Raw genomic sequence first — 56,994 nt, 5'->3', positions numbered from 1 at the left:
AACACAGCCATACACTGGCTGTGCTTTGGCGCTCTGCTTCACTTCTTTGGGGTCAGCCAGGCGATTGCTAACGTTCTGGCATTCTGCATTGCTGTGACGTTTAGTTTTTTTGCGAATGCGAAATGGACGTTCAAATCACAGGCCACTTCCGGACGCTATCTCGCGTTCGTATTATTCATGGGGATCATGGCAGGCTTGACGGGTTACTTCGCTGATACTGTGGGCGCCCCTCCCGTGGTTACCCTAATAGCATTTTCCGGCTTTAGCCTGGTTGCCGGGTTCATCTACTCAAAATTCATTGTCTTTAGGGATGCGAAATGAAAATTTCTCTTGTCGTTCCGGTGTTTAATGAAGAGGAAGCAATTCCAATCTTTTATAAAACCGTGCGGGAGTTTGAAGGGCTTCAGCAGCATGAAGTTGAAATAGTCTTCATTAACGACGGCAGTAAAGATGCGACAGAATCAATCATAAATGCGCTCGCTGTGGCCGACCCGCTTGTCATTCCTCTTTCCTTTACCCGCAATTTCGGTAAAGAACCTGCGCTGTTTGCAGGCCTGGACCATGCAAGCGGTGAAGCTATTATCCCGATAGATGTTGATTTGCAGGACCCAATTGAGGTTATCCCGCACCTGATAGAGAAATGGCAGGCCGGCGCGGATATGGTTCTTGCTAAGAGAACAGACCGCTCTACGGATGGACGACTCAAACGCAAGACCGCAGAGTGGTTCTATAAGCTGCACAACAAAATCAGCAATCCGCAGATCGAGGAAAACGTTGGCGACTTCCGCCTGATGTCTCGAGATGTGGTTGAAAACATCAAGCTAATGCCAGAACGCAACCTTTTCATGAAAGGCGTTTTGAGTTGGGTTGGCGGCCGCACTGATGTTGTTGAATATGCCCGCGCAGAACGTGTTGCCGGGGATTCTAAGTTCAATGGATGGAAGCTGTGGAATCTTGCATTAGAGGGCATTACCAGTTTCTCAACTTTTCCACTGCGCATGTGGACGTATATCGGTTTGTTCGTTGCAGGCATGGCCTTTATCTATGGCGCATGGATGATCGTCGACACGTTAGCATTCGGCAACCCGGTTCGCGGCTATCCATCAATGCTGGTATCAATACTTTTCCTTGGCGGCGTTCAGTTGATAGGTATAGGTGTGCTTGGGGAGTATATCGGCAGGATTTACGTTGAGGTTAAAAACCGTCCTCGTTATATTTTGAAAGGGAAAAATAATGTTTAGTTTTCACAAGAAGGAATTGTCGTCATTTAACGCCTTCATGCTTTCTCTTGTCATAATTATATTTGGTTATTACCCGCTTATTAATGACAGAATTTATCTTGTTGATGATATAACCAGATCTATCAAAGGTTACTTTGGATGGATTGGGTTAGGAAGACCGCTAACAGAATGGCTTGCTATTGTTTTAAGCACAAGCTCTGTAAGGCTAGCGGATATAACACCATTACCTCAATTATTAAGCATGCTTGCACTAAGCTCTTTGGTAATTATTTTGCTAAAGAACACATTCAAAGATATTACTGTAGGTAATGTTTTAATATGTATCACAATTGCTGTTAATCCGCTTACATTTGGGAATATGCTTTTTAGGTTTGACTCACTGTCAATGGTTCTTTCTGTTTTGTTGCCCGTGATGGCATGGGACTCGCTGAATAAAAATAGAGTAGTTTTCCCATGCTTACTGCTTATTGCCTGTCTTTCATTTTATCAACCTGCAATTGCAATATTCCCATTATTGGTAATAACAAACTTTCTTCAGTCAGATAAATACAGCGAGAAAACAATAAGTTATATTTTAAAGGCTGTATTATCAACTTTCATTGCATGCATAGTCTATTATCTCGCGGTGGTTAAGTTAACAATAAATGGATCCGAACATAGAGCCGATCTTACTTCAAACTTTGCCCATGCTATTTTATCTGGGTTGAAAAACGCACTTGAGACAGCATCACAATCATATGGTTATATTTCGTGTGCGATCATTTCTATTGCCGCTATTATTTTTGCTGTAACTTATGTAAAAATATTCATTAAAATATTAAAGGGAGAAGCCAATAGAATAAAATGCATAAACATATTGATAATGATGGTGATTCCTTTTGTCATTCTCCTTTGCGCTATTGGGGTTAATTTAATTCTTAGCAATGGATATTATCCTGTTAGGGTTCTGTTTCCGGCAACCTTTATTATATTTATGATGCTAGCGGTTCCGGCCAATAGCAGCAAAAAAATAAATAATATAGCATCGATTTTATCAATATGTGTTATATTCTCATCTTTATCAGTTATATATGCGACAACATCTGCACTTTACCATCAGCAGAGATATGATTCATACATATTGTTCTCACTGACAGATAAATTATCAGCAATAAATAAAGGCAAGGATACCTACATATTTGGTGCCACAGAAGACTCTGAAGCATCTAAAACATCAGCGCGAGTATTCCCTATACTTAAATACATAAAAAACAATTATTTCGATATGACTTTAAGCCAGTCATTAATTAATAACGGGGTAAGAAATATTATTTTTTCTGGAGAAGCAAGGAAATTTTCGCAAGCTCTACAGAAAAAGGCTTGTGATGGCAGCATGGATAAAATATTTTCCACACATCAATATTCTATTTTTGAGAATGAAAACAACCTGCTTATTTCATTAGGTCAAGACAACTGTAAAAAATAGATATAGCCTGGCTCAGGCTTCTGAGCCAGCTTTTATTTGTTTCCTAAATCTCCCAAACGCGTTCGCCAGAGCTATAAATTCTGGATGTTGTCCCTGTTGGTATGTTGGTACCGTAAATTGCAACGCGCATCCATGCAGCCCCTGCCGGAACCGGAATCACTGTTGCACATTCAGTAAGGGTGCCATCAGCGCTTACAGCTCGTTGAGCTAACGCAGCTGATTGCACAGTGACTGATTTGTCTTCATTCAGGAAAGTTGTCTGAATAGTGGCAGTACCGCCGTTAGCTATGATCGCAAGGGTTTGCAACCATGCTTTAACTATCATTGTCTTGCCAGATCTGACACGCACATCCTGATAAAAAGACATACCTGTTGCCGTACCTGACGATGACCTTTCAAGCTGTCTAGCACCACTGTCATGTGAAGCCGATACTGAGGTCACTGCTGTCAGTGTAACGCCGTTGGCAGAATTAAGTGTCCAGCCACTGATTGACCCAAATCCCAATGATGTGAGCAGATTCTGAAAGAATGAAGGGTTTAGAGGCCATCCTTCCGTAGTTGCAGGTCCGGCATTCTGTAAAATACCGATTTCAAGCTTACGCATAGTTAATGAACTACTGTTTCTGACAACCTGCGTAACGTTGCCAATAGTGTAAAAACTCCCAACTTGCAATCCGTTAATAACCACACTTGTTCCTGCTGAGGTAACATCGATATAACAAGGCCTTCCTGTCGCACTTTCCACAGTTGGATTAAGACTGCTTGCCCCTGGTCCGCCACCCATGCTACCTCCATTAATTTTTAACTTGGAAGGCTCTTTTGATGCTGTATTTGCTATAGTTATCTTGGGATTATTGTTATTATTCTCCATATGACAATCATTAAGTGTTATGTTCCCTAGGTTTTGAGAAACATCTACGTCGTTGTAATCAAAGCTTGTTCCGTTAAATGTAAGCTCAACCGAGCTTGCGGTTGGTGCAATATATAACCCTTGTGCTGTTCCAGCAGTGTTTATGCAGTTATAAATTGAACCACCAAAGAATTGTATATTCTCACCTGAGTTAGAAGATGCTGTCCATGCAAAACCTCTAAACCAGGCAACACCACAATGCAAATTATCAAATTTCAGAAGATAACTATTAGGGCCAGTTACCGTTATGCAAGACTGGAAACCACGAACTATCAGATTAACAATGTTCAGATCTGATGTTTGCGATGATGCAGACTCACCGATCACCAATCCATTTGTTGTGAAAGTCTCATCAGGAACTGCTGCTGTTCCTGTTTTATATCTCCCCTCTATCTCGAGCTGATCAAGAGGCGTCCCAGGTTTATATGGTGGTGCCGGAATGGTCGCACTTCCACTACTGAGACGCACAGCAGTGATAGAGTTTGTCACCGTTTTTATTTTCATACCGCGCCAATCTGCGGTCAAGAATGGTGGTATGTAAATAGTAGATGTAATGTAAATTGTATTCCTTGTTGAACCGATAAACTTACGATTTTTTTCTACTGCAAAATAAATTGCTGCCTGAAGAAGGCTGGTCTGATCACCTGTATAAGTGGTGTTATAACCGAAGTGTTCTGGTTTCACATCAACTTCTTTTCGCTTCCATCGCGCTCCGGCAGTAGTGACAATATAATGTCCATTATTATCTGTTGACGTCGTATCCGTGGCGTCATACCAGAATACCCCGCCACCCGTTTTTCCCAGTCCAACGGTGTGCTCCCGTACGGTGATGCGCTGCTTGTCGAAAGATGGCTCGATTGTCCGTAGCGTTGCAATGTCTGGACATTCGCCGATGTACTTTTCGCCATCGGGTTTAGCAAGTTCTATCATTACATCGGACGCCGAACCAGAAGCTGGCAGAACGACGATTGGTTGCCCTGCAGCGTTAAACGCCAGAAGCTTGTTTGCGCGCTGATCAGCAGGCGGCAGAATGGAGACTGAAGACTCAGGAACACGCAGCGTACGCACCAGGCTGACATTATCGACATAGTTCCTGGTCGCTGCATCCTGCGCATTTATCGGGTCACCGAGATTCGCGATCCTATAACCTTCTGCGTTGAACGGACCACCAAATAGCGGACGTCGCAGCGCTAGCCCGAGATAAATAAAGGCACGCTGTATTGCCATCCAGAGGCGGTCGAAATCCTTATTCACTGTGTCGGCCAACAGATCGCCGTTGTCCTGGTAATCCGTTAACCGGTAGGTAGGAACAACACGTTCCAGCATGACCACTGCACCGCTTGCAGGTGGAGTAACGAAAACCACGTCACCCCCGCCGACGTTACCGACTCCTGATACGGAATATCCGCTGGTAACGACAGTACCGTTGATTGATACCTGAATATCACCGGCATTGATGATATAGAACTCGAAGGGGAAAACAGTCGTCAGACCGTTGGCGTTATAAATAATATAGGGAGTCTGGTTGGGTACCGACATGATGCGAAACCTCTGGCAGGTTAGTAATCGACGTCGACCAGATGATCTCCGTCACTTAACTGCCAATCTTCGCGCGCATGCCCGGTCGGAATCCCGACCACTTTCCCGATACGTACTGGTGTCTGACTGATTGCGCCGGCACCAGAATCGATAAAGTCATCCGGCTGGTTGGTCAGAGCCGGATTAAAATCACGCATCTGGTCATAGACAGGGCCGTCCAGTACATCGGTATGCGCCCATAAGAACCGCGACGACAGAGGCGCTTCGAATGCATCGAGGATGCGTTTCTGCTTGTTGGTAATGCTGAATTCTTCGCGCACGCCGCACCCGGTACCCTTGAGCGCCTGACGCAGCAATTTACCCGCGAAACTGCCGGGGCCGTTCACCTCAACGCACACAACCGGGATCTGATATTTGAGTACAAGCTCTTTGATCTGTGCGACCTGCCCGCCAGTGATTTTGTCGTTATCGTCAAATTCCGCGAGTTCCCCCGTAAGTTCCTTGCAGATGTGCCAGTACAGGTGCCCTCTGGCATCAGTCAGCATCAGCGAGAACGCCTAAGCATCGGCTTTAACTTTACCTGTGGCCACATCCCACCAGGCGACAGCGCCAACGATTTGCACGTTACCCAGCCAGAGCGAGGCCGTACGGTTCGCATAGCGGATCTGCGGATGGATGTTGTACTCACGGATACGGTCAGGATCGAGACGAACGTCGCCAACGGGTTTACTGTGCAGCTGATACTGGCTATCCCACTCGTTAACCGTGCGAGTTTCTTTACGTCGATTCTCCATTTCCTCGCGAGTGAATCGCTCAGGCCAAGCGCAATCCGCGTAGAAGTCGATAACGGTATCGGGCGCGGTGGCAAACTCAACACCGCCGGCCGTAATTTTATAATCGACATCCTCGACCAAGAGCCGCGCCGCTTTATGGATGCCCGCGAAAACGTACTCTGGCCTGAAAGATAATTCGTAGCGCAGCTGCGTGGCGTCTTTCGCTTCAACGCGTTTTTCTTTCTCAAACAGCCGGATGGTAAGACAGTCTGCGCCCATAGACTCGACCTCATCATAAAGGCTGTCATGCGTGTGCGGTGTACCGATGTAGAGCTTTCGGCCGCCTGGGATAAGAATGTGTGTCTGCTCGCCTAGGCGATAGCGCAGTTTTTCGCGTGCCTCAGGCGTCTGGATATTACGGGGGACCTCAACGTCATCGTTCTGACATTCGTTAGCTCGGGCCGAGGTTACGTTAGACAAGATGCCTTTGGCGTACATGCTGCCGTTACGTAAATCCAGCGCGCCGTTGACCCACCACTGCTCAACTGTCCCCTGCCCGTCCGGCAGCATGCCTTTGGTCAACGGATGGTTGCGCAGAACGTTCTGCGTATCGCGGCTGGTTTTATACGCGGTGCCGTCTGATTCCGACTGGTGAAGAATGCGGTACTGACGCTCGCAGTAGTATCGCCAGGCGTTGTAGACCGCAAGGATCGTTGATTTACCGAAACCACGGAAACAGCGAAGCACCGCGAGGTTTCCGCGATGCTCCAGCCAGTGGCAGGCCTGATAGTGGCAGTCCGGAACGTCCCAGTTCATTCGCTCCGCCCACATTAAAAAGAAGGCGAGGAACGAAATCATTTTTTCCCTTTCTGCAGGCGCTCAATAATTGCGGCCGCCTCTCGCTCTGCTTTTGAAACCTGCTGGCCCAGTTCAAAGGCTTCGTCATCCTTTCCGGGATTATCCGACGGTGTACCGCCTCGCGTCTGCATGCCGATAAGTGAATGCACCTTAATCAAGAGCGTCAGCGATGCAGCTGCATTCTTCTTATCCCAGTCGCGGTCGCCGCGTTCGTCTTTGGTCAGTTCACTCGGTTTTTTACCTGCCCCCGGCCAGTTATCCGGATCGGCTTCTTCAAGCACCACATCGGTGAGTTTATCGGTTAGCGCGGTAAGGCGTGTTTTGTAATCCTGATGCATAAAAAAGCCCCGTAGTGAATACAGGGCTATGATGACGCGGGTTTAAGGTCGGAATCCCGACCGATTATCGCATGCCGGGATCAACCTGATTTATCAGCGGCGCTATCCAGAACAGATTGTTACCCGGCAGAAGCGTACGCACATTGTGCAGTACCCGGTCGCCTGCATCGCCATTGAGCACGCCAGCCGTAACATCTGTGATGGTATCGAGCAGGCCAAACGTTGGGCCCAGCGCAGAGCCGATAAAACCGCGACTTGCATAACGTGACTGTGTGCCGGTACCGAGCAAAGCACCCAGCCCCACCATACCGCCGGATGCTTTTTCCGCCATATTGTTATACTCCATCAGCGGGCCGAGAATACCGGATCGGTCAACACCTTCCAGCACCAGCTTATTCGGAGACCAGTCTACCTCCTTACCGTTTGCAGACTGTTTAAGCGCGTACGTCAGCGCGCCGAGCCCAATCTGAAAAGCGGTACCGTAATAAAACTGCCCCGTCCCCTCCTGCAGACCGCCCAGGGTGGCGCGGTTATAGGATGCGGTAGCGAACGATTTAAACTGGAAGATGGTTTTTCCCAGCGGCGTACTGGCCCACAGTGGTGTATCGCCGATCCCAGGGGTTATAACGGTATTGTTCACATCTTTCAGCACCGCCGACTGGAAGACACCAGCAACGTGCTGATCGTCCCATTTTTCAAAATTACCGATGTGCCAGCCGTTGATTACCTCACCGTGTTTTTCGAACTCGCTGCGGATACGCGCGGCCATATTGTCGTTAATGCCGAGCTTAGCCAGGCGGCGGCCGGCGAACGAGCCTGAGAGAATGCCGTCGGACGTGATCATACCGTTCACCGATTTGTTCATGTCGTCGAAGTGGCCCATCAGTGTGAGCTTGCCGAACGCATCGGTAACACGCTCCCTACCCGCTTCCACTGCCGTTGTACGGGCGGAACTGTCCACAAGGTCACCCATCGTACGCGCACGGGTATGCAGGATTGTTTCCAGCCCGACGGCCATTTTTAACTGCTCTGCGCGACTGGCCTTAAATGCAGGAGAGCGGGTGATCAGCGCTGAGTAACCGCGCATTGTGTTGCCAAAGCCGTTAACCATCACACCGCACGCGAGATCAGGAATAGCGGAAACGGTCATTCCGCCCAGTTTGGTAACAAAGTTAGCGCTGCGCAGGAACGCACCGGCACGTACGAAAAATGATGAGGGATCGTCCGGCATGCCGTAGGTGCCCGCCAGGCTGTCGCGTAGCGCGGTAATATCGCGGATATCGTTATCGCGGGCTTTCGCTAGCTTCGCCTGGTCTTTGGGATTCTGACGCATCAGCGCGTCGTATTCGTCCTGAATATCCTTGAGCTGTTTTTCCAGCGATTTGTTACCAAATGCGCGCGTCAGCTCCACCTCTGCCGACGCCTCGCGGATGTGACGCTGCAGCACATAATTGGCGTCGCTCTCCAGATAATCTTTCATCAGGCGATCGGGAACGCTGAGCGTACGCGACCGGGTGCTGCCTGCCGCTTTCACCATAAAGACGTTTGCGAAATCCTGCGGGATTTTTGCGCCGACGATTTTATTGATCGTGGCGTCAGCAGTAATTTCAGCCTCTTCGCGGGACATGGTTTTCTCACCGCGCGACCACCAGTCGACCAGCATGTCGCGAAATTTATCGCGCTCGTTAACGATCTTGCCGACTTTGTAGACGCGCGGGAAATAACTCTCCTGCCCGATGGCTTTTAGCTTCTCGTCAGGTGGCAGCAGGCCAAGCTTTTGCTGCGCCACTTTAACCCGGTTAACAACGGTGCGCATTGCCTGCGCCGCTTCCTGCACCACTGGGTTAGCATGCACATCGCCGCTGCGCATAGCGTTACCAACTTCCTCGCGGAACTGGGAAAAGCTCAGGTCGCCCCGGCGGCTTTATACTGGCTGTAGGCCTGCTTGTTGGTCACCACGACAGCGGCTTCTTCACGACGCCACCCGCGAACACGGGTTTCCGCCGCAATAGGTGTCTCAATTCCGCGGGCATTGCCCTGCAGTGTGTAGTTATTCTCTGCCAGCTCCAGCGCCGTACGGCGGGAGGTTTTCGACGGAGACTCCATCAGCCGGGTAAACGGTGTCAGATAGCTCCCTGCCTTACGTGCCAGTTTACCGACCGGTCCGCCAGCTGCCGGGGTGAGATCCTCGAGCGTGGCTTCACTGATTCGCGCCGCGCCGACGCTGCCCCCTTCCGGGAGTGAGGCGGCAGCCGTGTCCGTCGCTGACGTGATACTCATATTATCGAGCGCGTCAGCCACTTCACGCGTGGCCGCTGTGCGAACAGAGGGCGAAAGCGCAGCACCGGCAGCCGCAAATACACCGCTCATCAACGCACCGGCGGCGACGTGGGAAGCGCTTTCCCCCCACGTACGGGTAATCTGCTGGTTATTCAGCGCAACCTCGCTCGCTGCTGTTGCAGCTGCACCGATTGCAGCCTGTGACGCAATACGGGCCACAGCGCCCCCCTGAGCGCCGGGGATAAACATCGAAGCCACTGTAACCGGGTCGACAACCCCGGCGGCAATGCTGGCGAGAACCCCCTCCCCGCCAGCCTCGGAAAGTACCCGACGGTCCTCGTTTTCGTCGTCGATCTGCTGTTTCAGCCAGGCAGTTTCTTCCGGCGAGCGGGAGTCGGCAAAAGTGGATCCCCATTGTTCATAACCGTGCAGCTCGTTTTTATCAACATACGGATTGTACCCGTCTACCGGCTCAAACTGCTTCGCAGGGCGGAACATCTGACCCAGCAGGTTATTCTGGCGAAATGCTGCGCCCCACACAGACGGCTCATCCTGCTGAGGTGCTGGGTTGGTACCTTCAGGCAGAGGGACATCAAACCCGAAGGGTGCCGCCAGGACGTTACCCGCCGGAGTGAATCCGTTATTCAGTTCTTCAGGAGTGGCGTATAAGCGTGTGCCACTGCTGACCGCCGAACAGCTGGCAGAGGTATACAGCCAGGCCGATTTTATTGAATCGTGGCTAAAGGCTGTGCGCGACCGGGTGAACAGTGAGCTGAACGCCGGGCATCCGGTACCGGGCTTTAAGCTGGTTACTGGCAAACAGGGTAATCGTGCCTGGTGTGATGAAGAAGCCGCCCGCGCGCTGCTGAAAGACCAGTTCCGTTATAAAACTGAGGAGGTTTTCGACCTTAAGCTGATTAGCCCGACCAAAGCCGAGAAGCTCATCAAAAAGGCCAGCCCTCGCCGCTGGACGAAAGTCGAAGCGCTGATCACCCGCGCTGACGGTAAGCCCACCGTCGCCCCCGAATCCGACCCGCGCCCGGCGCTCAATCTCAACCCTGTTAACGATTTCGACGACGTGTCCGACGATGCGCTCGCCGCTGACCTCATCTGATTAAGGAAATACCCATGAAAATTAAACTGAACAACGTCCGCCTGGCCTTCCCTGCTCTGTTCGAAGCAAAAACCGTGAACGGCGAAGGCGACCCGCGCTTCTCTGCTGTTTTCCTGATGGTTCCGAAACATCCACAACTGGAAGAAATCCGCAAAGCGCTGAAACAGGTAGCGAAGGAAAAATGGGGCGAGAAGTGGGAAACCATTTACGGCCAGCTGGAGAAAAAGCTCAACCTCTGTCTGCACGACGGTGACGAAAAAGCCGAATACGAAGGCTTCCCGGGCAACTTCTTCCTGAACGCTCCCAACAAAGCACGTCCGGCGGTCATTGATCGCGACCGTTCTCCACTCATCCAGGCTGATGGCCGTCCTTACGCCGGTTGCTATGTCAACGCGGTGATCGACATCTGGGCGCAGGACAACAACTTCGGCAAACGCGTTAACGCATCGCTGGGTGGCGTCCAGTTCCTGCGAGACGGTGACGCGTTCGCTGGCGGCGGTGTGGCCGCGCCGGATGACTTCGACGATATCAGCGAAGGCGCAGACGCGGCGAGCTGATTTGAATACTAACACAGCCCTAAAATCTAGTTTCGGGGCTGTGTTTAGTTTGGATTTACGTCTGAATAAATAACATCTTTCTTTTTGTTTTTAATATCGGAAACGGTCAAATCATAAACATGTTTGACATAGTCATCTACAACATCTACAAATTTAGCTTCCATTTTGAAATGCTTACTTATCCATTTCATTAAATTAGTTTTAGCTAATGCCTTAGGTTCTTTTTTGGCAATTTTATCAACATAATTCTTTTGGTTACTTAAAAAATCGCTGAAAGTTTTCAAACTAACTTCTACATCGTCAATAAAATAAGTTCTTTTCTCCTCAATATGCTCAAAACCTTCAGGCGCCCTAACTTCATATTTTTTAGTATATATCACATTATAATACGCCTTTTCTATAGTTAGCTCATGTATGAAAGCCCAAAATTTAGGCGTAAGAATACATTTTTCTATATAAATTATTATTAATTGATCTCTAACAATCAAAGCTATAGGCATAATTATGTACACACCTAAAAAACCTAATGCTGCGGTTAATATCGTTGAAATTGGGATTGTTAATTCCATTGTGTAACTCCGAAGGATACTTATGCATAATATACTATGGGGTGACCTGGAAACCTATTGCGAAAAACCAATCACGAACGGCACGCACGCTTATGCGGAAGGTGTCGAGGTGATGCTGTTTGCCTGGGCCATCGGCGACGAGCCTGTCAGCGTCTGGGATCTTACTGCTGGCGAACCTATCCCTGGCAGGCTTCAGAAGGCTATCGCCGACCCCGATACCCTGCTTTATTTCCACAATTCGCACTTCGACCGCACGGTGCTGCGCCATGCAATACCGCGGCTGGCCCCTGATGTAACACGCTGGCGCGACACAATGGTGCAGGCGCTGGCTCACGGCCTCCCCGGCGCACTTGGCGCACTCTGCGAGGTGCTCGGCGTCCCGCAGGACAAGGCGAAGGATAAAGAAGGTAAGGCGCTGATCCAGCTGTTCTGTAAGCCACGCCCGAAGAACAGCAAACTACGCCGGGCCACCAGCAAAACCCACCCGGAAGAATGGCGGCGCTTTGTAGCTTACGCCGGGCTGGATATCGAGGCTATGCGCGAAGTGCATAAGCGCCTGCCGAAGTGGAATTATAAGGGTGCAGAGCTGGCGCTATGGCATCGTGACCAGCAGATCAACGACCGAGGCGTTTGCATGGATGTGGAGCTCGCGCAGGCGGCGATCGAGGCGGTAGACCTCGAACAAAAAAGCCTGGCGAAACGCACGCAGGCGATGACCGACGGCGAAGTGCAGGCGGCCACGCAGCGCGATGCATTGATTAAGCACATTGTTGAATCCTACGGCGTGGAGCTGCCGGACATGCAGCGCAGCACACTGGAGCGCCGTATGGCGGATCCTGATTTGCCGTCGGCGGTGAAAGAGCTGCTGGCTATTCGCCTGCAGGCCAGCACCACCAGCACCAGCACCAGCAAGTACAAATCGCTGATGAAGGGCGTGAGCAGTGACGGTCGTCTGCGCGGCACGCTGCAGTTCTGTGGCGCATCGCGTACCGGGCGCTGGGCCGGGCGTTTATTCCAGCCTCAGAACCTGCCCCGCCCTTCACTCGAGCAGGACCAGATAGACGAGGGTATCGAGGCGCTGAAAGCCGGATGCGCCGATCTGCTTTTCGATAACATCATGGAGCTGACCAGCTCGGCGCTGCGCGGCTGCATCATGGCACCGGAAGGCAAAAAGCTGGTGGTTAGCGACCTGTCGAATATCGAGGGGCGAAAACTGGCCTGGCTTGCCTGCGAGCAGTGGAAGCTGGACGCATTCCGGGAGTACGACGAGGGGACCGGACCGGATCTGTATAAACTGGCCTACGCCCGCGCCTTCAATATCTCGCCGGACGATGTTGATAAATACCAGCGCCAAATCGGCAAGGTGATGGAGCTGGGCCTCGGCTTCGGCGGGGGTGTTGCGGCATTTCTTACCTTCGCCTTGGTCTACGGTCTCGACCTCGACGAGCTGGCGAACGCCGCGCTGCCGAATATCCCCCGTGATGTCATCCGCGAGGCGAAAAGCTGGTACGACGAATCGGTTAAACGTAAATCGACCTTTGGCCTGTCCGAGCGTGTATTCATCGCATGTGACTCGCTCAAACGTCTCTGGCGCCGGGCGCATCCCGCGACCTGCGATTTCTGGTACGAGCTTGAGCGCACCGTCCGCACCGCCATCGCTACACCGAAAAAGACGCTGTACTGCGGCTATCTGAAAGTCCGCCGCGATGGCGCATGGCTGCGCATCCAGCTGCCGTCCGGGCGCGCACTCTGCTACCCCTCCCCGTCCATCGAGAAGGGAAACATCACCTATCAGGGCGTTAACTCCTACTCGCGCAAATGGCAGCGGCTCAAAACCTACGGCGGAAAGCTGGTGGAAAACGTCACTCAGGCGGCCGCCCGCGACGTTTTGGCCGGAAACATGCCGCTGATCGAGGATGCCGGTTACAGCATTGTGCTGACGGTACACGATGAGGTGATCACCGAAGCGCCGGACACTGACGATTTCAACGATAAAGCGCTCTCCGCGCTGCTCTCCACTAACCCCGAATGGGCGCCCGACATCCCGCTGAACGCTGGCGGCTTCGAGGCGTATCACTACCGTAAGGATTAACCCTATGTCATTTAAATATCGGGACAGTCCGCTTTATTACCGGACTGCGCGGGAGGCTTTGCGCCTTGAGCAGTCCGGCGAATATGACCGGGCGGCAAAGGTCTGGTCCAAAGCCAACCGCGAATCACGTAACGAACTTAATCAGGACTGGAGCGAACGCCGGTCTGATTTTTGCCTGATGCAGAACATGCGCGAAAAGCGTAAGGCGGTGGACGATGCCTAACATTGACAATAAGGGGTGGGGTTTTCCCGCTCTGTCGAAAAAAGCGCATTTCTTTAATTCGGGGGAAGCCATATCACTATGTGGTAAATGGATGTTCACTGGCATCAGGATTGATGAATGGCATGAACACCCTGAGAACTGCGCTACCTGCATGAAGAAACGCAAAAAGCAGGAAGGTGAAAAATAATGGCCTATGAACGTGAAAGCCTTATCGAAAAGCACCTCGTCGCCGAAGTGAGAAAGGCTGGCGGGGTAGCCTTTAAGTTCGTGTCACCCGGTCGCCGCTCGGTACCAGATCGTATTGTCCTGCTCCCCGGCGGCCGTCTCGTCTTTGTCGAATGCAAAGCACCAGGCAAACCACCGCGCTCCGACCAGCTGCGCGAACACGAAAGGCTGCGCGCGCTGGGCTTTACCGTGGTAGTACTGGATAGCAAAAATCTGGAGGGAATTGTTTGAAATCGCGATTGAAAAAACAATCACGAATTTTATTTAACTGTTCTTTTGATTTAATAGAAGTCAACTCACCTACTGACGAAACGTCTTTAAGTAAAAAACTAACGCCAGAGGAATCGCAAGAACCAAAGATCATACGCCCGCCATTTGAGCTTAATAACACGTATTTTTCATCTTGTTTTAATTGAAAGTACTGTGATTTAGCGTACGACGAAAAGGAACCTATAAGGTTAGGTCCTGTATTAAGAAGAAAAGCAGAAACAACCAATACAAAAACACCAGACTTGGGATGCTTAATATCATCGAAGTAGGAAAGAATAATATAAAAAGACAATATGGGTACTGTTGCGTAACCAAATATGGTACTCATGCCGATTGCTTTTTTATCATTGAAGAAAGAAAAGGGGTTAACGGCAGAAAAAACCCTTAGATACAATGATATTAAAATAATCCCAAATATTAATACCAACCACCCTTTACTCATAGATGAAGGGTATAGCAGCATAGGTGCAAAGATAATAAGCGCAAGAGCAAAGAAATAAGCAAAAGTTCGCAATAAAACATCGAGATCGAACGCTATATACTCCTCTGGGTATCCATAGTAGTTAGCTATCGACAACTGATAAAAATAAGATACCAAATACCCTACCGATGTCAAAATAGCTACTAATGGGAAATTACCTTTTAATGCTTTCTTTAATTCTTCCATGGCAAATACAATCTAATGGGGAATGGTAATTTGCATAATAACACAAGGAGGCTATGTGATCTTATCAAGCAAGACTTTCACCCCCCGCCTTTATCAAAACCTCATCATCAACCACGAAATCGATACTCTGCGCTGCAACATCTGGGCGGGCATGGGCATGGGTAAAACCGTGGCGACGCTCACCACGCTGGAAGATCTCTTCATGGCAGGAGCGGAGACGCAGCCCGCGCTAGTCCTCGCACCGCTGCGAGTGGCAGCCAGCACATGGCCGGATGAAGCGGTGAAATGGGGGCACCTGCGCAATATCGAGGTGCAGCCGATTGTTGGTAACGCTAAGGCGCGCGCCGCGGCGCTGGCGAACAGCAACGCGAGCGTGTTTACCATCAACTACGACAATCTGATATGGCTGGTGGAAGAGCTGGGCGGCCGCTGGCCGTTCGGTACCGTCATCCCCGACGAAAGCACCCGGCTGAAATCTTTCCGGCTACGAGGTGGAGGTAAGCGCGCGGCGGCGCTAGGCAAGGTGGCACATAAGCACGTCCGGCGGTGGATGAATCTCACCGGTACGCCAGCGCCGAACGGTCTGGTAGATTTGTGGGGGCAAGCGTGGTTTGTGGATCAGGGGCAGCGTCTCGGGCGCACCTACGGCGCGTTTACTTCCCGCTGGTTCAACTCAATACAGTTTCCGGGGCAGAGCTGTACGAAACTGGAGCCGTTCGCCCATTCGCAGAGCGAAATACAGCGGGCGCTGGCCGACGTGACTATCTCCCTCGATGCCGCCGACTGGTTCGACATCAAAGAGCCCATCCATAACGTGATCCGCGTAGATATGCCGCCGAAAGCCCGCCAGCAGTATCGCGAAATGGAAAAGGAAATGTTCCTCGAGCTGAACGGCGAAGGCATCGAAGCACCAAACGCCGCGGCAAAGACGATGAAGTGTCTGCAAATTGCCAGCGGTGCGGTGTACACCGACGACGCCGGAAGCTGGTCAGAACTGCACGACGCGAAGCTCCAGGCGCTGGACAGCATTCTCACCGAAGCGGCTGGCGCACCGGTGCTGGTGGCCTACCACTGGAAACACGACCTCGAGCGTTTGCTTAAAGCATTTCCTCGCGGTCGCCACCTCGACCAAGATCCACAGACGCTACGCGACTGGAATGCCGGGAAAATCCCTGTCCTGTTCGCACACCCGGCCAGCGCAGGCCACGGCCTGAATATGCAGGACGGCGGGAACATACTGGTGTTTTTCTCGCACTGGTGGGATCTGGAGCAGTACCAGCAAATTATCGAACGCATCGGGCCCACCCGGCAGATTCAAGCCGGACACAACCGCCTGGTGTTTATTCACCACATTATCGCTGCCGACACTATGGACGAAATGGTGATGGAGCGGCGCAACTCAAAACGAACAGTGCAGGACATCCTGCTCGATGCCATGAAAAAGAGAGGTATAGCATGACACCGGTTATCTCTGACACTGACCTGATTAACATCAAAGAGGTTGAGCGCTCTGTTGGCCTGAAAAAATCCAGTATTTATGAGCGCATCAGTAATAACGAGTTTCCGAAGCCTAAGAAGCTCGGGAGCCGAACCTCCCGCTGGGTACGCGGCGAGGTCGAAGAGTGGAAAAAACAGTTTCTTTAAATCAAACGCAGCTGGTCAATATAATCCGCATACCACTGCATCATCTCCCGACGCCCTTCCATATACAGGGCATGGTTATAAACCCCGCGTATAATGTTCTTATCCACGTGAGCGATCTGGAGTTCAACCCAGTCAGAGTTGAATCCTTTATCGTTAAGGATAGTGCTGAATGTATGCCGGAAGCCATGCCCTACTACCCTCCCCTTATAACCCAGCGTGTGGATCATCCTGTTTATTGTGTTCTCGCTCATGACCTTTGACGGATCATTCCTGCCCGGAAACATATTCACGTATCGACCTGTCAGACCGTGCAGCTCTTTCAGCAAGACAACAAGCTGATCGGAGAGCGGTACCAGGTGCGGGCGATCCATCTTCATAAATTCGGCGGGTATCTCCCACAGCCGATTATCGAAATCTATCCATTCCCATTTTGAATGCCGCAGTTCGTAAGTACGCAGCCCTGCCAGCATCATGATCTGCAACCCCAGCCGGGGGAGCGGGCTCCCCTTGTAACTCTCAAGCGCCGCGAGAAAATCGGGCAGTTCTTCAGCCGTCAGGAACGGGAAGGACTCTCCTTTATGCCCGGTCATTGCGCTGTTCAGTTCGCTGACGGGGTTATACTTCGCGCGCCCGGTCGCAACTGCATAGCTGAACACCTCACCACACCACCGACGTGTTTTGGCTGCTTTCTCGGTTGCGCCGCGATTCTCAATTTTACGCAGCGCCGTCAACATCTGGACCGGTTCGATCTCAGCAACAGGCAATCGTCCAACTGCTGGAAAGATATCTTTATTGAACGCTTCGAGAATGTCAGAGGCATAGCCAGGCGACCAGCGCGGCTTCTTGAATTCGTGCCATTCTGTGGCAATCTCTTTAAACGTGATCGTCTTTGCTGCCGCAGCTGCGGCATGGCTTTTGACCTTCACCGGGTCAACACCTGCTGCAACGTTCCGCCTGGCCTCGTCTCGTTTTTCGCGAGCGGCCGCTAGCGAAACAACCGGATACACACCGAGCGCCAGCATCTTTTCTTTACCGGCGAAGGTATAACGATAGCGCCAGTATTTCGCCCCGCTGGTTTTCACCAGCAGGATAAGCCCGTTACCGTCCGGCAGCTTATAGTCTTTCTCGGTAGGCTTTGCCGTCTCGACCTGTCGCGCGTTTAGTTTCATAGGTACCCGCCTCAAACTCAGATACCCGTTTATGTACCCGTTTTAAATTTGGATTGCAACGGTAAAAGGTGGATAACGGCGGACAGATAGAACATCCAACACCGCGAAAAACAAGGAAAAATGGACATTTGAGGATGATGCTGGATGAAATGATGGTGCCGATAATAGGAGTCGAACCTACGACCTTCGCATTACGAATGCGCTGCTCTACCAACTGAGCTATATCGGCCCTGAGAGGCCGGTTACGAGCGTAACCACGGGGCAAAAGAGTAGATCTAACCGGGTGATGCGTCAATGCCCTTTTGAATCAAACGGCTATTTTTGCATCACCCGCGATTATTTACGCACGAATGGTATCATCACCGAAGCCGATCCACTTGTAGGTGGTCAGTGCTTCCAGCCCCATCGGACCGCGGGCATGCAGCTTCTGAGTGCTCACCGCCACCTCCGCGCCCAGACCAAACTGGCCGCCATCGGTGAAGCGCGTCGAGGCATTCACGTAAACCGCAGACGAATCCACTTCATTCACAAAACGATCGGCATTGCGCAGGGTGCGCGTCAGGATCGCATCAGAATGCTGGGTTCCGTGTTCACGAATGTGCGCAATAGCATCATCGAGATCCGCAACTACCTTCACGTTCAGATCCAGCGACAAATACTCATCGTCGTACTTTTCCGCGTTAACCGGAACGACCTTTGCCGGACCGTCTTTCAGCAGGGCGAGAGCCTTCTCGTCCGCATGCAGCGTAACGCCACTTTCCGCCATCTGCTTGCTCAGCGCTGGCAGGAAGGTACTGGCGATGCCCTGATGCACCAGCAGCGTTTCCACCGTATTACAGGTGCTTGGACGCTGAGTTTTAGCATTGACGATAATCTTCAGCGCAGGTTCTACCTCCGCGGTGTCATCCACTACGATATGGCATACGCCAATACCACCGGTGATCACCGGAATGGTAGATTGCTCACGGCACAGCTTGTGCAAGCCCGCGCCGCCGCGTGGGATCAGCATGTCGATGTATTTGTCCATGCGCAGCATCTCGTTGACCAGCGCACGGTCGGGGCTTTCAATCGCCTGCACGGCACCCGCCGGTAAACCACACTCCTCCAGCGCCTGCTGAATGACGTTTACCGTCGCGGCGTTGGTGCGCCAGGTCTCTTTCCCGCCACGCAGGATAGCGGCGTTACCGGTTTTCAGGCATAGGGAGGCAACATCCACCGTCACGTTTGGACGCGCTTCGTAAATCACACCGATGACGCCGAGTGGCACACGACGACGCTCAAGGCGTAACCCGCTGTCGAGCACCCCACCGTCAATCACCTGCCCTACCGGGTCGGCGAGGTTGCACACCTGACGGACGTCATCGGCGATACCTTTCAGACGCGCCGGGGTCAATGCCAGACGGTCGAGCATCGCTTCGCTCAAGCCGTTGCGACGCGCTTCCAGCAGATCCTGCTCGTTGGCGAGCAAAATTTCCTGCGACTGGGATTCCAGATAATCAGCGATTTTTTCCAGCACGCGGTTTTTCTCGCGGCTGGAAAGGAGCGCCAGTTTATACGAGGCGGCTTTCGCAGCTGCGCCCATTTGTTCCAGCATGTTCTGGCTCCTTAACGAATAATCATGTCGTCGCGATGCACGGCAACCGGGCCATATTCATAGCCCAGGATGGCGTCGATCTGCTGGGAATGGTGGCCAGCAATCCGACGCAGCGCGTCGCTGTTATAACGGCTTACGCCATGAGCGATGTCGCGACCTTCAAGGTTACGGATTCGGATCACTTCACCACGCGAGAAGTTGCCTGTCACGCTTTTAATTCCTTTTGGAAGCAACGAGCTTCCTCTTTCCAGAATAGCGGCGGTCGCGCCTTCATCCACGGTCAATTCACCAGCCGGGGGCGCGCCAAAGATCCAGCGTTTGCGGTTTTCCAGCGGGGACGCCTGGGCGTGGAAGCGTGTGCCCACAGAGATGCCTTCCATCACATCACCTATCACGCCCGGACGGCTGCCCGCGGCAATGATGGTGTCGATACCGGCCCGGCACGCCACGTCCGCAGCCTGGAGCTTGGTGCCCATACCGCCTGTCCCAAGACCAGAAACGCTGTCTCCCGCAATGGCACGCAGCGCATCGTCAATGCCGTGAACGTCTTTGATCAGTTCTGCCTGTGGATTGGAACGCGGGTCAGCGGTAAACAGCCCCTGCTGATCGGTCAGAAGCAGCAGCTTATCGGCCCCAGCCAGGATCGCCGCCAGCGCAGAGAGGTTATCGTTGTCGCCTACTTTGATTTCAGCGGTGGCAACAGCGTCGTTTTCGTTGATGACCGGAACGATATGGTTATCCAGCAGCGCGCGCAGCGTATCGCGGGCGTTCAGGAAACGTTCCCTGTCTTCCATATCCGCACGCGTCAGCAGCATCTGCCCGACGTGAATGCCATAAATGGAGAACAGTTGTTCCCAGAGCTGTATGAGTCGGCTTTGTCCTACGGCGGCCAGCAGCTGTTTGGAGGCGATCGTCGCGGGGAGTTCGGGGTAGCCCAGGTGTTCACGCCCGGCGGCAATCGCCCCGGAGGTCACAATCACAATACGATGCCCTGCGGCATGCAACTGAGCGCACTGACGTACAAGCTCAACGATATGGGCACGATTAAGGCGGCGTGATCCGCCTGTTAACACACTGGTACCGAGTTTTACCACCAGCGTCTGGCTGTCACTCATGATTCTCTGCCGTTCAACAATAAGGGAAAATGATGTCAGTCAGACGTTTTAACAGGTGTCAGCCCCGTTGCCAACTGCCTTAGCACATCACCCGTCACTTTGTTGCGCGGGATCAGGAAGCGTAGCGGCAGATTTTGACAATTTTATTACCGAAAAATTAAAACATACTTTTTTAGACATATTCTTACTTTGTCATAAAACGTTCACCCACTAACGATAAAACCCTTCCTGTTTTTCACGGGGTAATAAGTTGAATCTTATTGCTCAGCGAATATTAGCGCGTTTTTATAAAATCAGGATTGAAAATGAAAAAGAGCACTCTGGCATTAGTGGTAATGGGCGTAGTTGCATCCACATCTGTTCACGCAGCGGAAGTTTATAATAAAAACGGTAATAAACTGGACGTGTACGGCAAAGTAAAAGCAATGCACTACCTCAGTGATGATGACGCGAAGGATGGTGACCAGACTTACGTTCGATTTGGCTTTAAGGGTGAAACGCAGATTAACGATCAGCTGACGGGCTACGGACGTTGGGAAGCAGAGTTCGCGGGTAACAAAGCAGAAAGCGACTCTTCTCAAAAAACGCGCCTGGCATTTGCGGGTATTAAACTGAAAGATTTTGGTTCTTTTGATTACGGTCGTAACCTGGGTGCGCTGTATGACGTCGCCGCATACACCGATATGTTCCCGGAGTTCGGCGGTGACGGCCTGGCGCAGACCGATAACTTCATGACGAAACGCGCTTCCGGTCTGGCTACATACCGTAATACCGATTTCTTTGGCATGGTTGACGGTCTTAATATGACCCTGCAATACCAGGGTAAAAATGAAAACCGCGACGTGAAGAAGCAAAACGGCGACGGCTTCGGTACCTCCCTGAGCTATGACTTTGGCGGCAGCGATTTCTCTGTGATTGGTGCGTATGCCAACTCCGATCGCACCAATGAGCAAAACCTTCAGGCACGCGGCGAAGGTAAAAAAGCAGAAGGCTGGGCGACCGGTCTGAAATATGATGCCAACGATATATATCTGGCCACTCTCTATTCTGAAACCCGCAATATGGCCCCTATTTCCGGTGGCTTTGCAAATAAAGCGCAAAACTTCGAAGTGGTTGCGCAATATCAGTTTGACTTTGGTCTGCGCCCATCTCTGGGTTACGTCCAGTCTAAAGGCAAAGATATCGAAGGCATTGGCGATGAAGATATCGTGAAATACATCGATGTAGGTGCAACCTATTATTTCAACAAAAACATGTCTGCGTTTGTTGATTATAAAATCAACCAGATCGATGACGATAATAAACTGGGCGTAAGCAGCGATGATATCGTTGCGCTGGGCATGACCTACCAGTTCTGATGTTGTGGTAATAAAAAAACCGGCGCTGAGCCGGTTTTTTTGTGCCCGGTGACGCTGTGCTTACCGGACCTACGGAGTAATACGTTTTTAGGCCGGGTAAGGCGTAGCCGCCACCCGGCGCTGTGACATCATCAGGCTCTCAGTTTCACCGCTTCGCTGGAAAAATCGTCCGCAGGCTCCAGCTTCAGATCCAGCGTTGCCAGCAGGTCGCGAGCTCTGCTGTGAAATTCTTTTAGCGTATGCTCCAGGCGATCGATCACTTCCTGATCTTTGATGCTCGTCGCCTGCCAGTGCCCGTCTTTATTAAACAGGCCAAACTGATAGCTATAGGTAAAACGGTTTTCCTGTGCTTCCATTTCCATCCACCAGCCCCAGAACTCACGTTTTTCGGGTGCAGGCTTCACGTTGACGCAAACAGCCAGGCAGTCGAAAAAAAAGCGATTCTCTTCACACTGCTCTTCTCGAATATACGGGCCAAGAGCCATGAACTTCTTAATCAGTCTACTTTTCGGGTGTCCACTCGGTAACGTCATTGCGATCTCCTTTTGTGAAGCACTGTTTTACCAAACCAACGAAATTTAGCAAACTATTAACACAATCTCTGCGTGATCCAGCGTGTGATCTCTTTAAGCGCTTTGTCAAAATTTTGGTACACCGGGCTGAAGGGTACCTCCAGCAATTTGCCATCCGAAGATGACGAGGTGATTAAGCGTGACTCCTCTTCCGGGCTAAATGGATCGTTCTTCCAGAAACCGGACATCATCGGGGTTGGGCAACGGCGGCCCAGCAAGCCCTGCGTTTTTAATGAATACCGATTAAGTTCAATGCGTAACGCTTCATCTGAAGCATCATGCATGCCAAGTCGGCTCGCCAGCACGTCCAGATACATTTCAGGAACGCTACCCTGACGCGCAGGATCGCTTAACAGTGCATGCACTACCGGGCCAAGACAGGCGACGGCCTTCAGGCGGGAAGATTCAAGGTAGGCCAGCCGTACCGCGACGTTAGCGCCAAAGCGGAAGCCAAACGCACCTACCCGGGTATGGTCAACCCAGGGGATATTCTCCAGCGCTTTTAATGCATGCTGGTGCAGCAGGCTGGAGTCTTGCGTAAGTTTCCATTTGGATGAAAAACCAATTGATGGCATATCGAGCGTCAGCATGGCGATCCCGTTTGGGGCAATGTAGCGCTCATACAGGCTGTAATAATCAATTTGTAACGAATCCAGGCCGCCGCACATCAGAACCGTCGGGAACGGGCCTTCCCCCTCCGGCATATGCAGGAATCCAGTCACCGGGCTACCGCCGGGAATGGCGAACTCAATTTCACGCATCCGGCCAGGCAGCCGCTGGGCGGCCTCTTCATAAGCCCGGTTTGCCAGCGCCTGGGCCTGCTCCGCCAGTTCGTCTCCTTTCAGATGCGGGTATGCAGCGATGCTGTAAAGGTTTGCCGCATGCAGCCAGTGTTTGCCGCTGAGAGTGGCATCTTCTTCCTGGCTCGCTTTTTGCTGCCAGAGCATGGCCTGCTTTGACCATTCGTAGATCCAGTTCCCGCCACGGTAGCCCACCACCGTGTCGTAGAGATCGCTGTCGGTGCGCTCAGACTCGCTCATCACGATACGCGCCTGCACGTCGAGGATTTCGCGCGGGTCGATACCGCGCCAGATCCACATCAGGCGATTAATCATGCGGTACCAGTGGGGCACGTTTTTACCATCTAACGCTGACTGTACAGCAGGCATGGTCCCCGGATTAAACCGACGCACCAGCGTCGAGGTTTCAGGGTGCTTGAAACGGGGTTTGAAAAGAGTTTCGGTGAGATTCGCCTGCGCCATTGCGTTGCCTCCATGGATACATCACTTGGAGACCATTGTAACGCGTGGCAGGGTAAAAAGAACAACGCCCGGCATAACCGGGCGTGTAAAGTTACGTACTGAAATTAACGGCCAGAGATAGGCGGTACGAAGACCACGCCCATATCCCATGGCTGTTCAATCCAGGTATCCTGTGGGATATCAATGACGTAATCATCAACCAGGGGACGACCCGCTGGTTTCGCGAAGATAGTGACGAAGTGCGCTTTTGGATACATTTCGCGGATAGCCACAGCGGTACCGCCGGTGTCCACCAGATCGTCGATAACGATAAAGCCTTCACCGTCGCCTTCCGCGCGCTTCAGCACTTTCAGCTCACGCTGGTTATCGTGGTCATAGCTGGAGATACATACGGTATCGACATGACGAATACCCAGCTCACGTGCCAGCAGCGCCCCCGGTACCAAACCGCCACGGCTGACGGCAATAATGCCTTTCCACTGTTCGGAAGGCATCAGACGCGCAGCCAGTTTGCGTGCGTGAATCTGCAACATGTCCCAGGTGACGACGTATTTTTCGCTCATGTGAAGTGTCCCAGCCTGTTTATATACGGCTTAAAAAAATGAGGGTGAACCAGGTTGCGCGAGATTATAGAGATCTGACGCACTAAAAACCAGTGTTACGCGCCATGAGCCTGAGTTTTTACATGCTTAATGCTACCAGCCACGGGAGAAAGTGGTATTCTCAGATGCATCTCGCAAGCCCGTCTTGTGGTAACGATTAACCTGCTAACCCAGTGACCTGCAACATTGTTTTGCAGCGCAACGACAAGGAGACCTATCGTGTCTGAACTGTCTCAATTATCTCCACAGCCGCTGTGGGATATTTTTGCCAAAATCTGCTCCATTCCGCACCCTTCCTATCACGAAGAACAGCTTGCCGAACATATTATGGGCTGGGCAAAGGAAAAAGGTCTGCACGCTGAGCGCGACCAGGTTGGCAATATTCTCATCCGCAAACCTGCCACCGCAGGTATGGAAAACCGTAAGCCAGTGGTATTGCAGGCGCACCTGGACATGGTTCCGCAGAAAAACAACGACACCGTTCACGACTTCACAAAAGACCCGATTCAGCCGTACATCGACGGTGAGTGGGTGAAGGCGCGCGGCACGACCCTGGGCGCAGATAACGGTATTGGTATGGCTTCCGCGCTGGCCGTGCTGGCTGACGACAGCGTTGAACACGGTCCGCTGGAAGTGCTGCTGACCATGACTGAAGAAGCGGGCATGGATGGCGCGTTCGGTCTCCAGGCAAACTGGCTGCAAGCGGACATTCTGATCAACACCGACTCCGAAGAAGAAGGTGAGATCTACATGGGCTGCGCGGGCGGGATCGATTTCATCTCTACCCTGCCGCTGTCCCGCGAAGCGATTCCTGCCGGTTTCGAGACCTTTAAGCTGACGCTGAAAGGGCTGAAAGGCGGTCACTCCGGCGGTGATATTCACCTGGGCCTGGGCAACGCCAACAAACTGCTGGCGCGTTTCCTGGCGGGCCATGCCGCTGAACTGGATCTGCGTCTGGTGGACTTCAACGGCGGCACTCTGCGTAACGCGATCCCTCGCGAAGCCTTCGCGACCGTGGCTGTGCCTGCGGCGAAAGCGGAAGAACTGAAAAACCTCTCCAGCCTGTATCTGGATATCCTGAAAAACGAGCTGTCTGAGAAAGAGAAAAACCTGACGGTGGTACTGGAGTCCGTTACAACGGATAAAGCCGCGCTGACCACTCAGTCTCGTGACACGTTCGTCCAGTTGCTGAACGCAACGCCAAACGGCGTGATCCGCAATTCTGACGTCGCAAAAGGCGTGGTTGAAACCTCCCTGAACGTGGGCGTAGTGATCATGGGCGACGACAGCGCAGAGATCATTTGCCTGATCCGTTCCCTGATCGACAGCGGTAAAGAGTACGTTGTGAGCATGCTGGAATCTCTGGGTACCCTGGCGGGCGCGAAAACGTCTGCAAAAGGCAGCTACCCTGGCTGGCAGCCGGATGCAAGTTCTCCGGTCATGGCACTGGTGCGTGAAACTTATCAGAGACTGTTCAACAGCACCCCGAACATTCAGGTTATTCACGCGGGTCTGGAATGTGGTCTGTTCAAGAAACCGTATCCGGATATGGACATGGTCTCCATCGGGCCGACCATCACGGGGCCACACTCCCCGGATGAGCAGGTTCACATTGAAAGCGTCGGTCACTACTGGACGCTGCTGACTGAGCTGCTGAAAGCAATCCCTGTTAAGTAATAAGCCGTTTGATGCCCGGTGGCGCTTCGCTTACCGGGCCTACGATTAGCCTAATCTACAGTCCCAGCACCAGCTGACGCTCCAGCTGCGGATCCAGCAATGTGACGTGCAGCCCCACCAGCCTTACCCCTCGTCCGCCCCGCCGCTCTTCCCATGCCTTTTTTGCCGTCGCAATAAGATCCTCTTTGTTGAGGCGTGGCCAGACGTGCTCCTGCGTCGTCTGCTGAAAATCGTTAAATTTCAGTTTGATGCCCTGCCGGGCAATAAGCAGATCTGGTTTGACCTTCAGTAAGCGTCGTTCAAGCTCAGGATAGAGTTGTTCCGTAATAATGGTTTCACACTCTGTCCAGTCATGGATATCTTCGCTCAGCGTGCGTTCAACGCCGACCGATTTACGCAGCCGTTCGTTGTTCACATCCCGATCATCAATGCCCTGACTGCGTTCCCACAGTACGCGGCCAAACTTACCAAAACGCTTAAGCAGCAGCGCCAGATCGCTGCGCTGAACGTCTTCACAGGTGCGTAGCCCCATACTTTCCAGCTTCGCGGCGGAGACTTTACCCACGCCGGGGATTTTGCTGAGCGGCAGCGTCTTTAAAAACGCCGGAACCTCTTCCGGGGTGATGACGTACTGGCCGTTGGGCTTATTTAAATCGGAGGCGATTTTGGCGAGAAATTTTATCGGCGCGACGCCTGCCGATGCCGTCAGGTTCAGCTCGTTAAAAATAGTCTGGCGGATCTCCTGCGCCATCAGGGTGGCGGAGCCGTGGCAGTGCACGCTGTGGGTGACATCCAGATAGGCTTCATCCAGCGATAACGGTTCAATCAGAGAGGTGTAGCGGGAGAAGATCTCCCGAATGTGGCTCGATGCTTCTTTATAGGCATCAAAACGTCCGGGCAAAAGAGTGAGATGCGGGCACAGTTTTAGCGCCATCGCTGTCGGCATGGCGCTGCGCACACCGTATTTGCGAGCAGGATAGTTGGCGGTGCTGATGACACCGCGCTGAACCCGGCTGCCGCCAATGGCGATGGGAATATCCCGCAGCGCCGGGTTGTCACGCATCTCCACTGCGGCAAAAAAGCAGTCCATATCGACATGGATTATTTTGCGCATAGTAAGCCCTCACTCATTACTGGATAAGTATACAGTAAACAAATGAGGGTTGAGAAGTGTGCGTGGGAATTGTCGGGTGGCGGCGTTGCCTTACCCGACATACAAGACTAAATAATGCGTTGCTGCTCGCGAGCCATCCGTTTTTTTCGCGCATCGCACGGTTCCGGACAATCGCACACTTTTTCCATTCCGATGGAAGATATACCTCCACAGCTGCCCTGAATGCTTTTACGCTTGATGATCCAGCCTAAGGACATCCCGAATATCACCAGTACAAACACCGCAAAGGTCGCCAGAAAGGTCAGCATAATCAGCCTCCGAAATCATCGAGCATGATGTTCTCATCTTCCACGCCAAGATCTTTTAGCATCTTAATCACGGCAGCGTTCATCATTGGCGGGCCACACATATAAAACTCGCAATCTTCCGGTGCCGGGTGCTGTTTGAGGTAATTTTCATACAGCACGTTGTGGATGAAGCCCGTATAACCTGTCCAGTTATCTTCCGGCTGCGGATCGGATAACGCCACATGGAAGGTAAAGTTAGGGTTATCACGTGCCAGTTGTTCAAACTCATCGTCATAGAACATTTCGCGCAGTGAACGCGCCCCGTACCAGAAGCTGATCTTGCGCTTGCTGCCAAGGCGTTTGAGCTGGTCAAAGATATGTGAACGCATCGGCGCCATACCCGCACCGCCGCCGATAAAGACCATTTCCGCGTCGGTGTCTTTGGCAAAGAATTCGCCGAACGGGCCGGAAATCGTCACTTTGTCACCAGGCTTGAGGGACCAGATATAGGACGACATGACGCCAGGGGGTGCATCAGGCACATTCGGCGGCGGCGTGGCGATACGCACGTTGAGCATAATAATGCCCTTCTCTTCCGGGTAGTTAGCCATGGAATAAGCGCGAAGCGCGGGCTCTTTTACTTCGGAAACAAAGCGGAAGAGGTTAAATTTATCCCAGTCGGCCCGGTACTCCTCGGGCACGTCGAAGTCAGCATACGCCACGGTGTGTGCCGGACAATCAATCTGGATATACCCACCCGCACGGAACGGGACGCTCTCCCCTTCAGGAACGCGCAGCTTGAGCTCTTTAATGAACGTGGCTTTATTATCGTTAGAGATAACTTCGCACTCCCATTTTTTCACGCCGAAGATCTCCTCCGGCAGCTCAATCTTCATGTTCTGGCGCACTGCGACCTGACACGCCAGACGGCAGCCCTCTTTCGCTTCACGCTTCGTGATATGCGACAGTTCTGTTGGCAGAATATCACCGCCTCCCTCTTTCACCGTCACACGGCACTGTCCACAGGAGCCACCGCCGCCACAGGCAGACGAGACAAAAATCCCGTTGCCGGAGAGCGTATTAAGCAGCTTATCCCCTGCCGGGGTACGGATCTGATTCTGCGGATCGTCATTGATATCAATGATCACATCCCCGGAATTCACCAGCTTCGCACGCGCTGCCAGGATCAGCCCTGACAGCACCAGTACTATCAGCGTGAACATCACCACGCCAAGAATAATTTCCATCTTTTAGCCCTTATAGCTGCACACCGGAGAAGGACATAAAGCCCAACGCCATCAGGCCGGTGGTGATAAAGGTGATCCCTAAGCCACGAAGCCCCGCAGGTACGTTGGCATATTTCATTTTTTCACGGATCCCCGCCATGGTGACAATCGCCAGCATCCAGCCGATACCGGAACCGAAACCATACACAACCGATTCACTGAAGTTGTAATCGCGCTGAACCATAAATGAGACGCCGCCGAAAATGGCGCAGTTCACCGCGATTAGCGGCAGGAAGATCCCCAGTGCGTTGTACAGCGACGGGAAGTATTTATCGAGGATCATCTCCAGGATCTGAACAAGCGCCGCAATCACCCCGATAAAGGTGATGAAGTTCAGGAAGCTAAGATCAACGCCCTCCACCAGCGCGCCATCGCGAAGCACGAAGTTGAACACCAGGTTGTTAATCGGAACGGAAAGCCCCAGCACAACAGTGACCGCCACACCCAGACCGAATGCCGTCGATACCTTCTTAGAAACAGCAAGGAACGTACACATGCCCAGGAAGAAAGCGAGCGCCATGTTTTCAACAAACACCGCGCGCACAAATAAACTCAGGTAATGAGCCATCGTCGGTTACTCCTTTTCCTGCTGTTCAGGCTTCAGCGTACGAATCAGCCAGATCAGCAAACCGATAATGAAAAATGCGCTTGGTGCCAGCAGGAACAAACCGTTCGGCAGATACCAGCCGCCGTTCTGTACCGTATCCAGCACCGGAATGCCAAACAGTTTGCCGCTGCCAATAAGTTCGCGCAGGAAACCAACCGTCAACAGGATCACGCCATAACCCAGCCCGTTGCCGATACCGTCCATAAAGCTCGCCAGTGGCGGCATTTTCATCGCATAGGCTTCAGCGCGCCCCATCACGATACAGTTGGTGATAATCAGGCCGACAAACACCGAAAGCTGCTTCGAGGTTTCATAAGCGAAGGCGCGCAGAAGCTGATCAACCACGATCACCAGCGAGGCGATGATCGCCATCTGGACAATGATCCTCACGCTGTTGGGTATGTGGTGGCGGATCATTGAGATAAACATGCTGGAAAACGCTGTCACCAGCGTTACCGCCAGCGTCATAACCACCGCCGTTTCCAGCTTAGTGGTTACCGCCAGAGCCGAGCATACGCCCAGCACCTGAAGCGTTATCGGGTTATTGGCTAAAAGTGGGCCAATCAGCACCTTTTTAACTTCTTTCAGTTCACCCGTATCAGCCATTGTTCAGCGCTCCTTCACGTACATTCTTCAGGAAGGGACCAAAGCCCAGTTCACCCATCCAGAAATCAAAGCTGTGCTGCACCCCATTAGAGGTGAGCGTAGCGCCGGAAAGGCCATCAACGGCAAATTCATCACCGGGACGCGCTCCTCCTTTCACCACCTTCAGCGCAGGCTGGCCGTTGTCATCGAGCACTTTTTTACCGACAAACTGTGCCCGCCAGTTAGGGTTCTCAACTTCGCCCCCCAGCCCTGGTGTTTCGCCCTGATCGTAATATGTAATGCCTTTGACCGTACGGCCATCGGTATCCAGCGCCACAAAGGCGTACATCATTGACCATAAACCGTTGCCATAGATGGGCAACACGATTTCCTGGATGCGCTTTTGCTCGTCGCGGACGAGGTAAATCTCCGCGACATTGCTGCGGCGCTTAATGCCTGCCGGATCCTGCGAGGCGTCAAGCATGGTGCTCATCTGCGGATCTTTTAGCGCCAGCGCCTGGTTATATTTCGCCGGGTCTTTATCCATTAACTCCCCGGTTTTTAAATCCACCAGCCGTGCGGTAATGCGTTCGGCAAACACTGCTGCGACGTCATCCTTCGTCATGCCTTCCTGCATCAGCCCGGCAACGGCAAGGATGTTACGCTGTTTATCCAGCGCACGTTGCTCCTGCTGTAGCGGTTTCAACCCAACGGCAGAACCGGCCACGACAATGGAACAGACCAGACACAGTACCAGCACCACCAGCAGCGTTTTGCTGATACTGTCGTTATTTTTGATCTCAGCCACGCGCCTTCCTCCGCTTAATGTTGGCGCGCACGACCAGGTAGTCGAACAGCGGCGCAAACAGATTGGCAAACAGAATGGCCAACATCATCCCTTCCGGATAGGCCGGGTTGACCACGCGAATCAGTACACACATCACCCCAATGAGCGCGCCGTAGCACCATTTTCCTCTGTCGGTAAACGAAGCCGAGACGGGATCGGTGGCCATGAACATCATGCCAAACGCAAAGCCTCCCAGCACGAGGTGCCAGTACCACGGCATGGAGAACATCGGGTTAGTGTCTGAACCAATGAAATTGAAAAGCGTGGCGGTGAGGACCATCCCAAGCATGACGCCAGCGACAATGCGCCAGGACGCCACGCGGCCAAAGAGGATGATGGCTCCGCCGATCAAAATCATCAGGGTAGACACTTCACCGATGGAGCCTGGAATATTGCCAATAAACGCATCAAACCAGGTGACAGGCTGTCCGGTTGCATTGTTAACCAGCGTTTCGCCGCCGCCAGCCGCCCACTGTGAAAGTGGCGTCGCGCCGGAGAATCCGTCTGCTGCCGTCCACACCAGGTCGCCCGAGATTTGCGCCGGATAAGCAAAGAACAGGAACGCGCGCCCTGCCAGTGCCGGGTTGAGGAAGTTGCGTCCGGTCCCGCCGAAGATCTCCTTGGCAATCACTACGCCAAAGCTGATCCCCATCGCCGCCTGCCAGAGCGGCAGCGTTGGCGGAACAATCAGCGCAAACAGAATAGAGGTAACAAAGAAGCCTTCGTTTATCTCATGTTTGCGAATAATAGCGAACAGAACCTCCCAGAAACCGCCCACAATAAAGACAGTCATATAGATGGGGAGGAAGAAGACAGCGCCCAGCGTCATCATGCTGATCCAGCCTGCATCTGCCGCAAAGCTCACCCCCAGCGACTGCGCCAGACGATAGTGCCAGTCAGACTGAATCACCTGCGCCAGCTGCTCTGCATCGTACATATGGTGCAGCGCCGGAATAGTCTGCAACCCAACGTTATACATCCCCCAGAACATGGCCGGGAAGACCGCAAACCAGACCAGAATCATCATTCGCTTGAGGTCGATGGCGTCGCGAACGTGCGCCGCGCCTTTCGTCACCAGACCCGGCGTGTAGAAAATGGTCGTTGTCGCTTCATACAGCGGGTAGTACTTTTTGAGCTTCCCTTCGGTAAAGTGCGGCTCAATTTTTTCAAAGAGGTGTTTTAAGCCCATGGTTATCCTTCCTGCTCAATGCGGGTTAACACCTCGCGCAATACGGGTCCATATTCGTATTTACCTGGACACACATAGGTACACAGCGCCAGATCTTCCTCGTCCAGCTCCAGACAGCCCAGCGCCTGGGCACCGTCGGTATCGCCGGCCAGCAGATCGCGCAGCAGCACAGTGGGCAGAATATCCAGCGGCATCACGCGTTCGTAGTTGCCAATCGGGACCATGGCGCGCTCACCGCCGTTGGTGCTGGTGGAGAAGTTAAACAGCTTACGACGCAAAAAGTGGCCGAGCGTGGTACGGGTTACCGAGTATTTTTCTGCGCCAGGCAGCACCCAGCCGAACAGCTCTTTCTCGCGCCCTTCAAGCACTACGCTCACCTGAAGATGGAAACGACCCAGCCAGGCCATCGGGCCTGTCGCGTGTCTGCCGCTCAGCACCGAACCGGAAATAATGCGGTTTTCACCTTCTTTCGTTTCGCCAGCCAACAGCGCCGTCAGGTCTGCCCCAAGCAGCGTGCGAACCAGACGCGGTTGGGTTGCCTGAGGGCCGCCGATGGCAATAATGCGTTCTGCGCACAGCTCACCCGTGGTGAAGAGCTTACCGATAGCGATCACGTCCTGATAATTAAGATGCCAGACCTGTTTCGTCAGGCTTACCGGCTCCAGGAAATGAATATGCGTTCCCACCAGCCCGGCCGGATGCGGGCCGGCAAATTCATTAAAGGCGACCTGCCCTTGCGGATGCCCGCCCAGCTTACCGCCGCTGGCCTGGCAGACATGCACTTTGCCCGGCGTCAGGCGCGTTAACACGGTGAGGCCGGCATCGAAAGCTTTGCGTTCCGCCAGGATAAGAGGCTGCGGATCCGCGCTGAGCGGGTTGGTGTCGATGGCCGTAACGAAGATAGCGGCTGGCACAGTGCCAGGTAGGGGCGTTTTGCTATAGGGACGCGTGCGAAGCGCCGTCCACAGTCCTGACTCCAGCAGTTGCGTCTGCACCGCGTCGTGGCTGAGGGTAGCGAGATCGGCGGCGTCAAAACGCGCAAACTCGCGTTTCTCATCGCCTTCAATTTGAATAACTACCGATTGCAGAACGCGACGCTCACCACGATGGATGGCGACAACGGTGCCGCTGGCTGGGGCTGTAAACTTAACGCCAGGATTTTTTTTATCCTCGAAGAGTGCCTGGCCTTTTATTACACGATCGCCTTCCTGTACCAGCATCGCGGGGCGCATGCCCACGTAATCATCACCCACAATAGCGACATGATGAATACTGGCGCCGGTCGTTACGTGCTGTTCAGGCACGCCAGAGATTGGCAGATCGAGTCCTTTTCTGATTCTAAACATGTGGTTAGCAGGTATCCATGAACAACAATCCAGAGAGGCCGGAGTGTACCATTTTCGGCCCTGCCAAGGGCAGTAAATCCGCCGTCTGGCGCGCCGAAATGCGAGCTATTGCGCAAAGTTCCTGGAGTCAGGACAATATGAATGGGTTATAAAGTAAAACTAATTTGTAAACGCAAAGGTTGGCTCTTGCGAAAATCTCCATCGGTGCTAATGTGAGCGCTCCTGTCCAGATTAGTCTGATTTCGGGTGTCTTTTGCCGTTCTGGCAAGTTGGTCATTGTTTTATCAAGGAACCAGTAGTATGCGTAAAATCGCATTGTTCATTGCGATGCTTCTGATACCGTGTATGTCGTTTGCCGGGCTGCTTGGCAGTAATAGTTCAACGACGCCGGTCAGCAAAGAGTATAAACAGCAGTTGATGGGATCCCCTGTTTATATTCAAATCTTCAAGGAAGAGCGCACACTCGATCTGTTTGTCAAAATGGGCGAGACGTATCAACTGCTCGATAGCTACAAAATCTGTAACTATTCTGGCGGACTGGGGCCGAAACAGCGCCAGGGTGACTTCAAAAGTCCGGAAGGGTTTTACAACGTTCAGCGTAACCAGCTAAAACCGGACAGCCGCTTCTATAAAGCGATTAACATCGGTTTCCCCAATGCCTTCGACCGTGCGCACGGTTACGAAGGGAAATACCTGATGATCCACGGCGCCTGCGTGTCTGTCGGCTGTTATGCGATGACGGATTCCGGCATTGATGAAATCTTCCAGTTTGTCACGGGCGCCCTGGTCTTCGGCCAGCCGAATGTTCAGGTCAGCATCTATCCGTTCCGTATGACGGATGCCAACATGGCGCGCCATAAGTACTCTGTTTACACAGATTTCTGGAAACAGCTAAAACCGGGTTATGACTACTTCGAGCAGACCCATAAGCCGCCGGTGGTGTCCATCGTCAATGGCCGTTACGTGGTGAGTAAACCGCTCAGCCATGAAGTGGTTCAGCCTCAGCTGGCGTCAAATTACGCGGTCCCCGAGACAAAATAGCGCCCACTCGCCTGGCATGATCTTTTGCCAGGTTTCATTGCCCGTCAGCGGCTGCGTTGCAATGACAGTGACCACATCGTTCGGTGTGGTCTCCTTCTGAAAATCAATTTCCACATCCTGATCGAGCAGCGTGGCGACGCCAAACGGCGCACGTCGGGTGATCCAGAACAGATTCGTCGAGCAGAATGCCATCACGTAGCGTCCGTCAGACAGCAGCATATTAAACACGCCCTTCTCGCGTAACTCAGACGCCAGTGACGCTATGTACTTAAATACTGCGGTCATGTTGCCGGGCGTACGGGGGTAGCGCTCGGTCAGCTTGTGCAGCAGCCAGCAAAATGCTTTTTCGCTGTCCGTTTCACCGACAGGACGAAAATTGCCGGTTTCCAGTGATTTATAGCCCGAGAGCTGCCCGTTGTGCGCATAGGTCCAGTTACGTCCCCACAGTTCACGGGTAAACGGATGGGTATTTTCCAGCGCCACTTCGCCGCGATTGGCCTGGCGGATATGGGCGATCACCGAACAGGATTTAATAGGATAGTCCTGCACCAGTCTGGCAATGGGTGAGTTAAAGCTGGGTTGTGGATCTTTAAACGTGCGACATCCTTTGCCTTCGTAGAAGGTAATGCCCCAGCCGTCTTTATGCGGCCCGGTTCCTCCACCGCGCTGAACCAGCCCGGTGAAACTAAAGCAGATATCGGTTGGCACATTGGCGCTCATCCCGAGCAGTTCGCACATAGAACACCTCCACAACAGCGGGGGGCACCGGCGCCCCCCAGCGAAGTCTTACTTAACCATCTCTTTTTCGATCAGTTGGATCAGGATGTGGATCACTTTGATGTGAATTTCCTGAACGCGATCCGCATAACCGAAGTGTGGTACACGGATTTCAATGTCCGCTGTACCGTCCATCTTACCGCCATCTTTCCCGGTCAGGGTGATCACTTTCATGCCCTTCTCACGCGCGGCGGCGATCGCTTTGATCACGTTAGCGGAGTTACCGGATGTGGAGATCCCCAGCAGCACGTCGCCTTCACGGCCTACGGCTTCAACGTAGCGGGAAAAGATATGGTCGTAACCGAAGTCGTTGCCTACACAGGAGATGTGGCTCACGTCGGAAATCGCAATCGCCGGGTAGCCCGGACGGTTTTCGCGATAGCGTCCGGTCAGCTCTTCGGCGAAGTGCATGGCGTCACAGTGGGAACCGCCGTTACCGCAGGAGAGCACTTTACCGCCGGCTTTGAAACTGTCGGCAAGCAGGACCGCCGCGCGCTGAATAGCGTGAATATTGGCATCATCTTTCAGAAAATTCGCCAGCGTTTCCGCCGCTTCGTTCAGTTCGTTACGAATAAGATCCTGGTACATGAGGATAATCCTTCAGTATTGATGAAATAACACAGTGGAGTGTACCGGATAGCAGTAAAAGCGAGAAGCTAAAGCCATGCGAATCGTCCGGCGTTTTGATTTTTTGTGCCGGCTAAAACGCGAACAATGTGAACCAGGTTGTAATTATTTTGTAAACACATTGCTAAAGGAAATGACATCAACTACAACCATATCATCACAAGTGGTCAGACCTCCTACAAGCAAGGGAGCTTTTCTTTATGATGATTTTGAGCATTTTCGCAACCGTTGTGCTGCTCGGGGTGTTGTTCTATCACCGTGTCAGTTTATTCCTGAGTAGCCTGATTCTTCTGGCCTGGACGGCTGCACTTGGCGTCGCTGGCCTGTGGAATATCTGGGTACTTGTTCCCCTGGCAATCATTTTGCTGCCGTTTAACCTGACGCCGATGCGTAAGTCGATGATCTCCGCGCCGGTGTTCAAGGGATTCCGTAAAGTGATGCCGCCGATGTCGCGCACGGAGAAAGAGGCGATTGATGCGGGCACGACCTGGTGGGAAGGCGATCTGTTCCAGGGCAACCCGGACTGGAAAAAGCTGCACAACTACCCGCAGCCGCGTCTGACCGCCGAAGAACAAGCCTTTATTGACGGCCCGGTGGAAGAAGCCTGCCGCATGGCGAACGATTTTGCCATCACTCACGAAATGGCCGACCTGCCGCCTGAGCTGTGGGCATATCTGAAAGAGCATCGCTTCTTCGCGATGATCATTAAGAAAGAGTACGGCGGTCTGGAATTCTCCGCTTACGCTCAGGCTCGCGTCCTGCAAAAACTGGCGGGTGTTTCCGGGATCCTGGCGATCACCGTTGGCGTGCCAAACTCCTTAGGCCCGGGCGAGCTGTTACAGCATTACGGTACGGAAGAGCAGAAAGATCACTATCTGCCGCGTCTGGCGCGTGGTCAGGAAATTCCGTGCTTCGCGCTGACCAGCCCGGAAGCCGGTTCTGATGCCGGTGCGATCCCGGATACTGGCGTGGTCTGCATGGGCGAATGGCAGGGCGAACAGGTGCTGGGCATGCGCCTGACCTGGAACAAACGTTATATCACCCTGGCGCCTATCGCCACCGTACTCGGTCTGGCGTTCAAACTTTCTGACCCGGAAAAACTGCTGGGCGGTGAAGAAGATCTGGGCATTACCTGTGCGCTGATCCCAACCTCGACCCCGGGGGTTGAAATTGGTCGTCGTCATTTCCCGCTGAACGTACCGTTCCAGAACGGCCCGACTCGCGGTCAGGATATCTTTGTGCCGATTGACTACATCATCGGTGGACCGAAAATGGCCGGTCAGGGCTGGCGTATGCTGGTGGAATGTCTGTCGGTGGGCCGCGGCATTACACTGCCATCGAACTCTACCGGCGGTCTGAAATCGGTGGCGATGGGGATTGGGGCTTACGCGCATATCCGCCGTCAGTTCAAAATCTCCATCGGCAAGATGGAAGGTATCGAAGAGCCGCTGGCGCGCATTGCGGGCAATGCCTACGTGATGGACGCCGCAGCCTCGCTGATTACCTACGGTATTATGCTGGGCGAGAAACCCGCCGTGCTGTCGGCGATTGTGAAGTACCACTGTACCCACCGCGCACAGCAGTCAATTATTGATGCAATGGATATCGCAGGCGGTAAAGGCATTATGCTTGGCGAAGGCAACTTCCTGGCGCGCGGCTATCAGGGCGCACCGATTGCCATCACCGTGGAAGGGGCAAACATCCTGACCCGCAGCATGATGATCTTCGGCCAGGGTGCGATTCGTTGCCATCCGTACGTGCTGGAAGAGATGGCCGCCGCGCAGAATAACGACGTGGATGCCTTCGACAAGCTGCTGTTCAAACATATCGGTCACGTTGGCAGCAATGAAGTTCGCAGCTTCTGGCTCGGCCTGACGCGGGGGCTGACCAGCGCGACGCCGACCCGCGATGCAACCAAACGTTACTACCAACACCTGAACCGTCTGAGCGCTAACCTGGCGCTGCTGTCTGACGTCTCCATGGCCGTTCTGGGCGGAAGCCTGAAGCGTCGCGAACGCATCTCCGCCCGTCTGGGTGATGTGCTGAGCCAGATCTTCCTGGCCTCTGCGGTGCTGAAACGCTACGACGATGAAGGCCGTCAGGAAGCGGATCTGCCGCTGGTGCACTGGGGCGTGCAGGATGCGATGTATCAGGCGGAACAGGCGATTGACGACCTGCTGGCAAACTTCCCGAACCGCTTCGTGGCGGGCGCCCTGCGCGCGGTGATCTTCCCGACCGGTCGTCACCATCTGGCACCGTCTGACAAGCTGGATCATAAAGTGGCGAAGATCCTCCAGGTACCAAGCGCAACCCGTTCCCGTATTGGCCGTGGTCAATACCTGGAACCTACCCCGCATAACCCGGTAGGTTTGCTGGAAGAAGCGCTGCTTGACGTGATGGCCGCCGACCCGATTCACCAGAAGATCTGCAAACAGCTGGGCAAAAACCTGCCGTTTACACGACTGGATGAGCTGGCAAAACAGGCGCTGGCGGGTGGCATCATCGACAACAGCGAAGCTGCGATTCTGGTGAAAGCCGAAGAGAGCCGTCTGCGCAGTATTAACGTGGATGATTTCGAACCAGAAGAGCTGGCGACTCAGCCGGTAAAGCTGCCAGAGAAGCACCGCAAACCTGAAGCGGCATAAGGTATTTTGCTCTCACAAACCCCGCCCCGCGCGGGGTTTTTTATTGCCACATTTTCTGGTAATGACGTGCTACAGTGTCAAAAAGTGTTTATTAAGGAGCCTGTATCGTGCCTGGTTTAAAGATTTCTGTTTTGCAGCAACCTTTAGTGTGGATGGACGGCCCCGCCAACCTTCGCCATTTTGATCGCCAGCTGGAAGAGATTACCGGACGCGATGTGATTGTCCTGCCGGAGATGTTCACCACAGGTTTCGCGATGGAGGCAGCAAAACAGTCCATGCCGCAGGACGAGGTGGTGGCCTGGATGCACGCCAGGGCGCAGGAAACAAACGCGCTGATTGCCGGCAGCGTCGCGCTCCAGACCGGGCGCGGACCGGTCAATCGCTTCCTGCTGGTCGAGCCGGAAGGAAACGTCCATTTCTACGATAAGCGCCACCTGTTCCGCATGGCGGATGAACATCAACATTATGAAGCCGGAAACGAACGCGTGGTATTTGAATGGCGCGGCTGGCGTATTCTGCCGCTGGTCTGCTATGACCTGCGCTTCCCGGTGTGGTCGCGCAACCGCAACGATTATGACCTGGCGTTGTACGTCGCCAACTGGCCCGCCCCACGCTCCCTGCACTGGCAGGCTTTACTGACCGCGCGCGCGATTGAAAATCAGGCTTATGTCGTTGGCTGTAACCGTGTAGGAACGGACGGTAACGGGCATCACTATCGCGGTGACAGCCGGGTGATCAGTCCGCAGGGTGAGATTATTGCCACCGCCGAGCCGCATCAGGCGACACGAATTGACGCTGAGATCTCGTTAACGGCGTTAAAGGAGTATCGGGAGAAGTTTCCGGCCTGGCAGGATGCAGATCCATTTAGCATTGGATAAGAAAAAGCCGGGTGGCGGCTGCGCCTTACCCGGCCTACAAATCAACTCACCAACGCCTGCCCGTCTTTGCGGCTCTCCGTCGCAGCCACGTAGTGCCCTTCCGGCATACGGTAAATCACCTGCGCGCCGCCAAAATTGTAATCCTGGAGCGGATCTTCCACCACTATCTGGTGTCCGCGCTCGCGCAGCGCCGCGATGGTATTGCGATCGAAGGTCGATTCAACAACCACTTCCCTGCCCTGCACCACGCGCCAGCGCGGGGCGTCAATCGCCGCTTGCGGGTTTTGCCCGTGCAGCATAATGCGAAGCGCCATCTGCATGTGCCCCTGCGCCTGCATCGGGCCGCCCATCACGCCGAAGGACATCAGCGGTTTGCCGTTACCGTCCATCGCAAAGCCCGGAATGATGGTGTGGAAAGGACGCTTGCTGCCTGCCAGCGCGTTCGGGTGTTTGGGATCGAGCACAAAGCCGCAGCCGCGGTTTTGCAGGCTGATCCCCGTCTCCGGCACCACGATCCCTGAACCGAAGCCCATAAAATTGGACTGAATAAAGGAGATCATCATCCCGCTGGAATCCGCTGCGCTGAGGTAAACCGTCCCACTCTGCGTCGGCGATCCGTACACAAAATCAGAGGCTTTATCGTGATTGATAAGCGCGGCGCGCGACTTCAGATAATGATCGCTCAGCAGCGCTTTGGCGGCAAACTCCATATGCTCTTCATCCGCAACGTAGCGATCGAGATCCGCCAGCGCCAGTTTCATTGCCTCTATAGACAGGTGCAGCCCCTGCACGGAATCCGGGTGATGTTTCTCGATGCCGCACTGCTCCAGAATGCCGAGCGCAATCAGGGTGGCGATCCCCTGACCGTTTGGCGGCAATTCCTGCACCGAACCGCCCGCGAAGTCGCGCGATAGCAGTTCCACCCAGTCCACACGGTGATTCGCCAGGTCTGCTTCGGTCAGGTGTGCACCATGTGCTTTGGCGAAGGCGGCAATTTTCTGCGCCAGTTCGCCACGGTAAAACGCGTCGCCGTTGGTTTTGGCGATCAGCTCCAGTGAGTTCGCCTGCGCCGGGTTACGGAAGATCTCCCCCACGCGCGGCGCGCGGCCTTCCGGCGCAAAGCAGGCACTAAACCCGGGCTGATCTTTCAGCTTGTTGTAGCCGCGCTGCCAGAGATGGCCGATCAGCGGCGAGACCGGGAAACCGTTACGCGCGTAATCAATGGCTGGCTGCGCGAGCGTGGTCAGCGGCAGCGTGCCAAAACGTTCAGCCAGCGCCACCCAGCCCGACACCGCACCCGGCACGGTCACCGCGTCCCAGCCGATTTCCGGTACGGCGGTTTTTCCGACAAACAGATCCGCATGCCAGCTGGCTGGCGAACGACCGGACGCATTCAGACCGTGAAGTTTTTCACCGTCCCAGACAATGGCAAAAGCATCGCTGCCGATGCCGTTGCCGGTCGGCTCGACAACGGTCAGCGCCATGGCGGTTGCAATCGCCGCATCAACGGCATTTCCGCCCAGCTGTAGCATCTTCATTCCCGCCTGTGCCGCCAGCGGCTGCGAGGTGGCAACGGCGTTATGGCCCATCATCGGCGGGCGTCGTGAATCGTAACCGGTTGTAAAATCGAGCGCTTTGGTCATCATGACTCCTTAGTCGTGGCGCGGATCGAGCGCATCGCGCAGCCCGTCGCCGAGTAAATTAAAGCCCTGAACGGCAAGGAAAATCGCCACGCCGGGGAAAACCGACATCCACGGCGCCTGTTCGAGAAACCCTTTTGCGGTGTTGAGCATGGAGCCCCAGGATGGGTTCGGCGGCTGTTGGCCTAACCCTAAAAACGAAAGGCTGGCTTCGGCGATAATCGCCGAGGCAATGGCCAGCGTGGCCTGCACCAGGATAGGTGACATCACGTTGGGCAGAACGTATTTAATGATGATCCAGCGGTCCGGCAGGCCAATCGCCCGCGCGCCGTCGATGTACTCTTCGTTGCGAATGGCGATCACCTGGCCGCGCGTCAGGCGGGCGAAGATCGGCATTGCCGAGAGTCCAATAGCGATCATGGCATTCGTCAGGCTTGGGCCTAAGAATGCCCCCAGCGCGATCGCCATGATCAGGAATGGACAGGCCAGCAGTGCCTCAATAAAGCGGGAGATCACCCCGTCCCACATCTTCTGGAAATAACCCGCCACCAGCCCCAGCGGCACGCCGATGACAACCGCGATCGCCACCGACATACAGCCCGCCATCAGCGAGGTTCTCGCCCCCCAGATAATGCGGGACAAGATATCGCGCCCCAGCTCGTCGGTGCCGAACCAGTACATCGCCGATGGCGCTTTGCGCACCGCGAGGAAGTTAGCTTTGACCGGGTCAAATGGCGCGATCCACGGCGCCAGCAGCGCCACCAGCACAAAAAAGCCCACCACAATCGCGCCAATCACCGCACTTTTATTGGCGAGGAATTTTTTCAGCACCCGGTTTTGCGCGCGCGGCAGCGCGGGCGCCACGGTTTGCGTCGTCAGTTCCGCCATGATTAACCTCGCATTTTCGGGTTGATAAGGACGTAGAGCACGTCAGCCAGCAGGTTGAGCATCAGGAAACCGATCGCCACGATCAGCACTACGCCCTGCACCACCGCGTAGTCGCGGTTGAACACCGAGTCGACGATCATTTTGCCGAAGCCCGGAATGGTGAACACCTGCTCGGTCAGCACCGCCCCGCCCAGCAGCTCGCCGAACAGCAACGTGGTGAGGGTGATCACCGGCACCAGCGCATTGCGAAAGGCGTGCTTCAGGATCACCGCTTTCGGCAGCAGCCCCTTAGCGCGCGCGGTGCGGATGTAATCCGCTTTCAGCACCGCAATCATCGACGCGCGGGTATGGCGCATCAGCGTCGCCGCCAGGCCGGTTCCGAGCACGGACGCGGGCAGCAGCAATGTCCGCAGGTTCTGGATCGGATCTTCACTGAACGGCACATAACCGGACGCAGGCAACCATTGCAGGTTTACTGAAAAGACCAGAATCAGCAGGATCCCCAGCCAGAAGTGCGGTATTGAGATCCCCGAGATCGCCACAAAGTTCGCCCCGTGATCGACCCAGCTGTTTTTGTTCACCGCCGCGAGGATCCCCATGCTGATACCAAACACCAGCGCGATAATCATCGCCAGCAGCGACAGTTCCAGCGTGACCGGCAGCTTGCTGGCAATCAGTTGCGTGACCGGCTCATGAGTGCGTAAGGAGACACCCAGATCGCCTTGCAGCGCCCGCGTCAGCCAGTTGAAATACTGCACGGGGATCGGCGCGTCCAGATTCAGCTCAGCACGCAGCTGGGCGATCACCGCCGGATCGCGCTCCTCCCCGGCCATGGCAATCAGCGGATCGCCAGGCAGCAGCTTTTGCAGGCCGAACACCATCATGCTCACCAGCAGCAGAGTGGGTATAGCCAGCAGCAGACGTTTGCAAATCAGTTCCAGCATGGGTTCTCCTCAGGAGGTTTATTTCGCCAGCGTTAAGCCAGCCAGACGCACAATGCCGTCCGGGTACGCTTTAAAGCCCTGCACGCGCTTGTTCAGGCCAAAAATGCGCGGTTCGAAGTAAAGGTATGCAATCGGCATATCGGTCTGAAGCTGCTTCACAACCTTGTCATACAGCGGCTGGCGAGCGGCCTGATCGGTGCTCTGGCGCGCCTGCGTCAGCCATTCATCCACCTGAGCATTGCTGTAGCGGCCGTCGTTGAGGGTGCCTTTGCTGTTGATAAAGCCGTAGATGCTGCCATCTGGATCCGGGCGACCCGACCAGCCGGAGAAGCTCAACTGGTAGTCACCGCTCTGCTGGCGATCCAGCAGCGTGGCGAACTCGGTCATTTGCAGGTTCAGGTTAAAGCCCGCCTCTGCCACCATCGCCTGCAATACCTGGCCCACCTGCTGCGAGGTTGGGTTGTTCGGCACCAGCAGATTGACGGTCAGCGGCGCGGTGACGCCTGCGGCTTTCAGCAGCGCTTTGGCTTTGTCGACGTCACGCGTGGGAACCGGAAGATTGACGTGATACGGGCTTACCGGCGAAAACGCCTGGTTTGCCGGAGTGTAAAGCCCTTCGAACACTACCTGGTTTAAAGCATCGCGATCGATGGCCTGGGAAAATGCTTCACGCACGCGGGCATCTTTGAAGGGATCGTTCGCCGGGACTTTGCCATTGTTAATATTGAAGGTGATGCCCTGGTATCCGAGGCCCGTCACCTTCGCCAGCGCCAGCTTGCTGTCGGCTTCGACGGTTTTGACGTCGCTGGCGGCAATGCCTTCGGTCAGGTCGAGATCGCCCGCGCGCAGGTTCGCCAGGCGCACGGAGGCATCCGGGATCGGCAGATAGATAATTTTATCGAAGTGGTAGGCGTCTTTGTTCCAGTAGTTGTCGAAGCGGGTCAGCACAATGCGGTCCTGCGACACGCGGCTGTCGAATTTATACGGGCCGGAACAGACCGGATGGGCGGCAAAATCGGCTTTTTTCGCGGCTTCCGGCGCCATCATTGCGCCTGCGCGATCGGTGAGCTGCATCAGAAGTGCGGCATCCGGCGTTTTCAGGTGCAGGGCTATCTGCATCGGGCCGGTGACCTCCACCGACTCAACGGAAGAGAGTTCACTTTTACGCAGAGAGCCTTTTAGCGTCAGGGCCCGGTCGAGGTTGTATTTCGCGGCGGCGGCATCGAATTTTTCACCGTCGTGGAAGGCCACGCCTTCACGGAGATCCAGGGTCAGCGTTTTGCCGTCATCGCTCCACGCCCAGGATTTCGCCAGTCCCGGCACCACCTTGAGGTGCTCGTCCACGTCCACCAGCCGGTCACACAGGGAAGCAAAGACGAAGCGGCCATAATAGGTACGCGCCAGATGCGGGTCCAGCATGTCCGGATCTGCACCCAGGCCGATTCGCAGCACGCTTTCAGAATGGGCGGGCAGCGCCGCACCAAGCAACATAACACTTCCCAGTACGGTCAAAAGAGAATTACGCATTGTCATTATCATGAGTTCCTTGAAGGAAGGGAGGAGTGAGTAGCCGCGTGTTCAAACAGCGCGCGGCGGCGCAAAAATGCGGCGGATGGCGGTGCGATCTGTATAACGCTGCGATCGCGATTAATCTCCTGCCAGCGGTGGCAGGCGACCTGACGTCCGCCGTCGATTACCTGATGAATCGGCTCAACCTGACGACATTCATCGCTAACATAGGGGCAACGGGTGTGGAAACGGCAGCCGGAGGGCGGATTAGCCGGGTTCGGTAAATCACCCTGCAACAGCGGCGCATCCCGCGCTACGCCTGGCTGCATTTGCGGCGCAGAGGTAATTAATGCCTGGGTATAAGGATGCAGCGGCGCGTCGAAGATATCGTCGACGGTGGCCAGCTCGACGATTTGCCCAAGATACATCACCGCCACGCGGTCGCTCATATGACGGATAACCGCCAGACCGTGGGCGACGATCACCATCGTTAGCCCCAACTGGTGCTTCAGGCTTTCCAGTAAATTGACCACCTGTGCCTGGACGGAAACATCCAGTGCGGAAACCGGTTCATCGCCCAGCAGCAGCTTTGGGCCTGACGCCAGCGCGCGCGCAATGCCGATACGCTGACGCTGCCCGCCGGAAAATTCGTGCGGATAACGTCCGGCCCAGGCCGCGGGCAAGCCGACCGTCCTGAGCAGCTCGGCGACGTGGTACTGGCGATCCGCTTTTTTCATGTTCTGGTGCAGCCACAGCGGCTCACCGACAATCTGTTCTACCGTCATGCGCGGGTTCAGCGAGGCGAAGGGATCCTGAAAGATGATCTGTAGCTCACGCCGGAGCTGGTTCAGACGTGCGCCTGAGGCGTGGGTGATCTCCTCACCCTGATAAAATACGCGCCCTTCGCTGGCGCCCAGCAGGCGCAGCAGCAGACGGCCGAGGGTGGATTTCCCGGAACCTGATTCGCCGACAATAGCCAGCGTTTCGCCTGGCAGCACCGACAGTGAGACGCGGTCAACAGCCGTGACAAAGCGGGCCGGCGTAAACAGTTTTTTCGGGCCGGGGAAAAGCTTGCTCAGATCGCAGGCTTCAAGAATGGGCATAGTCATGCGGTCTCTCCCAGGGCAATGTGGTGTTCGAGCGGCACGCGGAAGCAGGCAACCTGATGGCCCGTACCGAGCGTAGTGAGCGGTGGTTTTTCAGCATGACAGCGCGTCTGCGCGAAGGGACATCGGGTGGCAAAGCGGCAGCCTTGAGGCATGGATTCCGGCAGCGGGACCGATCCGGGAATGGTGGAAAGCTGGCCCTTGCGTACGCCAAGGGAGGGGATCGAGCCCATCAGGCCAATTGTGTACGGGTGCTGCGGGTCGGCAAATATCGCCTCGACGCTTCCCTGCTCTACTACCTGGCCGGCATACATCACCGCCACCTGCTGTGCCACTTCGGCCACCACGCCTAAATCGTGGGTGATCATCAGCACCGCCGTGCCCGTTTCTTCTTTTAAGGTATTGAGCAGAGCGAGAATTTGCGCCTGAATGGTCACGTCCAGAGCGGTAGTGGGTTCGTCAGCGATCAGTAATTTGGGATGGTTTATCAGCGCCATCGCAATCATCACGCGCTGGCGCATACCGCCGGAAAGCTGATGCGGGTAAGCCTTAAGGCGCATCTCTGCGGCCGGGATCTGCACCTTCTCCAGGATCTGTAGCGCAACCGTCATCGCCTCAGCCCGGGAGAGCGTTTGATGGCGCATCACCGCTTCACTGAGCTGATCGCCAAGCGTGAAAGCCGGGTTGAGCGAGGTCATGGGCTCCTGGAATATCATCGCCAGCTCGCTGCCGCGCAGATTGGCATACTCGCGCGGCGAGAGCTTGCGCAGATCGTGGCGGCGGAAGTGCATCTCCCCACTGACGACCCTGGCGCTGGCAGGCAATAACCCCATCAGCGCCAGGGAAGTGATGCTTTTACCGCAGCCGGACTCGCCCACCAGCGCCAGCGTTTCGCCCGCCCTTACCGCCAGCGAGATATCTTCGAGCACACTCACCGGCGAGCCCGCGAATTTAACGTTGAGGTTTTGCAGCCGCAGTACGGGAGTGGAATCCTTAAAGGGTATCGTCGTCATAGCGTGGAATCGTCCTCAAGGTGGATAGCCTGAATCAGGGCGGTTTGCAGGCTGAGCAGGTGTTCGCGCATGGCGGCCGCAGCTTCATTAGGCTGGCGATGAATAATCGCTGACATGATTTTGTGATGGTGGTCGTTATAGTTGTCGACACGTTCGGGGGTGCGGGCAAGCTCGCGTAAATACTGCCAGCCGGGCTCCCGGCGGACGGCATCTATCGCATCGAAAAGCCCTAGCATCAGGCGGTTGCCGGCTGCTTCCGCAATGGCGCGATGAAAGGCGCTATCCCACAGTTCGTTAAGATCGCGGTCATCCGGGCTGACCTTGTCAATGCGTTCCAGCATGCGCTGCATGAGCGCGAGGTTTTCCCTGGTGGCACGCAGTGCCGCAAGTCGGGCTAAGCCGGGTTCGAGCTGTAGTCGAGCTTCCATGACTTCCAGCAGGTTGGTTTGCTGAACCAATCCCTGAAGCGCCAACGGCTCAACAGGGGCAGCCGGACCAATGAAGGTACCTTTGCCCTGCTTGCGCCAGATCCGCCCTTCTTCTTCCAGCACGTCCAGCGCGCGACGCACTTCGCGTCGTCCTACGCCGAGTGTTTCCGATAGCTCACGTTCAGTGGGCAGCGGAGTGCCTGGTGTTGACTCGTGCTGGTTGATAAGCCCGCGCAACTGGTCAAGCGCGGTGCTGGAATTTGCTAAAACCCGTGAAGGTTTTTCCATATTGGTTCGCTCGCTTTCATCATGACTTTATTTTTATTAACGATAAGTTATTGATATGACAAACTACTTATCGTGCTAATGATTAAGCAATAAGCGAACCAATAACGTATTGGTTCATGAGTTTTCTGAAGAATGACAGGTAACTGAATGATTTCTTATGAATTATTTTTACATAATTATTATACATCAACATGAGGGCAGAAGGTGAGATGGAGACATAATGCACAATAACAGTGCGAATTTCGCACCAATAATGTGCATTTGTTAATAAATTGCACTTTGTTTATTAAATTTTTGTTAATGAAAATAGAATGAGAATAGGTGAGTTTTTAGGGGGTATAAAACGACGAAAGCCTGAATCATTTCTGATTCAGGCTTTCTGAATAAGTGGCGGAACGGACGGGACTCGAACCCGCGACCCCCTGCGTGACAGGCAGGTATTCTAACCGACTGAACTACCGCTCCACTGTTCCCGTTTGGGGAACGAGGCGAATATTACGGTTTGCCTCTGAACTCGTCAACGCTTTTTCTCAGGTTTTGAATCGTTTGCTGCAAAAATCACCCAAACGGCGATTTAACAAACGTTTCCGCCTTTTTTCATCCACGCCACAGACAGCTTCCGCCCTTCTTCTGCACTAAATCGAGGCGAGATTCGTGGTTCATTAGCTCTTCATCACTGGCTAAAACAACCCGCAGGCGATTAGCCTGGCGCACGACACGCTGAATGCCGCCTTCATCCCGCGTCTGCTGGGATTCATTTTCCATACTGAATTTTATCGACGTTTGCCCGCCGGTCATGGTCAGGTATACATCGGCCAGTATCTGGGCATCGAGCAATGCGCCGTGCAGGGTACGCTTGGTGTTGTCTATCTCATAGCGAGAGCACAGGGCATCAAGGCTGTTACGCTTGCCGGGGAACATCTTCCTTGCCAGCGCCAGGCTATCCGTGACTTTACAGAACGTATTTGTCTTTGGAATATCGCGGTTGAGCTTGCTGAACTCATAGTCCATAAAGCCGATATCGAACGACGCGTTATGAATGACAAGTTCCGCACCTCTGATGTAGTCGAGAAATTCATCCGCGACATCGGCGAAGGTGGGCTTATCCAGCAAAAACTCATCGGCAATCCCGTGAACGCCGAACGCTTCCGGATCCACCAGCCGATCGGGTTTGAGGTAAACGTGGAAGTTGTTGCCCGTAAGACGACGGTTCACCACTTCAACGGCACCAATCTCAATGATTTTGTGCCCTTCGTAGTGGGCGCCAATCTGGTTCATACCGGTGGTTTCGGTATCAAGAACAATCTGGCGAGTAATTGCAGTGCTCATAGCGGTCATTTATGTCAGACTTATCGTTTTACTGAACGTTTCAAATACAGGAAGTCTACCAGAGATGCGTAAACAGGTAGAAATTTTCACCGATGGATCTTGTCTCGGTAACCCAGGGCCCGGCGGCTATGGCGCCATTATGCGCTATCGCCAGCATGAAAAAACATTTAGTGAAGGCTATTTCCTGACCACCAACAACCGCATGGAGTTGATGGCGGCCATCGTGGCGCTGGAAGCCTTAAAAGAACATTGTGACGTGGTGCTGAGTACCGACAGCCAGTATGTTCGCCAGGGCATTACCCAATGGATCCACAACTGGAAAAAGCGCGGCTGGAAAACGGCAGAGAAAAAACCCGTCAAGAATGTCGATCTCTGGAAGCGTCTTGATGCCGCCCTCGGTCAGCACGAAATCAAATGGGAGTGGGTAAAGGGGCACGCCGGTCACCCTGAAAACGAACGCTGTGACGAGCTGGCTCGCGCGGCGGCATCAAACCCAACCCATGAGGATGCAGGTTATCAACCTGAATCCTGATCACGGCTTTTTGTACTGCCGCGTGGCACCCACGGTCTGGCGGATCCGCGTTTTTGATTTGCTTTGCTTCATCGGGTTGAGCGTAAGGGGGATCGTCCTCTTACGCGCGACAATATACTGCATGCAGCCCAGCGCGGGTAAATGGGTGCTGAGTAAAGCACCGCCCTTTCGCGTCCAGGGAATGACCTGAAAACCGCCGTAGCTCAGCACTTCAAAATTCAGCAGTGAAAGCCAGTCCAGCTGGCGCATCATAGTAAACATCCGGCTGTTATACGGCGGCGTGCGGCGCAGCACGGGCGTTAGCTTGCGCAGCCCCATCAGACTCAGCGGATTAAAACCGCTCAGGATCAGCCAGCCGTCGTCAATCAACACGCGGTCGGCTTCCCGCAGCAGACGATGGGGATCGCTACACCAGGGCAGCGCATGGGCGAGCAGACAGGCATCAATGGATTTTTCCGCAAAAGGCAAATGCAGCGGATCAGCCTTCACCTGAACCGGGGAGCCATTAAGCGATACGCTAACCTGATGCGAGATAGCGCAGCTTTCGGTATTGATTTCTGCGCTCAGATTGCCAATCTTAAGCAGGTGAAAACCATACATTTTCGCGAGCCAGGGTTTAAGCTGAAGTTCTAAGGCCTCGCGATAATATTCACCCCAGGGCAACTCTGCCCAACGTTCCGGTGGTGCGACAGTCTGAGGTATCCTTGCCGGTTTCATCAAAACACCCGCCACGCTATAAGAGGTAATGCATGAATCTTATCAGTATTTCCGCCTTTCAGGACAATTACATCTGGGTTTTAGTCGATGACGATCGCAGATGCATCATTGTTGATCCCGGCGAATCCGTACCGATCCTGCACGCGATAGAAGAAAACGACTGGCAGCCTGAAGCGATCCTCCTTACCCATCACCATCACGATCATGTCGGTGGTGTTCCCGATCTCCTTGCGCGCTATCCCCATATTCCCGTCTACGGACCAGCAGAGACACAGGATAAGGGTACGACGCAAGTTGTCGAAGAAGGCGAAAGTATCCTCATCCTCGGGTGCGAGTTTTCCGTATTTGCTACGCCAGGTCACACTTCCGGTCATCTCTGTTTCTACAGCAAACCTTATCTTTTTTGTGGCGACACGCTGTTTTCCGGCGGCTGTGGAAGGCTGTTTGAAGGCACGCCAGAACAGATGTATCAATCTTTACAAAAAATTAATGCGCTGCCAGCCGACACCGTAATTTGTTGCGCACATGAGTATACATTAGGGAATATGAAGTTTGCTGCAAGCGTACTACCAGAGGATCGGGCGATTCAGGATTATTACCAGAAAGTGAAGGAGTTACGTGCAAAAAACCAAAAAACACTCCCCGTAATTCTGAAAAATGAGCGACAAATAAATTTATTTTTAAGAACGAATGACGTTGATTTAATTAATAAAATTAATCAAGAAACAAATTTGTTACAACCTGAAGCGCGATTTGCATGGTTAAGGTCAAAGAAAGATAACTTCAGATAATTGCGGGTTGCCTTTTCAAAATTTCGCCGTTATCATCGCTCGTCTTTTAAGCAACTATTGACACACACATGAAGGCAAAAGCGATATTACTCGCCTCTGTCCTGCTTGTAGGTTGCCAGTCACAAAACGGCAGCAACGTACAACAGCACGCACAGAGCCTTTCTGCGGCTGGTCAAGGGGAAGCAGGGAAGTTTACGAGTCAGGCGCGATGGTTGGACGATGGGACATCCTTCGCGCAGGAACAAGACTTGTGGGCCTCTATTGGCGACGAGCTAAAGATGGGAATTCCGGAAAACAGCCGGATTCGCGAACAGAAACAGAAGTATTTGAGAAATAAGAGCTATCTCCACGATGTAACATTACGGGCAGAGCCGTATATGTACTGGATAGCAGGGCAAGTTAAGAAACGTAACATGCCTATGGAACTGGTACTACTACCCATAGTGGAGAGCGCTTTTGACCCGCACGCGACGTCTGGCGCCAATGCAGCAGGCATCTGGCAGATCATTCCGAGCACAGGGCGAAATTATGGTTTAAAGCAGACCCGCAACTACGATGCGCGTCGTGATGTTGTCGCTTCAACGACAGCCGCTCTCGACATGATGCAACGTCTGAACAAGATGTTTGACGGCGACTGGTTATTGACTGTCGCGGCGTATAACAGTGGTGAAGGTCGTGTACTGAAGGCAATGAAAGCGAATAAAGCGCGTGGAAAATCCACAGACTTCTGGTCGCTCTCACTGCCACAGGAAACAAAGATTTACGTACCGAAAATGCTGGCATTGAGTGACATTCTCAAGAACAGCAAACGTTACGGTGTACAACTGCCAACACCAGACGAAAGTCGTGCACTGGCGCGTGTCCGCCTCAGCAGCCCTGTTGATATTCAACAGGTTGCCGATATGACGGGTATGTCGGTAAGTAAGCTTAAAACCTTTAATGCAGGTGTTAAAGGCTCCACGCTGGGTGCAAGCGGCCCGCGCTATGTGATGGTTCCGCAGAAACACGCGGAGCAGTTACGTGAGTCTTTAGCTTCGGGTGAAATTGCAGCCGTTCAGTCTACGCTGATTGCTGATACGTCGCCTGTAAGCAGCCGCAGCTATAAGGTGCGTTCAGGTGATACGCTTTCAGGTATTGCATCACGTCTTGGCGTGAATACGAAAGATCTCCAGCAGTGGAATAATCTGCGCGGATCCGGTCTGAAAGTGGGTCAAACGCTGACCGTAGGTGCAGGTAGCAGCGCACAGCGTCTCGCTAAAAACAGCGATAGCATTACCTATCGCGTACGTAAAGGCGACTCGCTGTCCAGTATTGCTAAGCGTCACGGCGTAAACATCAAAGATGTGATGCGCTGGAACAACGATACTGACAACCTGCAACCTGGCGACCAGCTGACGTTGTTTGTGAAAAACAGCGCTACGCCAGATTCCTGATAGTACGATCGCTTATTAAAAAGGCACCGATTCCCCTCGGTGCCTTTTTTGTTTATCCCGCTTTTTGCGCTTCAGCCATAATGGTGTCGCTGGTAAACGAACCATCGTCATGCAATTCAAAGTACGCCTTGACGTCAGCAGAGGCACTCTCCTGATACAATCGGATCGCCTGAGTTAATGCCTCCGGTGTGCGCATCCGTGCAATCCATGACGTGAACTCCAGCGGCAAACGGTCGGTTATCAATGAGCGTGAAATCAAGCCAGCTTCGGTGATAAACGTAAGCCACTCTCCACTGGAGTAGTTTTGCACGTGCGAGGTATCACGCAGCGCTTCAACCGTCTGGAGCCAGATATTCCGTACCGGATGCCCGGGAGACATCACGTCCATGATGATGAATATTCCGCCCGGTTTGAGCACGCGTTTCACTTCCCGTAATGCCTGCCCCACATCATGCCAGTGGTGTGCAGAGTAACGGCTAATCACAGCCTCAAAGGATGCATCCTCAAAGGGTAAAGATTCAGCGTAGCCCTGTCGCGTCGTGACGTTATTCAGCCCTTTCGCTTTCGCCGCTTCAGCAACCACATCCAGCATCTGGCTCGATAAGTCATACGCCGTCACCTGAGCAACCTGCTGTGCGGCGGTAAAACTGGCGTGCCCCGCTCCGCAGCCTAAGTCCAGCACGTGCGCGTCAGGAAACGCGGCGAGCCGTTCGCCGAGACGTACCAGATCGCGGCCAGAGGCATGTACGGCACTGCTCAGGTAGGCACTTGCCTGAGAACCAAACTGTTTTTCGACGTTGTCATGATGGGAGTGTGTTGTTGTCATGTTGCTGTCCTTTTATGGGTTAAAAAATAAAGGGCAGCACCCGCACAGGCCTGCCCCACGGCAGACCTGACGCACCATTATTTATCAGGTTTGCCGGGACTGAATTCGACTAGTAGAGGATTATGATCGGAGGCGCGCGTCACCAGAACGGAGGCGTCGTGCACGCTTAAACCCCGATAGAAGACAAAATCGAGAGGACGACCAAACGCTTTCTTGCGCTGGTCATCGTTAAAACGAACTTCACGCAGCGACATTTCACGCGCGAAGCGGTACAACGCGTTCATACGCGGACGGCTCCAGGCATTGAAGTCCCCGGCCATAATGATCGGCCCACTGTGATGAGCAATCTGATCGCCGATGGGAAGTAACTGCTTACTGTACACATCAACACCCAGGCTGAAGTTCACCGCATGAATGTTTACCACCATCAGCAGACGGGTGTCGGGCAACGGATAGACCGTGACCAGCGCTGATTTTGCCAGACGCAGGATCGGTTCACGTTCACGCAGCGGGCAGCAATAGACCGGATGTGCGGCTGAAAGGGTCATCACCCCGGAAGGATGCTGTGGCAGAACAAAGGCAGGCACCTGATCGGCTGCAAGATAGTTCGTCGTTGCAAACCTGACCAGTTCAGGCGTGGTTTGCGCCTCCTGTAACAGAACCAGATGCGCATCTTTACCAAAATTTTGAAGTACGGATAACCACTCCGCACGCTGTTGCTTAAAGATGTTCCACACCAGTACGCGAATTTTTTCGTCACTGCTTAATGGAGTGCCCGCTGGTAATGCCTGGCTAAGGCTCGCAAACGACCCCGGAGGTAAGATCCTCTCCGCAGGCATTCCGGCAACATAACGCATGGCATAGGTATTTTTTCGCACTTTTGGAAACGGCCTCTGTAACATGAACCAGCCCGGAAAACGGACTGGTTCTAATGTTATAGGGATTTTAGGTCACACTTTCAACGCAATTACTGAGAAACCGCTTTCCAGTTTTGTAAGCAAGCACTTACTGATACTTATCCAAGTGCGACGCGAGCGGGTTTATCAAGCCGTCCACTGAGACCAATAAGGAGGAAAGCGATAAGCACAATTACCGCACCAATCCATGGCGTTTGGGTTAATCCAACATGTTCAACCACCAGCCCACCGATAACCGAACCGAGTGCGATACCGATATTAAATGCGGCGATATTCAGCCCAGATGCGACATCCACCGCATTAGGCGTATAACGTTCGGCTTTCTGCACAACATATACCTGCAATCCCGGCACATTACCAAAAGCGAATATCCCCATAACCAACACCGTTACCAGCGCGGCGTATTGCATCGATGCGGTGAACTGGAAAATCATCAGCAGGGCAACCAGGGCGGCGAAGATGAATTTCAGCGCCGGTACCGCACCATGCTTATCCGCAAGCTTGCCGCCCCAGATATTGCCGATTGCGACGGAGATACCGTAGCCCAGTAAAATCCAGCTCACCGCGCCCGGAGAAAAACCAGCCAGTTCCTGCATCATCGGTGCAAGGAAGGTGAACGCAGTGAACACACCTCCATAACCCAGGGCCGTAACGGCATAGATCAGCAGCAGGCGCGGGTGTGTCAGAACTTTAACCTGATCGCTCAGGCTGGCGCTCGCGCGTCCCGGAATACTGGAGGGCACCAGCAGCAGGCTGGCTACCAGAGCAATCACGCCCAACAGCGATACGGCGAGGAAGGTTTCACGCCAGCCAAAATGTTGTCCGATAAACGTTCCTAACGGCACGCCGGTGACCAGCGCGACGGTTAAGCCACCAAACATAATCGCAATGGCTGACGCCGCTTTCTCTTTTGGCACCAGGCTGGTTGCAATCGTGGAACCGATGGAGAAGAAGACACCGTGCGCGAGGCCTGTCAGCAGGCGGGCAATGACCAGCGTGGAGTAATCCGGTGACTGCCACGCCAGAATATTGCCGGCGGTGAAGAGCACCATCAGGGCAACTAACAGTTGTTTACGTGGAAAGCGTCCAGTCAGTGCGGTCAGCACAGGCGCCCCAACAGCGACGCCTAACGCGTAAATAGATACCAGCAGCCCGGCAGAAGGCAGCGAGATAGCGAGTTGTTCAGCAATGGTAGGAACAAGTCCTACAATAACAAATTCGGTCGTGCCAATTGCGAAGGCACTGATCGTCAGGGCAAGAAGCGCCAGTGGCATAAAATACTCCGTCTCTTCAGGATTAAGATGACAGGCAGTATGCGCCAGTGTTTAAATAACAAAAATGGTTAGAATCTCAATAGAATTTTGCAGGTGATGCAATAATGAAAGCCACATCGGAAGAACTGACTGTCTTCGTTGCCGTTGTTGAAAGCGGCAGCTTCAGCCGTGCTGCCGAACAGCTCGGACAGGCGAACTCCGCCATCAGCCGCTCGGTGAAAAAGCTGGAGATGAAGCTCGGGGTGAGTCTGCTCAACAGAACAACGCGGCAGCTCAGCCTGACGGAAGAAGGTGAACGTTATTTTCGACGCGTGCAGTCCGTTTTGCAGGAGATGGCGGCAGCAGAAACGGAAATCATGGAATCTCGCAGCACGCCGCGTGGGCTGCTGCGCATAGATGCGGCGACGCCGGTCGTGCTGCATTTCCTGATGCCGTTGATTAAACCCTTCCGCGAACGCTACCCGGAGATGACCCTGTCTCTGGTCTCTTCTGAGACGTTTATTAACCTGATTGAGCGTAAAGTTGACGTGGCGATCCGCGCGGGAACCCTGACGGATTCAAGTTTACGCGCTCGCCCTCTGTTCACCAGCTACCGCAAAATTATCGCGTCGCCGCAATATATTGCAGAGCATGGCAAACCTGAGACCGTTGAGGAGCTGAAGCAGCACCTGTGCCTGGGCTTTACGGAACCTGTCTCGCTGAACACCTGGCCCGTGGCCTGTCATGACGGACAACTTCATGAGATCACCTGCGGACTTTCGTCTAATAGCGGGGAAACGCTGAAACAGCTATGTCTTGAAGGAAACGGGATCGCCTGTTTATCAGACTATATGATTGATAAGGAAATAGCCGCGGGCCAGCTAGTTGAGCTAATGGCTGACAAACGCTTACCTGTAGAGATGCCTTTTAGCGCGGTGTATTACAGTGACAGAGCGGTAAGTACGCGCATACGCGCATTTATCGACTTCCTTAGTGAGCATATAAAAACAGCTCCCGGAGGAGCTGTATGAGGGTTTAAAGGCACAGAGGGAGGGTTGTTATTAATCCCAGTTAGGTGCTAACCCTTCGGGGCTGACCAGACGATCGTTGCATTCCAGTGCAGCGATCGCTTTTTTGTCTTCATCATCGAGCTGGAGATCCCACGCTAACAGGTTACTTGCCAGGTTTTCACGTTTGGTTGAAGACGGGATCACGGCATATCCTTCACCTATCGCCCATGCCAGGATCACCTGTGCAGCTGTTGCATTGTGTTTTTCAGCGATGCGTGCAATCACTTCATCTTTCAGGGCCTTACCATATGCCAGCGTCATGTACGAGGTGATGTGAATGCCATGCTGTTTCGCCCAGTCCACAACTTTGCGGTTTTGCAGGTAAGGAGAGAGTTCAATCTGGTTAGTAGCAATATTCTCTTTACCCACTGCGGCAATGGCTTTTTCCATCAATGGGATAGTGAAATTCGAGATACCAATTTCACGCGTCAAGCCCTGCTCTTTTGCTTCCAGCAGCGCCTGCATGAACTCTTCTACGGAGACGGCATCGCCAGGTGATGGCCAGTGGATCAGCGTCAGATCAACATAGTCAGTACGCAGCTTTTTCAGACTTTCCTTCAGGCTCAGGATCAGCTTGTCTTTGCTGAGGTTCTCAATCCAGATTTTGGTGGTGATGAAAAGCTCATGGCGCGGTACGCCGCTCTCCTCGATAGCCTGACCTACGGCAGCTTCGTTGTCATAAATCTGCGCCGTATCAATAGCGCGATAGCCCAACTCGAGTGCGGTTTTAACAGATGCGATAACAACGTCGTCCTTCAGGCGAAAAGTGCCCAGACCCAGTGCAGGGATAGTCATATCATTCCTCAATCGTTATGTTCGTAAACTGAGGAGGATTATCGCTGTGGTTGTTATGTCGAAAAAGATCGTAAAACGCAGAGGATTTTTGCTAATTTCGCAATAGTTAAACGACAGAAAAGAAAAAAGCCCTGAGCGTTAGCTCAGGGCTTTTAATAAGTGGCGGAACGGA

General features: G+C 53.5%; 52 protein-coding genes, 2 tRNA genes and 3 pseudogenes (1 of these 57 only partly in view). 20 read left to right on the top strand and 37 right to left on the bottom strand.

Annotated features, from left to right (window positions below; genetic code table 11):
• The 3 genes in view from INF86_RS07340 to INF86_RS07330 are tightly spaced (each overlapping or abutting the next) and all read left to right on the top strand, a layout consistent with a single transcriptional unit that may run on beyond the window.
• A protein-coding gene (locus INF86_RS07340) for a GtrA family protein (protein ID WP_038415424.1) crosses the window boundary here: on the top strand, positions 1–321 show its 3' portion. It extends 42 nt beyond the left edge of the window; the window shows 321 of its 363 coding nt (coding positions 43–363); its start codon lies off the left edge, out of view; it ends in the stop codon at positions 319–321.
• On the top strand, positions 318–1,241 hold the full coding sequence (locus tag INF86_RS07335; RefSeq protein ID WP_154051918.1) for a glycosyltransferase family 2 protein: 924 nt from the start codon (positions 318–320) through the stop codon (positions 1,239–1,241). The genes INF86_RS07340 and INF86_RS07335 overlap by 4 nt, the downstream gene beginning before the upstream one ends.
• The gene (locus INF86_RS07330; RefSeq protein ID WP_126504239.1) at positions 1,234–2,706 is read left to right on the top strand and encodes a glucosyltransferase domain-containing protein; all 1,473 of its coding nucleotides are present in this window, start codon (positions 1,234–1,236) and stop codon (positions 2,704–2,706) included. The genes INF86_RS07335 and INF86_RS07330 overlap by 8 nt, the downstream gene beginning before the upstream one ends.
• A gap of 43 nt (positions 2,707–2,749) precedes the next feature.
• Here the strand turns inward: INF86_RS07330 and INF86_RS07325 are convergent, their stop codons facing one another.
• From INF86_RS07325 to INF86_RS07310, 4 genes and pseudogenes are all read right to left on the bottom strand, one after another.
• Complete coding sequence (locus INF86_RS07325; RefSeq protein WP_154051920.1) at positions 2,750–5,155, bottom strand: phage tail fiber protein; 2,406 nt, start codon at positions 5,153–5,155, stop codon at positions 2,750–2,752.
• Between the two features lie 20 nt (positions 5,156–5,175).
• Positions 5,176–6,786, bottom strand: a pseudogene (gene terL, locus INF86_RS07320) (phage terminase large subunit).
• Complete coding sequence (locus INF86_RS07315) at positions 6,783–7,124, bottom strand: hypothetical protein (RefSeq protein WP_063148317.1); 342 nt, start codon at positions 7,122–7,124, stop codon at positions 6,783–6,785. The pseudogene terL and the gene INF86_RS07315 overlap by 4 nt, the downstream one beginning before the upstream one ends.
• A gap of 64 nt (positions 7,125–7,188) precedes the next feature.
• Positions 7,189–10,052: pseudogene (locus INF86_RS07310) on the bottom strand (hypothetical protein).
• 13 nt (positions 10,053–10,065) lie between these two features.
• Here INF86_RS07310 and INF86_RS07305 point away from each other — a divergent pair.
• Positions 10,066–10,518, top strand: a pseudogene (locus tag INF86_RS07305) (DUF2800 domain-containing protein); the annotation flags it as partial.
• 14 nt (positions 10,519–10,532) lie between these two features.
• Positions 10,533–11,075, top strand: coding sequence for a DUF2815 family protein (locus INF86_RS07300; RefSeq protein WP_063148316.1), 543 nt, complete (start codon positions 10,533–10,535; stop codon positions 11,073–11,075).
• 44 nt (positions 11,076–11,119) lie between these two features.
• On the opposite strand, the gene INF86_RS07295 is transcribed toward INF86_RS07300, so the two are convergent.
• Positions 11,120–11,644, bottom strand: coding sequence for a hypothetical protein (locus INF86_RS07295; protein ID WP_063148315.1), 525 nt, complete (start codon positions 11,642–11,644; stop codon positions 11,120–11,122).
• Between the two features lie 22 nt (positions 11,645–11,666).
• Between INF86_RS07295 and INF86_RS07290 the strand changes: the two genes are divergently transcribed.
• Genes INF86_RS07290 through INF86_RS07275 form a run of 4 tightly spaced genes read left to right on the top strand, consistent with a single transcriptional unit; the run spans position 11,667 to position 14,415 of the window.
• Positions 11,667–13,736, top strand: a complete 2,070-nt coding sequence (locus INF86_RS07290; protein WP_154051921.1) for a DNA polymerase — start codon at positions 11,667–11,669, stop codon at positions 13,734–13,736.
• Positions 13,737–13,740: 4 nt separating this feature from the next.
• On the top strand, positions 13,741–13,959 hold the full coding sequence (locus INF86_RS07285; protein ID WP_058685317.1) for an ANR family transcriptional regulator: 219 nt from the start codon (positions 13,741–13,743) through the stop codon (positions 13,957–13,959).
• Positions 13,952–14,146, top strand: coding sequence for a hypothetical protein (locus INF86_RS07280; RefSeq protein WP_057781064.1), 195 nt, complete (start codon positions 13,952–13,954; stop codon positions 14,144–14,146). The genes INF86_RS07285 and INF86_RS07280 overlap by 8 nt, the downstream gene beginning before the upstream one ends.
• The gene (locus tag INF86_RS07275) at positions 14,146–14,415 is read left to right on the top strand and encodes a VRR-NUC domain-containing protein (RefSeq protein ID WP_193543384.1); all 270 of its coding nucleotides are present in this window, start codon (positions 14,146–14,148) and stop codon (positions 14,413–14,415) included. Before INF86_RS07280 ends, INF86_RS07275 begins: the two co-directional genes overlap by 1 nt.
• Here the strand turns inward: INF86_RS07275 and INF86_RS07270 are convergent.
• Positions 14,369–15,121: a hypothetical protein gene (locus tag INF86_RS07270; protein WP_193543383.1), complete on the bottom strand. Its 753-nt coding sequence runs from the start codon at positions 15,119–15,121 to the stop codon at positions 14,369–14,371. The two genes, INF86_RS07275 and INF86_RS07270, sit on opposite strands and share 47 nt — an antisense overlap.
• A gap of 58 nt (positions 15,122–15,179) precedes the next feature.
• Here INF86_RS07270 and INF86_RS07265 point away from each other — a divergent pair, with 58 nt between their 5' ends.
• Both INF86_RS07265 and INF86_RS07260 read left to right on the top strand, forming a co-directional pair.
• On the top strand, positions 15,180–16,580 hold the full coding sequence (locus INF86_RS07265; RefSeq protein WP_232944554.1) for a DEAD/DEAH box helicase: 1,401 nt from the start codon (positions 15,180–15,182) through the stop codon (positions 16,578–16,580).
• Positions 16,577–16,765: an AlpA family transcriptional regulator gene (locus INF86_RS07260; RefSeq protein ID WP_000189281.1), complete on the top strand. Its 189-nt coding sequence runs from the start codon at positions 16,577–16,579 to the stop codon at positions 16,763–16,765. The genes INF86_RS07265 and INF86_RS07260 overlap by 4 nt, the downstream gene beginning before the upstream one ends.
• On the opposite strand, the gene INF86_RS07255 is transcribed toward INF86_RS07260, so the two are convergent.
• From INF86_RS07255 to proB, 4 genes are all read right to left on the bottom strand, one after another.
• The gene (locus INF86_RS07255; protein ID WP_193543382.1) at positions 16,762–17,934 is read right to left on the bottom strand and encodes an integrase arm-type DNA-binding domain-containing protein; all 1,173 of its coding nucleotides are present in this window, start codon (positions 17,932–17,934) and stop codon (positions 16,762–16,764) included. The genes INF86_RS07260 and INF86_RS07255 overlap by 4 nt on opposite strands.
• A gap of 153 nt (positions 17,935–18,087) precedes the next feature.
• A tRNA-Thr gene (locus INF86_RS07250) sits at positions 18,088–18,163 on the bottom strand.
• A gap of 111 nt (positions 18,164–18,274) precedes the next feature.
• Positions 18,275–19,528 (bottom strand): glutamate-5-semialdehyde dehydrogenase, encoded by a 1,254-nt coding sequence (proA, locus tag INF86_RS07245; RefSeq protein WP_126314631.1) that lies wholly within the window; start codon positions 19,526–19,528, stop codon positions 18,275–18,277.
• 11 nt (positions 19,529–19,539) lie between these two features.
• Positions 19,540–20,643, bottom strand: a complete 1,104-nt coding sequence (gene proB, locus INF86_RS07240; protein WP_015571369.1) for a glutamate 5-kinase — start codon at positions 20,641–20,643, stop codon at positions 19,540–19,542.
• Positions 20,644–20,948: 305 nt separating this feature from the next.
• On the opposite strand from proB, the gene phoE reads away from it, so the two are divergent.
• A complete protein-coding gene (gene phoE / locus INF86_RS07235; protein WP_063151178.1) occupies positions 20,949–22,001 on the top strand; it encodes a phosphoporin PhoE in 1,053 nt (350 codons plus the stop codon).
• Positions 22,002–22,132: 131 nt separating this feature from the next.
• Here phoE and crl read toward each other — a convergent pair whose 3' ends face one another.
• The 3 genes from crl to gpt all read right to left on the bottom strand — a co-directional run bounded on the left by crl (position 22,133) and on the right by gpt (position 24,398).
• Positions 22,133–22,534: a sigma factor-binding protein Crl gene (crl, locus tag INF86_RS07230; RefSeq protein ID WP_193543381.1), complete on the bottom strand. Its 402-nt coding sequence runs from the start codon at positions 22,532–22,534 to the stop codon at positions 22,133–22,135.
• A 56-nt stretch (positions 22,535–22,590) separates the two neighbouring features.
• A complete protein-coding gene (gene frsA, locus INF86_RS07225; RefSeq protein WP_193543380.1) occupies positions 22,591–23,835 on the bottom strand; it encodes an esterase FrsA in 1,245 nt (414 codons plus the stop codon).
• A 104-nt stretch (positions 23,836–23,939) separates the two neighbouring features.
• The gene (gene gpt / locus INF86_RS07220) at positions 23,940–24,398 is read right to left on the bottom strand and encodes a xanthine phosphoribosyltransferase (RefSeq protein WP_003863205.1); all 459 of its coding nucleotides are present in this window, start codon (positions 24,396–24,398) and stop codon (positions 23,940–23,942) included.
• 258 nt (positions 24,399–24,656) lie between these two features.
• Between gpt and pepD the strand changes: the two genes are divergently transcribed.
• The gene (gene pepD / locus INF86_RS07215; protein ID WP_154850724.1) at positions 24,657–26,114 is read left to right on the top strand and encodes a cytosol nonspecific dipeptidase; all 1,458 of its coding nucleotides are present in this window, start codon (positions 24,657–24,659) and stop codon (positions 26,112–26,114) included.
• Positions 26,115–26,169: 55 nt separating this feature from the next.
• Here the strand turns inward: pepD and dinB are convergent, their stop codons facing one another.
• The 8 genes from dinB to INF86_RS07175 form a co-directional block, all read right to left on the bottom strand.
• On the bottom strand, positions 26,170–27,228 hold the full coding sequence (gene dinB / locus INF86_RS07210; protein WP_032624796.1) for a DNA polymerase IV: 1,059 nt from the start codon (positions 27,226–27,228) through the stop codon (positions 26,170–26,172).
• Between the two features lie 107 nt (positions 27,229–27,335).
• A complete protein-coding gene (gene nqrM, locus INF86_RS07205) occupies positions 27,336–27,536 on the bottom strand; it encodes a (Na+)-NQR maturation NqrM (RefSeq protein ID WP_003863212.1) in 201 nt (66 codons plus the stop codon).
• A 2-nt stretch (positions 27,537–27,538) separates the two neighbouring features.
• Positions 27,539–28,762: an NADH:ubiquinone reductase (Na(+)-transporting) subunit F gene (gene nqrF / locus INF86_RS07200; RefSeq protein ID WP_015571374.1), complete on the bottom strand. Its 1,224-nt coding sequence runs from the start codon at positions 28,760–28,762 to the stop codon at positions 27,539–27,541.
• A gap of 10 nt (positions 28,763–28,772) precedes the next feature.
• Positions 28,773–29,369 (bottom strand): NADH:ubiquinone reductase (Na(+)-transporting) subunit E, encoded by a 597-nt coding sequence (gene nqrE / locus INF86_RS07195; protein ID WP_003863217.1) that lies wholly within the window; start codon positions 29,367–29,369, stop codon positions 28,773–28,775.
• Positions 29,370–29,375: 6 nt separating this feature from the next.
• Entirely contained in the window at positions 29,376–30,014 is a 639-nt protein-coding gene (locus INF86_RS07190) for an NADH:ubiquinone reductase (Na(+)-transporting) subunit D (RefSeq protein ID WP_003863219.1), read from the bottom strand.
• A complete protein-coding gene (locus INF86_RS07185; RefSeq protein WP_022647144.1) occupies positions 30,007–30,801 on the bottom strand; it encodes a Na(+)-translocating NADH-quinone reductase subunit C in 795 nt (264 codons plus the stop codon). The genes INF86_RS07190 and INF86_RS07185 overlap by 8 nt, the downstream gene beginning before the upstream one ends.
• A complete protein-coding gene (locus INF86_RS07180; protein WP_022647143.1) occupies positions 30,794–32,029 on the bottom strand; it encodes an NADH:ubiquinone reductase (Na(+)-transporting) subunit B in 1,236 nt (411 codons plus the stop codon). The genes INF86_RS07185 and INF86_RS07180 overlap by 8 nt, the downstream gene beginning before the upstream one ends.
• Before the next feature lie 2 nt (positions 32,030–32,031).
• The gene (locus INF86_RS07175; RefSeq protein ID WP_193543379.1) at positions 32,032–33,375 is read right to left on the bottom strand and encodes a Na(+)-translocating NADH-quinone reductase subunit A; all 1,344 of its coding nucleotides are present in this window, start codon (positions 33,373–33,375) and stop codon (positions 32,032–32,034) included.
• 300 nt (positions 33,376–33,675) lie between these two features.
• On the opposite strand from INF86_RS07175, the gene dpaA reads away from it, so the two are divergent.
• Entirely contained in the window at positions 33,676–34,416 is a 741-nt protein-coding gene (dpaA, locus tag INF86_RS07170) for a peptidoglycan meso-diaminopimelic acid protein amidase (protein WP_006810008.1), read from the top strand.
• Here dpaA and INF86_RS07165 read toward each other — a convergent pair.
• Positions 34,387–35,154, bottom strand: a complete 768-nt coding sequence (locus tag INF86_RS07165) for a class II glutamine amidotransferase (protein ID WP_017383120.1) — start codon at positions 35,152–35,154, stop codon at positions 34,387–34,389. The two genes, dpaA and INF86_RS07165, sit on opposite strands and share 30 nt — an antisense overlap.
• A 48-nt stretch (positions 35,155–35,202) precedes the next feature.
• Positions 35,203–35,781: a D-sedoheptulose 7-phosphate isomerase gene (gene lpcA / locus INF86_RS07160; protein WP_003863232.1), complete on the bottom strand. Its 579-nt coding sequence runs from the start codon at positions 35,779–35,781 to the stop codon at positions 35,203–35,205.
• Positions 35,782–36,020: 239 nt separating this feature from the next.
• On the opposite strand from lpcA, the gene fadE reads away from it, so the two are divergent.
• Both fadE and INF86_RS07150 read left to right on the top strand, forming a co-directional pair.
• Complete coding sequence (gene fadE, locus INF86_RS07155) at positions 36,021–38,465, top strand: acyl-CoA dehydrogenase FadE (RefSeq protein WP_023299388.1); 2,445 nt, start codon at positions 36,021–36,023, stop codon at positions 38,463–38,465.
• A gap of 107 nt (positions 38,466–38,572) precedes the next feature.
• Positions 38,573–39,343, top strand: a complete 771-nt coding sequence (locus INF86_RS07150; protein ID WP_023305484.1) for an amidohydrolase — start codon at positions 38,573–38,575, stop codon at positions 39,341–39,343.
• Positions 39,344–39,384: 41 nt separating this feature from the next.
• On the opposite strand, the gene INF86_RS07145 is transcribed toward INF86_RS07150, so the two are convergent.
• The 9 genes from INF86_RS07145 to dnaQ all read right to left on the bottom strand — a co-directional run bounded on the left by INF86_RS07145 (position 39,385) and on the right by dnaQ (position 48,488).
• Positions 39,385–40,986 (bottom strand): gamma-glutamyltransferase family protein, encoded by a 1,602-nt coding sequence (locus tag INF86_RS07145; RefSeq protein WP_193543386.1) that lies wholly within the window; start codon positions 40,984–40,986, stop codon positions 39,385–39,387.
• A 9-nt stretch (positions 40,987–40,995) separates the two neighbouring features.
• Positions 40,996–41,871 carry an ABC transporter permease gene (locus tag INF86_RS07140; protein WP_022647137.1) on the bottom strand — a complete coding sequence of 292 codons (876 nt, stop codon included), beginning with the start codon at positions 41,869–41,871 and terminating at the stop codon, positions 40,996–40,998.
• A gap of 2 nt (positions 41,872–41,873) precedes the next feature.
• Positions 41,874–42,815 (bottom strand): ABC transporter permease, encoded by a 942-nt coding sequence (locus INF86_RS07135; protein WP_022647136.1) that lies wholly within the window; start codon positions 42,813–42,815, stop codon positions 41,874–41,876.
• 18 nt (positions 42,816–42,833) lie between these two features.
• The gene (locus INF86_RS07130) at positions 42,834–44,348 is read right to left on the bottom strand and encodes an ABC transporter substrate-binding protein (RefSeq protein WP_180257083.1); all 1,515 of its coding nucleotides are present in this window, start codon (positions 44,346–44,348) and stop codon (positions 42,834–42,836) included.
• 2 nt (positions 44,349–44,350) lie between these two features.
• Positions 44,351–45,433 (bottom strand): ABC transporter ATP-binding protein, encoded by a 1,083-nt coding sequence (locus INF86_RS07125; protein ID WP_193543378.1) that lies wholly within the window; start codon positions 45,431–45,433, stop codon positions 44,351–44,353.
• Positions 45,430–46,443 (bottom strand): ABC transporter ATP-binding protein, encoded by a 1,014-nt coding sequence (locus INF86_RS07120; protein WP_193543377.1) that lies wholly within the window; start codon positions 46,441–46,443, stop codon positions 45,430–45,432. The genes INF86_RS07125 and INF86_RS07120 overlap by 4 nt, the downstream gene beginning before the upstream one ends.
• On the bottom strand, positions 46,440–47,159 hold the full coding sequence (locus INF86_RS07115; protein WP_022647132.1) for a FadR/GntR family transcriptional regulator: 720 nt from the start codon (positions 47,157–47,159) through the stop codon (positions 46,440–46,442). The genes INF86_RS07120 and INF86_RS07115 overlap by 4 nt, the downstream gene beginning before the upstream one ends.
• A 388-nt stretch (positions 47,160–47,547) precedes the next feature.
• A tRNA-Asp gene (locus INF86_RS07110) sits at positions 47,548–47,624 on the bottom strand.
• A gap of 132 nt (positions 47,625–47,756) precedes the next feature.
• Entirely contained in the window at positions 47,757–48,488 is a 732-nt protein-coding gene (gene dnaQ, locus INF86_RS07105) for a DNA polymerase III subunit epsilon (RefSeq protein WP_072201000.1), read from the bottom strand.
• Here dnaQ and rnhA point away from each other — a divergent pair.
• Positions 48,442–49,020, top strand: a complete 579-nt coding sequence (gene rnhA / locus INF86_RS07100; RefSeq protein ID WP_160840538.1) for a ribonuclease HI — start codon at positions 48,442–48,444, stop codon at positions 49,018–49,020. The genes dnaQ and rnhA overlap by 47 nt on opposite strands.
• On the opposite strand, the gene INF86_RS07095 is transcribed toward rnhA, so the two are convergent.
• Positions 49,021–49,737: a class I SAM-dependent methyltransferase gene (locus tag INF86_RS07095; protein WP_063163969.1), complete on the bottom strand. Its 717-nt coding sequence runs from the start codon at positions 49,735–49,737 to the stop codon at positions 49,021–49,023.
• Between the two features lie 32 nt (positions 49,738–49,769).
• Between INF86_RS07095 and gloB the strand changes: the two genes are divergently transcribed.
• Together gloB and mltD are read left to right on the top strand one after the other, a co-directional pair.
• Positions 49,770–50,528: a hydroxyacylglutathione hydrolase gene (gene gloB, locus INF86_RS07090; RefSeq protein ID WP_022647129.1), complete on the top strand. Its 759-nt coding sequence runs from the start codon at positions 49,770–49,772 to the stop codon at positions 50,526–50,528.
• Positions 50,529–50,596: 68 nt separating this feature from the next.
• Complete coding sequence (gene mltD / locus INF86_RS07085; protein ID WP_022647128.1) at positions 50,597–51,961, top strand: murein transglycosylase D; 1,365 nt, start codon at positions 50,597–50,599, stop codon at positions 51,959–51,961.
• A gap of 52 nt (positions 51,962–52,013) precedes the next feature.
• On the opposite strand, the gene INF86_RS07080 is transcribed toward mltD, so the two are convergent.
• The 3 genes from INF86_RS07080 to INF86_RS07070 form a co-directional block, all read right to left on the bottom strand.
• Positions 52,014–52,787, bottom strand: a complete 774-nt coding sequence (locus INF86_RS07080; RefSeq protein WP_022647127.1) for a class I SAM-dependent methyltransferase — start codon at positions 52,785–52,787, stop codon at positions 52,014–52,016.
• Between the two features lie 77 nt (positions 52,788–52,864).
• Complete coding sequence (locus INF86_RS07075) at positions 52,865–53,665, bottom strand: endonuclease/exonuclease/phosphatase family protein (RefSeq protein ID WP_032621812.1); 801 nt, start codon at positions 53,663–53,665, stop codon at positions 52,865–52,867.
• A gap of 137 nt (positions 53,666–53,802) precedes the next feature.
• Complete coding sequence (locus INF86_RS07070) at positions 53,803–54,978, bottom strand: MFS transporter (protein WP_048966287.1); 1,176 nt, start codon at positions 54,976–54,978, stop codon at positions 53,803–53,805.
• A 104-nt stretch (positions 54,979–55,082) separates the two neighbouring features.
• On the opposite strand from INF86_RS07070, the gene yafC reads away from it, so the two are divergent.
• Complete coding sequence (yafC, locus tag INF86_RS07065) at positions 55,083–55,988, top strand: DNA-binding transcriptional regulator YafC (protein ID WP_022647124.1); 906 nt, start codon at positions 55,083–55,085, stop codon at positions 55,986–55,988.
• Positions 55,989–56,018: 30 nt separating this feature from the next.
• On the opposite strand, the gene dkgB is transcribed toward yafC, so the two are convergent.
• A complete protein-coding gene (gene dkgB / locus INF86_RS07060; protein WP_048966286.1) occupies positions 56,019–56,822 on the bottom strand; it encodes a 2,5-didehydrogluconate reductase DkgB in 804 nt (267 codons plus the stop codon).
• Positions 56,823–56,994 lie beyond the last annotated feature (172 nt).

Origin of the sequence: Enterobacter cloacae complex sp. I1M, from assembly GCF_014982425.1 — a bacterium.
GTDB classification, from domain to species: domain Bacteria; phylum Pseudomonadota; class Gammaproteobacteria; order Enterobacterales; family Enterobacteriaceae; genus Enterobacter; species Enterobacter intestinihominis.
The sequence above is the reverse complement of the archived record's forward strand: the minus strand, read 5'-3'. Positions and strand labels throughout refer to the sequence as shown.

What these genes read in the sequence shown, in the direction of transcription:
- INF86_RS07325 (WP_154051920.1), bottom strand. Translation starts at nt 5,155, where the DNA reads ATGTCGGTACCCAACCAGACTCCCTATATTATTTATAACGCCAACGGT.
- dnaQ (WP_072201000.1), bottom strand. Translation starts at nt 48,488, where the DNA reads ATGAGCACTGCAATTACTCGCCAGATTGTTCTTGATACCGAAACCACC.
- crl (WP_193543381.1), bottom strand. Translation starts at nt 22,534, where the DNA reads ATGACGTTACCGAGTGGACACCCGAAAAGTAGACTGATTAAGAAGTTC.
- INF86_RS07300 (WP_063148316.1), top strand. Translation starts at nt 10,533, where the DNA reads ATGAAAATTAAACTGAACAACGTCCGCCTGGCCTTCCCTGCTCTGTTC.
- INF86_RS07125 (WP_193543378.1), bottom strand. Translation starts at nt 45,433, where the DNA reads ATGACTATGCCCATTCTTGAAGCCTGCGATCTGAGCAAGCTTTTCCCC.
- frsA (WP_193543380.1), bottom strand. Translation starts at nt 23,835, where the DNA reads ATGGCGCAGGCGAATCTCACCGAAACTCTTTTCAAACCCCGTTTCAAG.
- INF86_RS07270 (WP_193543383.1), bottom strand. Translation starts at nt 15,121, where the DNA reads ATGGAAGAATTAAAGAAAGCATTAAAAGGTAATTTCCCATTAGTAGCT.
- yafC (WP_022647124.1), top strand. Translation starts at nt 55,083, where the DNA reads ATGAAAGCCACATCGGAAGAACTGACTGTCTTCGTTGCCGTTGTTGAA.
- INF86_RS07330 (WP_126504239.1), top strand. Translation starts at nt 1,234, where the DNA reads ATGTTTAGTTTTCACAAGAAGGAATTGTCGTCATTTAACGCCTTCATG.
- nqrF (WP_015571374.1), bottom strand. Translation starts at nt 28,762, where the DNA reads ATGGAAATTATTCTTGGCGTGGTGATGTTCACGCTGATAGTACTGGTG.
- proB (WP_015571369.1), bottom strand. Translation starts at nt 20,643, where the DNA reads ATGAGTGACAGCCAGACGCTGGTGGTAAAACTCGGTACCAGTGTGTTA.
- INF86_RS07295 (WP_063148315.1), bottom strand. Translation starts at nt 11,644, where the DNA reads ATGGAATTAACAATCCCAATTTCAACGATATTAACCGCAGCATTAGGT.
- nqrE (WP_003863217.1), bottom strand. Translation starts at nt 29,369, where the DNA reads ATGGCTCATTACCTGAGTTTATTTGTGCGCGCGGTGTTTGTTGAAAAC.
- INF86_RS07080 (WP_022647127.1), bottom strand. Translation starts at nt 52,787, where the DNA reads ATGACAACAACACACTCCCATCATGACAACGTCGAAAAACAGTTTGGT.
- nqrM (WP_003863212.1), bottom strand. Translation starts at nt 27,536, where the DNA reads ATGCTGACCTTTCTGGCGACCTTTGCGGTGTTTGTACTGGTGATATTC.
- INF86_RS07130 (WP_180257083.1), bottom strand. Translation starts at nt 44,348, where the DNA reads ATGACAATGCGTAATTCTCTTTTGACCGTACTGGGAAGTGTTATGTTG.
- gpt (WP_003863205.1), bottom strand. Translation starts at nt 24,398, where the DNA reads ATGAGCGAAAAATACGTCGTCACCTGGGACATGTTGCAGATTCACGCA.
- INF86_RS07180 (WP_022647143.1), bottom strand. Translation starts at nt 32,029, where the DNA reads ATGGGCTTAAAACACCTCTTTGAAAAAATTGAGCCGCACTTTACCGAA.
- INF86_RS07095 (WP_063163969.1), bottom strand. Translation starts at nt 49,737, where the DNA reads ATGAAACCGGCAAGGATACCTCAGACTGTCGCACCACCGGAACGTTGG.
- INF86_RS07145 (WP_193543386.1), bottom strand. Translation starts at nt 40,986, where the DNA reads ATGACCAAAGCGCTCGATTTTACAACCGGTTACGATTCACGACGCCCG.
- INF86_RS07175 (WP_193543379.1), bottom strand. Translation starts at nt 33,375, where the DNA reads ATGTTTAGAATCAGAAAAGGACTCGATCTGCCAATCTCTGGCGTGCCT.
- INF86_RS07315 (WP_063148317.1), bottom strand. Translation starts at nt 7,124, where the DNA reads ATGCATCAGGATTACAAAACACGCCTTACCGCGCTAACCGATAAACTC.
- INF86_RS07260 (WP_000189281.1), top strand. Translation starts at nt 16,577, where the DNA reads ATGACACCGGTTATCTCTGACACTGACCTGATTAACATCAAAGAGGTT.
- fadE (WP_023299388.1), top strand. Translation starts at nt 36,021, where the DNA reads ATGATGATTTTGAGCATTTTCGCAACCGTTGTGCTGCTCGGGGTGTTG.
- phoE (WP_063151178.1), top strand. Translation starts at nt 20,949, where the DNA reads ATGAAAAAGAGCACTCTGGCATTAGTGGTAATGGGCGTAGTTGCATCC.
- INF86_RS07280 (WP_057781064.1), top strand. Translation starts at nt 13,952, where the DNA reads ATGCCTAACATTGACAATAAGGGGTGGGGTTTTCCCGCTCTGTCGAAA.
- proA (WP_126314631.1), bottom strand. Translation starts at nt 19,528, where the DNA reads ATGCTGGAACAAATGGGCGCAGCTGCGAAAGCCGCCTCGTATAAACTG.
- INF86_RS07120 (WP_193543377.1), bottom strand. Translation starts at nt 46,443, where the DNA reads ATGACGACGATACCCTTTAAGGATTCCACTCCCGTACTGCGGCTGCAA.
- INF86_RS07290 (WP_154051921.1), top strand. Translation starts at nt 11,667, where the DNA reads ATGCATAATATACTATGGGGTGACCTGGAAACCTATTGCGAAAAACCA.
- lpcA (WP_003863232.1), bottom strand. Translation starts at nt 35,781, where the DNA reads ATGTACCAGGATCTTATTCGTAACGAACTGAACGAAGCGGCGGAAACG.
- INF86_RS07070 (WP_048966287.1), bottom strand. Translation starts at nt 54,978, where the DNA reads ATGCCACTGGCGCTTCTTGCCCTGACGATCAGTGCCTTCGCAATTGGC.
- INF86_RS07285 (WP_058685317.1), top strand. Translation starts at nt 13,741, where the DNA reads ATGTCATTTAAATATCGGGACAGTCCGCTTTATTACCGGACTGCGCGG.
- INF86_RS07275 (WP_193543384.1), top strand. Translation starts at nt 14,146, where the DNA reads ATGGCCTATGAACGTGAAAGCCTTATCGAAAAGCACCTCGTCGCCGAA.
- INF86_RS07140 (WP_022647137.1), bottom strand. Translation starts at nt 41,871, where the DNA reads ATGGCGGAACTGACGACGCAAACCGTGGCGCCCGCGCTGCCGCGCGCG.
- dinB (WP_032624796.1), bottom strand. Translation starts at nt 27,228, where the DNA reads ATGCGCAAAATAATCCATGTCGATATGGACTGCTTTTTTGCCGCAGTG.
- dpaA (WP_006810008.1), top strand. Translation starts at nt 33,676, where the DNA reads ATGCGTAAAATCGCATTGTTCATTGCGATGCTTCTGATACCGTGTATG.
- gloB (WP_022647129.1), top strand. Translation starts at nt 49,770, where the DNA reads ATGAATCTTATCAGTATTTCCGCCTTTCAGGACAATTACATCTGGGTT.
- INF86_RS07165 (WP_017383120.1), bottom strand. Translation starts at nt 35,154, where the DNA reads ATGTGCGAACTGCTCGGGATGAGCGCCAATGTGCCAACCGATATCTGC.
- INF86_RS07255 (WP_193543382.1), bottom strand. Translation starts at nt 17,934, where the DNA reads ATGAAACTAAACGCGCGACAGGTCGAGACGGCAAAGCCTACCGAGAAA.
- dkgB (WP_048966286.1), bottom strand. Translation starts at nt 56,822, where the DNA reads ATGACTATCCCTGCACTGGGTCTGGGCACTTTTCGCCTGAAGGACGAC.
- INF86_RS07115 (WP_022647132.1), bottom strand. Translation starts at nt 47,159, where the DNA reads ATGGAAAAACCTTCACGGGTTTTAGCAAATTCCAGCACCGCGCTTGAC.
- INF86_RS07190 (WP_003863219.1), bottom strand. Translation starts at nt 30,014, where the DNA reads ATGGCTGATACGGGTGAACTGAAAGAAGTTAAAAAGGTGCTGATTGGC.
- INF86_RS07335 (WP_154051918.1), top strand. Translation starts at nt 318, where the DNA reads ATGAAAATTTCTCTTGTCGTTCCGGTGTTTAATGAAGAGGAAGCAATT.
- INF86_RS07135 (WP_022647136.1), bottom strand. Translation starts at nt 42,815, where the DNA reads ATGCTGGAACTGATTTGCAAACGTCTGCTGCTGGCTATACCCACTCTG.
- mltD (WP_022647128.1), top strand. Translation starts at nt 50,597, where the DNA reads ATGAAGGCAAAAGCGATATTACTCGCCTCTGTCCTGCTTGTAGGTTGC.